We start from the raw sequence: 57026 nt of genomic DNA on the forward strand, positions 1-57026 counted from the left end.
GGCGTACGGGGACCAGCGGCCCGGCAGGGAGTTGTCCTCGCCCAGGGCCTTGGCCAGCTCGTCGGTGGTGGAGCGGCCGGGGCGGGCCGCCAACGTCACCTCGGGCCGCTCGTTGTCGGCTTCCAGGAGGTCCTCGATGCCCGCCCGGCCGCCGCCCAGCGCGTCCCACAGGGCGGAGACGATCCAGCGGGGGTGGGAGTGCACGACGGACAGGTGGTCCTCGGCGTCCTCGTCGTAGGGCGGGGCGACCTTCTCCACCCAGCCGTCGAGGTCGTGCGCGGTGACCTTGCGCAGCACCGCGTTGACGAACTTCGCGCGCCCCTCCCCCAGCACCACCCGGGCCAGCTCCACACTGGCGGAGACCGCCGCGTGGGTGGGGATGCGGGTGCCGAGCAGCTGGTGGACGCCCATGTTCAGGACGTCGAGCACCGGCGGGTCGACCTCTCGCAGCGGCCGGTCGATGCAGGCGGCCACGATCGCGTCGTACGTGCCCTGGCGGCGCAGCGTCCCGTAGACCAGTTCGGTCGCCAGCGCCGCGTCCCGGCCGTCGAAGCCGCCCTTGGCGCGGGCCTTCTTCAGCAGCGGCGGCAGCACGAGGTTGGCGTACGCGTCGCGCTCGTCGACGGCCCGGAGCGCCTCGAAGGCGAGGAAACGGACGGGGTCCTTCTGCGGACGGCGGTGGGGCTTGGCGGGACGGCGACGCGGCTGGTCGTTCACGTGAAAGGTGCTCCGCTGATGGTGTGGGGTGCGAACCCTCCCAGCGTACGTCGCCGCCTCCGGGGCCCCGGACGAAGGCCCGGGCACCGCCGCCGAGTGCCGCTACGGGCCCAGCAGCTCGCCGTGGGCGATGCGGACGCCGCGCGCCCAGTCCGCGGCCCTCATCGGCTTCTTGCCCTGCGGCTGGACCCAGAGCAGCTCGACCGCGTGGGACCCGGTGCCCACGTACACGTTGTTCTTGGCGGCCGACAGCTCGCCGGGGGCCAGGTCGGTGCGGTCCAGGACCGGTGTGGCCTGGACCAGCTTGAGCCGCTCGCCGCGGAACAGGGTCCAGGCCCCGGGGGCGGGGGTGCAGCCGCGCACCACCCGGTCGACCCGCAGGGCGGGCGCGGACCACTGGACCCGGGCGCCCTCGACCGTGATCTTCGGGGCCAGGGTGACGCCCTCGTGGGGCTGGGGCACGGCGTGCAGCGTGCCGTCCTCGATGCCGTCCATGGTGGCGGCGAGCAGCCCGGCGCCGGCGAAGGCGAGCCGGGTGAGCAGGTCGCCGCTGGTGTCGGTGGGGCGGACCTCCTCGGTGAGGACGCCGTAGACGGGGCCGGAGTCCAGGCCCTCCTCGATCAGGAAGGTCGACGCGCCGGTCACCTCGTCCCCGGCCATCACCGCGTGCTGGACCGGCGCCGCGCCCCGCCAGGCGGGCAGCAGCGAGAAGTGCAGGTTGACCCAGCCCCGGGCGGGCACGTCGAGTGCGATCTTGGGCAGCAGGGCTCCGTAGGCGACGACCGGGCAGCAGTCCGGGGCGATCTCGCGCAGCCGGGCGAGGAACTCCTCGTCCCGGGGCTTCGCCGGCTTGAGCACCTCGATCCCGGCCTCCTCCGCCCGCTCGGCCACCGGGCTGGCGACGAGTCGGCGGCCCCGCCCGGCGGGGGCGTCCGGACGGGTCACCACGGCGGCCACCTCATGGCGGTCGGAGGCGATCAGGGCGTCCAGGGCGGGGACGGCGACTTCGGGGGTGCCGGCGAAGACGAGCTTCATGGGTGGCTGACTGCCTCTCGGGCCAAGACGTACGGTGACGGGCAGCACACCAGTCTAGGGGGTGGCCCGCCCGCCGGGCGCGGCCCTCGGGGCGCACGGCGGCCGGGGGGCGTACGCGCGCCGCGCACGCCGCGTGCATATGCACATACGCCCCGATAGCGTGACCACATACCCGGCTCGGGCGTTGGTCAAAGGAGATTGACCGAAGCGGGCCGCCCCGATGCGGCCCGATCCCTTTCAACGCCGGTTCGAGAGGCTTCTTCATGGCCGACCACGCAACCCACGACGCCCAAGCGCGGGCCAGTCTGCATCTTCTGGTGCGGGACATCGAGCGGGTCCGGCGGCAGGTGGACGCGCTGCGCACCCTCACCGCCCAGCTGGGCAACGTCTACCGTCCGCGCCGCTCCGGCCCCTCCGCGGGCTTCGTCGTCTACGGCAGGGCCCCGGCCCCCACCGTCCGCCTCGCCCAGGAACTGCGGGACAGCGTCGAGACCCTCGTCACGGCCGCGGTGGACTTCGACCGCTCGCTGGGCTTCTCCTGGGACGCGGTGGGCTCCGCCCTCGGCGTCACCAAGCAGGCGGTGCACCGCCGCTACGGAACGCGCCGCACCACTGCGCAGCCGGTCGCCGAGACGGGCGGCGAGACCACGGCCGCGCCTCGCCCGGTCTCCGTCGGTCACGGCCCGGCCGGAGGCTCCGCCTCCCCGGTGCCCACGGTCCCGGCGGCCCGCTCGATGCCGCCGCAGCCGTCGGCCGCCCAGCAGCCGGTCCGCGAGGACCTGCGTCCCGGCGCCTTCCCGGGCCCCCGCAACCGCTGACCGTCCCCCGCCCCTTCTGCCCCACCGTGCCGGTCGCACGGCGGGGCAGTCCCATGTCCGGGTGCGGCGGCCGGGGCCGCCGTGCGGCGTCAGCCGATATCGGGCGGGTCGATCCTGATGCGTATCGGGTCGGTGGAGCCCTTGGCCGTACGAGCCGCGAGCGCGGTCTTCAGAGCGCGGGCGAGCGCCGCCCCGCGACCCGGGAGCACTCGGATCAGGACACGTTCCCAGGTCTCGCCCGGCGGGGCGTCCCCGGGACGGCGAGGTCTGCCGGGCTCGGCCGACGGGACCGGCACCGGGCCCAGGATCTCGGCCTCCGGTGGCAGCCCGGCGGTCCGGAGGAACCCGGCCAGGGCCTCCGGCGGGCCGGTGGCCGAGGCCATCCGGGAGACCGGCGGGAAGCCCAGCTCGGCCCGCTCCGCCAGCTCCCGCCGGGCGAATCCCGCCGGGTCCCAGCGGACCAGCGCCTGCACCGCGCGCTCCGTCGGCTCGGCCACGATCACCACCGTGCCCCCCTCGTCCTGGCCCCGCACCAGCGCCCCCGCCGCCGTCCACCGGCGCAGCGCTTCCTCCCCCGCGCGCAGGTCGGGCCGGCCGAGCATGGCCCAGCCGTCCAGGAGCAGGGCCGCCGCGTAGCCGCCCTCGGCGACGGGCTCGGCGCCTGGGGTGGAGACGACCAGGGCCGGGGCGGCGGGCACGGCGTCCAGGACGTGGTCACGCCCCGAGGTCCGGACGGGTACGGCGGGAAAGGCCCGGCCCAGCTCCTCCGCCGTACGGCGGGCGCCCACGATCCGGGCCCGCAGCCGGGTGGAGCCGCACTCCACGCAGTGCCAGGCCCGCTCGGCCCTCCCGCACCAGGCGCAGTCCAGGTCCTGCTGGTCGGGAGCCTGGAGGGGGCCCGCGCAGTGCCGGCAGCGGGCGGGCGTGCGGCAGCGTTCGCAGCCCAGGCGGGGGGCGTAACCCCGCCGGGGCACCTGGACGAGCACGGGGCCGCTGCGCAGGCCGTCGCGCACGACTCCCCAGGCGAGGCTGGGCAGCCGGGCGGAGCGGGCGGCACCGTCCCGGGCCAGCTCGCCGTCCCCGACCGTACGGATGAGGGGCGCGGCCCGGCGCAGCCGCTCGCGGTCCGCGAGGAGCGGCAGCGCCCAGCCGCTCTCCACGAGCTGGGCGGCCTCGACCGTGCAGCTGGTGCCGCCGAGGAGGAAGCCGCACCGGCCCTGTGCCGCGCGCAGCTCCAGGACCTCGCGGACATGGGGGAAGGGGGCGTTGTCGTCGCTGTGGCTGGAGTCCCCGTCGTCCCAGACGACGACCAGGCCGAGGTCCTGGACGGGGGCGAACATGGCGGCCCGGGTCCCCACCACCGCCCGCACCGAGCCCCGGCGCACCGCGAGCCACTGGCGGTAGCGCTTCTCGGGGCCGGAGTCGGCGGTCAGCAGGGCGTGCCGGCCGGCGCCGAGCGCCTCGGTCAGGACCGCGTCGACCCGTCCGGCGGCCCGCCCGTCGGGCACGACGACGAGCGCGCCGCGCCCGGCGGAGAGCGTCGCCGCGACGGCCCCGGCGATCTCGGCGGGCCAGTGCGGGCCGGGCAGCGCGGTCCACACGGCGCGCGGCGCACCGCCCTCGGCCAGGGCGCGCAGGAAGGCCGGGCCCTGGCCGTACCGCTCCCAGGTGCCCGGCTCCGGGGGCGGGGGCGGGGGCAGCGGGTCCGGTGAGGGTTTCGACTCGGCGCGGGCGTTACGGGGCGGGACGGCCAGCTGGAGGACGTCGGCGAGGCTGCCCGCGTACCGGTCGGCGACGGCACGGCAGAGGGCCAGCAGGTCGGGCCCGAGGACGGGCTCCGGGGAGACCACCGAGGCGAGGGCGGCCAGCGCCCCCTGGTAGTCGGAGTCGGCGCGGCGCTCGACGATGAAGCCGTCGATCAGCCCGCCGCCCTCGCGCCGCCCGCCCTGGACGTTGCGCCCCCCGGCCCCGAACCGCACCCGCACCCGGACGCCCGGCCGGGCGTCGGCGTCCAGCTCCTTGGGGACCGCGTAGTCGAAGTACTGGTCGAGGTGGAGGACGCCCTTGTTGACCAGGACGCGGGCGACGGGCAGCTCCTCGGCGAGCTCGGCACCGCGCCAGGTGCGCGGCTTGGCGCGCGGCACCTTCGCCCGGCGCACGGTCTCCCGGATCAGCGCAAGCTGTTCCGGCGCCCCGGGACCGGGTTCGGCGGTCTCCTCGTTCTCGCTGCTCACAGCTGAATTCCTACCAGAGAGCACTGACAGCGGCGGGGCACGGCAGCGGGGCCCGGCCACCGCGTTCGGTGTCCGGGCCCCGCTGTCGTACGGGATGACGCTCGCCCCGCTGTCGTACGCGGGCGGGGCTCGCTACAGGCCGGCGGCGGCGCGCAGGGCGTCCACGCGGTCGGTGCGCTCCCAGGTGAAGTCGGGCAGCTCACGGCCGAAGTGGCCGTAGGCGGCGGTCTGGGCGTAGATCGGGCGGAGCAGGTCGAGGTCCCGGATGATCGCGGCAGGACGGAGGTCGAAGACCTCGCCGATCGCGTTCTCGATCTTCTCGGTGTCGACCGCGGCGGTGCCGAAGGTCTCCACGAAGAGACCGACGGGCTCGGCCTTGCCGATGGCGTACGCGACCTGGACCTCGCAGCGCGCGGCGAGACCGGCCGCGACCACGTTCTTGGCGACCCAGCGCATCGCGTAGGCGGCCGAGCGGTCGACCTTGGAGGGGTCCTTGCCCGAGAAGGCGCCGCCGCCGTGCCGGGCCATGCCGCCGTACGTGTCGATGATGATCTTTCGGCCGGTCAGGCCGGCGTCGCCCATCGGGCCGCCGATCTCGAAGCGGCCGGTCGGGTTCACCAGCAGGCGGTAGCCCTCGGTGTCCAGCTTGATGCCGTCCTCGACGAGCTGCCCGAGCACGTGCTCGACGACGAACTCGCGGATGTCGGGCGCGAGCAGCGAGTCCAGGTCGATGTCGGAGGCGTGCTGCGAGGAGACGACCACCGTGTCCAGCCGGACCGCCTTGTCACCGTCGTACTCGATGGTGACCTGGGTCTTGCCGTCGGGACGCAGGTAGGGGATGGTCCCGTTCTTGCGCACCTCGGACAGCCGCCGGGAGAGGCGGTGCGCGATGTGGATCGGGAGCGGCATCAGCTCCGGCGTCTCGTCGCAGGCGTAGCCGAACATCAGGCCCTGGTCGCCCGCGCCCTGCTTGTCGAGCTCGTCGTCATCGCCCTCGACCCGCTTCTCGTACGCGGTGTCGACGCCCTGGGCGATGTCGGGCGACTGCGAGCCGATCGAGACCGAGACGCCGCAGGAAGCACCGTCGAAGCCCTTTTTGGAGGAGTCGTAGCCGATCTCCAGGACCTTGTTGCGCACGAGGTTGGGAATGTCGGCGTAAGCCTTGGTCGTGACCTCGCCCGCGACATGCACCAGTCCGGTGGTGATCAAGGTCTCGACGGCGACGCGCGAGGCGGGGTCCTCGCGCAGGAGCGCGTCGAGAATCGTGTCGCTGATCTGGTCAGCGATCTTGTCGGGGTGACCCTCGGTCACAGATTCCGAGGTGAAGAGACGGCGGGACACATCGCTCCCTGGGGTTGCAGCGGCTGCTGGCTGATCATGGGTGGTACGACCGAGAGCTGCGCTCGGCGCGTACCGTCGGCCAGTTTATCGGTCACATCCGGCGACTGGGGCAGGTGTCTCGCCCTTTGGGAGGTTCGTGACGTGTGACACGCGGGGCACCAGTAGGACAATCCACCCTTCTCAGCCGCCCTGTTGGGCCTTATGGGCTGTTTTCGCTCGCCCGGAGGGTTGATTGTGAAATCGGCTGGAACCTTCCCGAAACCAGGTCCCAGACCGTGTCGGCGAGGGCTTCCTTGGGGCCGCGGGGCACCGGGGTCTCCTGGCCGTCGGCGGCCAGGACGACCGCTTCGTTCTCCTCCGAGCCGAAGGTCCTGCGCTCGCCCACCTCGTTGACCACGAGGAGGTCGCAGCCCTTGCGGCGGAGCTTCGCGCGGCCGTTGGCCAGCACGTCGTCGGTCTCGGCGGCGAAGCCGACGACGATCTGGTCCGGGCGGGCCCGCTCGGCGGAGACCTCCGCGAGGATGTCGGGGTTGCGGACCAGGGTGAGCGCGGGCGCCTCCTCGCCGTCCTTCTTCTTGATCTTGCCGGAGGCATAGGCGGCGGGTCGGAAGTCAGCCACCGCGGCCGCCATCACCACGACATCCGCGTCGGGCGCGGCCTTCAGCACGGCCTCGCGCAACTGGACGGCCGTGCCGACCCGCAGGACGTCGGCCCCGGCCGGGTCGGGCAGCCCGGTGTTGGCCTCGATCAGGGTGACGCGGGCCCCCCGGGCCACCGCCGTGCGAGCCAGCGCGTAGCCCTGCTTGCCGGAGGAGCGGTTGCCCAGGAAGCGCACCGGGTCGAGCGGCTCACGCGTGCCGCCGGCGCTGATCACCACGTGCCGGCCCGCGAGGTCGCGTTCGGTGACTCCGCGCGCCAGGACCCGGCGGCAGACCTCGAAGATCTCGCCGGGGTCGGGCAGCCTGCCCTTGCCCGTGTCGACGCCGGTGAGCCGGCCGACGGCGGGCTCGACGACGACCGCGCCCCGGCGCCGCAGAGTGGCGACGTTCTCCTGGGTGGCCGGGTGCTCCCACATCTCGGTGTGCATGGCGGGGGCGAAGACCACCGGGCAGCGGGCGGTCAGGAGGGTGTTGGTGAGGAGGTCGTCGGCGAGCCCGTGGGCCGCCTTGGCCAGCATGTCCGCGGTGGCCGGGGCGACCACCACGAGGTCGGCGTCCTGCCCGATCCGCACGTGCGGGACCTCGTGCACGTCCTCCCAGACCTCGTCGGTCACGGGGTGGCCGGAGAGCGCCGACCAGGTGGCGGCTCCCACGAAGTGCAACGACGCGGCGGTCGGGACGACCCGTACGTCGTGGCCGGACTCGGTCAGCCGGCGCAGTAGCTCGCACGCCTTGTAGGCGGCGATCCCCCCGCTGACCCCCAGGACCACCTTCGGCTTGTCCACTGTGTCTCCCCGCACTCGGCAACACGACGTCGCGACACCCTGCCGCAACTGCCCGTCCCATGCTGCCTCACCGCACAGCGCGCGTTCATCCCGCCCCGGAAACACCCCAGGCCCGGCGGACGGGCCGCCGGGCCTGGGTGAAGGTGCCTCGTGTTCCTGCGTTACTGCGCGGGGCCCTCGATGGCCTCGGAGGTCAGCAGGCCCGCGTTGATCTCGCGGAGTGCGATCGACAGCGGCTTCTCGTGCACGTGGGTGTCGACGAGCGGACCGACGTACTCCAGGAGACCTTCACCGAGCTGCGAGTAGTACGCGTTGATCTGGCGGGCACGCTTGGCCGCGTAGATCACCAGGCTGTACTTCGAGTCGGTGGCTTCGAGGAGCTCATCAATCGGCGGGTTGATGATGCCCTCGGGCGTGGTGATGGAAGAGGACACTCTCTGCCTTCCGAAGGGGGTAAAGATCAAAGATCAAGGAGATCTAAGCCTGAAGCATCAACGTTAGCAGCTCACGGGCCACGTCCTCGACGGAGGTGTTGACGAGCGTGGTGTCGAACTCGGCCTCGGCGGCCAGTTCGATCTTCGCGGCGGCGAGCCGCCGCTCGATGACCTCGGGCGCCTCGGTCCCCCGGCCGGTGAGCCGGCGCACCAGCTCCTCCCAGCTCGGCGGGGCCAAGAACACCAGACGCGCGTCGGGCATCGACTGGCGGACCAGCCGGGCGCCCTGGAGGTCGATCTCCAGAAGGACCGGCTCCCCGGCCTCCAGGCGGTCCAGCACGGCGCGGCGGGGCGTGCCGTAGCGGTTGCCCGCGAACTCTGCCCACTCCAGCAGTTCGCCGTTGGCGACGAGCTTGTCGAACTCCTCGTCCTCGACGAAGAAGTAGTGGACACCGTTGCGCTCCCCGGGGCGCGGCTTCCGTGTCGTCGCCGACACGGAGAGCCAGACCTCGGGGTGCACGGTGCGCATATGAGCGACGACCGTGCTCTTGCCGACGCCCGAAGGGCCGGAGAGCACGGTCAGCCGCGGACGTACGTCCGGGGGTACGGGGGACGTCCCCCGGGATGTTGCAGCCATGGGGCGATTATCCAGGTTCTCAGGAGTGCCTGAGAACGTCAGGCGGGGCTGCCGCCGAACTCACGCTCCAGGGATGCGATCTGATTGGAGCCAAGACCCCTGACCCGGCGGCTCTCGGAGATGCCGAGACGCTCCATGATCTGCTTGGCGCGGACCTTGCCGACGCCCGGCAGGGACTCCAGCAGTGCGGAGACCTTCATCTTCCCGATGACGTCGTTCTCCTGGCCCTGCTTGATGACGTCGTGGAGGGAAGCGCCGGAGTGCTTGAGTCGATTCTTGACCTCGGCCCGCTCCCGGCGAGCCGCGGCGGCCTTTTCGAGCGCGGCTGCGCGCTGTTCAGGGGTAAGGGGCGGAAGAGCCACGCCTACGTCACCTCGGATGTCGATCTGTCGGATACGGACCGGCGGGGAAGCTGGACGCCCCCCGCCAGGTGAGCGGAGAACACACTGTGCTCGGCCGCTCTCGACGGAGACTAGCGGCAAGGGCCGCTGTAGTCAGCGAGAACAGACGAAAAGTCCTGGTCAGCTGTGGCCGACCCGGATTTTCCCGACATATCGACCAGGTTTCTCGCCGGTAATTCGTCACCACGCCGTAAACGTGCCAGGGTCAACTGCCGGAGACGGCACCGCGGACCTCGTCCGCGAACCTCTCGGCGGCTTCGCGCAGCCCGGACACGTCCGGACCGTGGCGCAGCACGCCCCGGCTCACGCTGGGGACCACGTTGCCCACCGCGTCGCCGAACACCGCCGGCAGGTCCGCCGGGGTCGCCCCCTGGGCGCCGATGCCGGGTGCGAGGAGCGGCCCGTTGATCGCCAGGTCCACCCCCGCGTCCCCGAGCGTCGCGCCGACCACCGCGCCCACCGAGCCGAGCGGGTCCGCCCCGGCGTTCTCGGCGGCCATGTGGCCGAGCATCAGCTCGGCGAGCAAGCGGCCGTCGGCGGCCGTGGCCCGCTGGACCTCGGCGCCCTCCGGGTTGGAGGTGAGGGCGAGGACGAAGACGCCCGCGCCGGAGACGGCGGCGGCGTCGAGCGCCGGGCGCAGCGAGCCGAAGCCGAGGTACGGGGAGAGCGTCACCGCGTCCGAGAAGAGCGGCGAGTCCTTGTCCAGGTAGGCCGAGGCGTAGGCCCCCATCGTGGAGCCGATGTCGCCGCGCTTGGCGTCCATCAGGACGAGCGCGCCGGCCGCCCGCGCCTCCTCGACCGCCTTCTCCAGAACGGCGACGCCGCGCGAGCCGAAGCGCTCGAAGAACGCGGACTGCGGCTTGAGGACGGCGACCCGGTCGGCCAGCGCCTCGACGACGGTCCGGGTGAAGCGCTCCAGGCCCGCGATGTCGTCGTGCAGCCCCCAGGAGGCGAGCAGGGAGGCGTGCGGGTCGATGCCGACGCAGAGCGGCCCGCGGGTGTCCATGGCGTGGCGCAGGCGGGCGCCGAAGGGTTCGGGCGTCACAGGGCGGCCTTCTTCCGGGTCTCGGCGCCGACGGCCTCGGCGAGGGTGGCGTACGGGGAGGCGGCGAGCCGGGTGGCGAGGCCCTGGTGGATCGCACGGACGTAGCAGGGACCCTCGTAGATGAAGGCGCTGTAGCCCTGGACGAGGGTGGCCCCGGCGAGGATGCGCTGCCAGGCGTCCTCGGCGTTCTCGACGCCCCCGACGCCCACCAGGGTGATCCGGTCCCCCACACGGGCGTACAGGCGGCTCAGGACCTCCAGCGAGCGCTCCTTGAGAGGTGCGCCGGAGAGCCCGCCGGCCTCCCCCACCAGGTCGGGCGCCGACTTCAGACCCAGGCCCTCGCGGGCGATGGTGGTGTTGGTGGCGATGATGCCGTCCAGGCCCAGCTCCACGGCGAGGTCGGCGACGGCGTCGACGTCCTCGTCCGCGAGGTCCGGGGCGATCTTGACGAGCAGGGGGACGCGCCGGGTGGTGACGGTGCGGTCGGCGGCCTCGCGTACGGCGGTGAGCAGCGGGCGCAGCGACTCGGTGGCCTGGAGGTTGCGCAGGCCGGGGGTGTTGGGCGAGGAGACGTTGACGACCAGGTAGTCGGCGTGGGCGGCGAGGGCCTCGGTGGACTTCACGTAGTCGGCGGCGGCCTCGGCCTCCGGGACGGCCTTGGTCTTGCCGATGTTGACGCCGACCGTGGTGCGGAAGACGGGGTTACGGGCGGCGAGGCGGGCGGCGACGGCGGCTGAGCCGTCGTTGTTGAAGCCCATGCGGTTGATCAGGGCGCGGTCGGCGACGAGCCGGAAGAGGCGCGTCTTGGGGTTGCCGGGCTGTGGTTCGCCGGTGACGGTGCCGATCTCGACGTGGTCGAAGCCGAGCATCGCCATGCCGTCGATCGCGACGGCGTTCTTGTCGAAGCCGGCGGCGAGCCCGAAGGGGCCGTGCATCCGCAGGCCCAGGGCCTCGGTGCGCAGCTCCTTGAAGCGCGGGGCGAGGGCGGCGGCGACGAAGGTGCGCAGCACGGGGATGCGGGCGGCGAGGCGGATCCACCGGAAAGCGGCGCGGTGGGCCCGCTCGGGGTCCATCCGCTTGAAGACCAGCCGGAAGAAGATCTTGTACATGAGGGGGTGTCCTTGGTGCTCGGTGTGCTCGACGTGGCTCGCGAAGAGGGGGACACCGTTTGACGGTGTCCCCCTCTCTCCGGGCTGCTAGTCGCGCGCCGCGGTCAAGTGCTCCGCGTGTTCCTGGAGGGAACGGACGCCGACGTCGCCGCTGTTGAGGGCGTCGATGCCCTGGACGGCGGCGGCGAGCGCCTGGACCGTGGTCAGGCAGGGTACGGAGCGGGCGACGGCCGCGGTGCGGATCTCGTAACCGTCGAGCCGACCGCCGGTGCCGTACGGCGTGTTGACGATGAGGTCGACCTCGCCGTCGTGGATGAGCTGGACGATGGTCTTCTCGCCGTTGGGACCGGTGCCCTCGGACTGCTTGCGCACGACGGTGGCGTTGATGCCGTTGCGCTTGAGGACCTCGGCGGTGCCGGAGGTGGCCATCAGCTCGAAGCCGTGGGCGACCAGCTCGCGGGCCGGGAAGATCATCGAGCGCTTGTCGCGGTTGGCGACCGAGATGAACGCGCGACCCTGGGTGGGCAGCGGCCCGTACGCGCCGGCCTGCGACTTGGCGTACGCCGTGCCGAAGACCGAGTCGATGCCCATGACCTCGCCGGTGGAGCGCATCTCCGGGCCGAGGACCGTGTCGACGCCCCGGCCGTGGATGTCGCGGAAGCGCGACCACGGCATCACGGCCTCCTTGACGGAGATCGGCGCGTCCAGCGGCAGGGTGCCGCCGTCGCCGGTCTTCGGCAGCAGGCCCTCCGCGCGCAGCTCGGCGATGGTCGCGCCCAGCGAGATGCGGGCGGCGGCCTTGGCGAGCGGGACCGCGGTCGCCTTCGAGGTGAAGGGGACCGTGCGGGAGGCGCGCGGGTTGGCCTCCAGGACGTAGAGGATGTCGCCGGAGAGCGCGAACTGGATGTTGATCAGCCCGAGGACGCCGACGCCCTTGGCGATGGACTCGGTGGAGGCGCGCAGCCGCTTGATGTCGAAGCCGCCGAGGGTGATCGGGGGCAGGGCGCAGGCCGAGTCGCCGGAGTGGATGCCGGCTTCCTCGATGTGCTCCATGACGCCGCCGAGGTACAGCTCGGTGCCGTCGTAGAGGGCGTCCACGTCGATCTCGATGGCGTCGTCGAGGAAGCGGTCGACCAGGACCGGCCGGGTGGGGCTGATCTCGGTGGACTCGGAGATGTACGAGGCCAGGCGCGTCTCGTCGTACACGATCTCCATGCCGCGCCCGCCGAGCACGTAGCTCGGGCGGACCAGGACCGGGTAGCCGATCTCGTCGGCGATGGCCTTGGCCTCGCCGAAGGTGGTGGCGGTGCCGTGCTTGGGCGCGGGCAGTCCGGCCTCGGCCAGGACCCGGCCGAAGGCGCCGCGGTCCTCGGCGGCGTGGATGGCCTCCGGGGAGGTGCCGACGACGGGTACGCCGTTGTCCTTGAGCGCCTGCGCGAGGCCCAGCGGGGTCTGGCCGCCGAGCTGCACGATGACGCCGGCGATCGGGCCCGCCAGCGACTCGGCGTGCACGATCTCCAGGACGTCCTCCAGGGTGAGCGGCTCGAAGTAGAGCCGGTCGGAGGTGTCGTAGTCGGTGGAGACGGTCTCCGGGTTGCAGTTGACCATGACGGTCTCGTAGCCCGCGTCGCCGAGCGCGAAGGAGGCGTGCACACAGGAGTAATCGAACTCGATGCCCTGGCCGATGCGGTTGGGGCCCGAGCCGAGGATGATCACGGCCGGCTTGGTGCGGCTCGCGACCTCGCTCTCCTCGTCGTAGGAGGAGTAGAAGTACGGCGTCTTCGCGGCGAACTCGGCGGCGCAGGTGTCGACCGTCTTGTAGACCGGGCGGATGCCGAGCGCGTGCCGGACCTCGCGGACGACGTCCTCGCGCAGCCCGCGGATCTCGCCGATCTGGGCGTCGGAGAAGCCGTGCCGCTTGGCCTCGGCGATCAGGCCGGCGTCCAGGCGCTCGGCGGAGGCCAGCTCGTCGGCGATCTCCTTGATCAGGAAGAGCTGGTCGACGAACCAGGGGTCGATCTTCGTGGCGTCGAAGACCTCCTCCTGGGTGGCGCCGGCCCGGATCGCCCGCATGACGGTGTTGATGCGGCCGTCGGTCGGGCGGACCGCTTCCGCGAGCAGCTCGGCCTTGTCGCCCGTCTCGCCGGTGAAGGAGAACTGCGAGCCCTTCTTCTCCAGCGAGCGCAGGGCCTTCTGGAGGGCCTCGGTGAAGTTCCGGCCGATCGCCATGGCCTCGCCCACCGACTTCATGGTGGTGGTGAGGGTGGAGTCGGCGGAGGGGAACTTCTCGAAGGCGAAGCGGGGGGCCTTGACGACGACGTAGTCGAGGGTCGGCTCGAAGGAGGCCGGCGTCTTCTCGGTGATGTCGTTGGGGATCTCGTCCAGGGTGTAGCCGACGGCCAGCTTGGCGGCGATCTTGGCGATCGGGAAGCCGGTGGCCTTGGAGGCGAGCGCCGAGGAGCGGGAGACGCGCGGGTTCATCTCGATGACGATGACCCGGCCGTCGACGGGGTCGATGGCGAACTGGATGTTGCAGCCGCCGGTGTCGACGCCGACCTCGCGGATGATCGCGATGCCGACGTCGCGCAGCCGCTGGTACTCGCGGTCGGTGAGCGTCATCGCCGGGGCGACGGTGATGGAGTCGCCGGTGTGGACGCCCATCGGGTCGAAGTTCTCGATGGAGCAGACGACCACGACGTTGTCGTTCCTGTCGCGCATCAGCTCCAGCTCGTACTCCTTCCAGCCGAGGATGGACTCCTCCAGGAGCACCTCGGTGGTCGGGGAGAGCGTGAGGCCCTGTCCGGCGATGCGGCGCAGTTCCTCCTCGTCATGGGCGAAGCCGGAGCCGGCGCCGCCCATGGTGAAGGAGGGGCGGACGACGACGGGGTAGCCGCCGAGGGTGTCGACGCCGGCGATGACGTCGTCCATGGTGTGGCAGATGACGGAGCGGGCCGACTCGCCGTACCCGGTCTTCGCCTTGACGGCCTCGACGACGCCCTTGAAGAGGTCGCGGTCCTCGCCCTTGTTGATGGCCTCGACGTTGGCGCCGATGAGCTCGACGCCGTACTTCTCCAGGACGCCGTTCTCGTGCATGGAGATCGCGGTGTTCAGCGCGGTCTGGCCGCCGAGGGTGGGCAGGAGCGCGTCGGGGCGCTCCTTGGCGATGATCTTCTCGACGAACTCGGGAGTGATCGGCTCGACGTAGGTGGCGTCGGCGATCTCCGGGTCGGTCATGATCGTCGCCGGGTTGGAGTTGACCAGGATGACGCGCAGGCCCTCGGCCTTGAGGACGCGGCACGCCTGGGTGCCGGAGTAGTCGAACTCGGCGGCCTGGCCGATGACGATCGGACCGGAGCCGATGACCAGGACGGACTGGATATCGGAGCGCTTAGGCACGCTGGCCCTCCATCAGGGTGGTGAAGCGGTCGAAGAGGTACGCGGCGTCGTGCGGGCCGGCGGCCGCCTCGGGGTGGTACTGGACACTGAACGCGGGCCGGTCCAGGAGCTGGAGCCCCTCGACCACCTGGTCGTTCAGGCAGACGTGGGAGACCTCGGCGCGGCCGAACTCCGTGTCCGACACGCGGTCCAGGGGGGCGTCGACGGCGAAGCCGTGGTTGTGCGCGGTGACCTCGACCTTGCCGGTGGTGCGGTCCTGCACCGGCTGGTTGATGCCGCGGTGGCCGTACTTCAGCTTGTAGGTGCCGAAGCCGAGCGCGCGGCCGAGGATCTGGTTGCCGAAGCAGATGCCGAAGAGCGGGGTGGACCGCGCGAGGACGCCCCGCATGAGGGCGACCGGGTGGTCGGCGGTGGACGGGTCGCCGGGGCCGTTGGAGAAGAAGACGCCGTCCGGGTTCACGGCGTACACCTCCTCCAGGGTGGCGGTGGCGGGCAGCACGTGCACCTCGATGCCGCGCTCGGCCATCCGGCGGGGGGTCATGCCCTTGATGCCGAGGTCGATCGCGGCGACGGTGAACTTCTTCGTGCCGAGCGCCGGGACCACGTAGGTCTCCTTGGTGGCGACCTCGGCGGAGAGGTCGGCGCCGGTCATCTCGGGGGCCTGGCGGACGCGGGCGAGCAGGGCGCCCTCGTCGGGGATGGCGTTTCCGGAGAAGATCCCGACGCGCATCGCGCCGCGCTCGCGCAGGTGGCGGGTGAGGGCGCGGGTGTCGACGCCGCTGATGCCGACGATGCCCTGCGCCGCCAGCTCCTCGTCCAGCGAGCGCTGCGAGCGCCAGTTGGACGGCTTGCGGGCGGGGTCGCGGACGACGTAGCCGGAGACCCAGATCCGGGCGGACTCGGGGTCCTCGTCGTTGACGCCGGTGTTGCCGACGTGCGGGGCCGTCATGACGACGACCTGGCGGTGGTACGAGGGGTCCGTCAGCGTCTCCTGGTAGCCGGTCATGCCGGTGGAGAACACCGCTTCGCCGAAGGTCTCCCCCACGGCCCCGTAGGCACGGCCGCGGAAGGCGCGGCCGTCCTCCAGGACGAGTACGGCGGGGGCCTGGGCCCCCCGGGTGGAGATCGTCATCGTGCGGTGCCTTCCGTAGTGGTGCTGGTGAGGTGGTTGACGGCCTCGACCCAGGCCGGGTGCTCGGCGGCGTGGTCGGAGCGGAAGCCGGAGTCGATCAGCGTCTCGCCGTGCGCCCAGGTGATGATCAGCAGGCCGCCCTCGGGGAGGACCTTGCCGGCGAGCGCCTTGTCGAGACGGGCCTCGCGCAGGGCGTCGGCCGGGATGAAGAAGTCGGCCGCCCCGGGGCGTTCGACGTGCAGTCCGCGGGCGGTGAGCGTGAGCGCGGTACGGCTGCGGGTGCCGAGGCCGTGCGCGACGATCCGGTCGAGCCACTGGCCGGCGGTGGTGGAGGCGTGGTAGCGCCCCTGGAGCGTCAGCAGCGTCTCGTCGTCGGCGAAGCCCTCGGGGGCGGCCGGCAGCTCCGGCAGGCCGGACTGGAGGCTGCCGCGCCACTTCCACCCCTGGCGCATCAGCCAGTAGACGAGGGCGATGAAGACGAACAGGCCGGCCACCCAGGCGATGCGGGCGGCCCAGTCCGTCACTTCCGCCGACTTCTGTTCGGCGGCCAGGTGGTACAGGGGGGTCAGAGTTGTCACGCGAGCTTCCCGTCGACGACCGTGGCACGGCCCCGCAGGAAGGTGTGGGTGACGCGGCCCGGCAGCTCACGGCCCTCGTAGGGGGTGTTGCGGCTGCGGGACGCGAAGCCCGCGGGGTCCACTGCCCCACGGTATGCCGGATCGACCAGAGTGAGGTTGGCGGGCTCACCCGCCGAGACGGGGCGGCCGTGTCCTTCGAGGCGGCCGATGGCCGCCGGGCGGAAGGACATGCGGTCGGCGACGCCCGCCCAGTCGAGCAGGCCGGTGTCCACCATCGTCTGCTGGACGACCGGGAGCGCGGTCTCCAGGCCCACCATGCCCATGGCCGCCGCGGCCCACTCGCAGTCCTTGTCCTCGTGCGGGTGCGGCGCGTGGTCGGTGGCGACGCAGTCGATCGTGCCGTCGGCGAGCGCCTCGCGCAGGGCCATGACGTCGGCCTCGGTGCGCAGCGGCGGGTTCACCTTGTAGACGGGGTTGTAGCTGCGGACCAGCTCGTCGGTGAGGAGGAGGTGGTGCGGGGTGACCTCGGCGGTGACGTTCCAGCCCTTGGACTTGGCCCAGCGGACGATCTCCACGGAGCCGGCGGTGGAGAGGTGGCAGATGTGGACGCGCGAGCCGACGTGGGCGGCGAGGAGGACGTCGCGGGCGATGATCGACTCCTCGGCGACGGCGGGCCAGCCGCCGAGCCCGAGTTCGGCGGAGACGACGCCCTCGTTCATCTGGGCGCCCTCGGTGAGACGGGGCTCCTGGGCGTGCTGGGCGACGACGCCGTCGAAGGCTTTCACGTACTCCAGGGCGCGGCGCATGATCACCGCGTCGTCGACGCACTTGCCGTCGTCGGAGAAGACCTTCACCTCGGCGGCGGAGTCGTGCATCGCGCCGAGTTCGGCGAGCTGCTTGCCCTCCAGGCCGACGGTGACCGCGCCCACGGGCTGGACGTCGCAGTAGCCGGACTCCTTGCCGAGCCGCCAGACCTGCTCGACGACGCCGGCCGTGTCGGCGACGGGGAAGGTGTTGGCCATGGCGTGCACGGCGGTGAAGCCGCCGACGGCCGCGGCCTTGGTGCCGGTGAGGACGGTCTCGGAGTCCTCGCGGCCGGGCTCGCGCAGGTGGGTGTGCAGGTCGACCAGGCCGGGCAGCAGGACCTGCCCCTCGGCCTCGATCACGGTGGCGCCGGCGGCGTCGATGTCGGTGCCCACCTCGGCGACGGTCTCGCCGTCGATCAGTACGTCCTGCGGCTCGCCGCCGAGGACCCGCGCACCGCGGATAAGGACCTTGCTCATGATTACTTGTTCTCCTCGGTACGGGCGGGGGCGGCGGACAGCGCGGTGTCGGAGCCGCCGAGCAGCAGGTAGAGCACGGCCATGCGGATGGAGACGCCGTTGGCGACCTGCTCGACGACCGTGCAGCGGTCGGAGTCGGCGACCTCGGCGGTGATCTCCATGCCGCGGACCATCGGGCCGGGGTGCATGACGATGGCGTGTCCGGGCATCTTCGCCATCCGCTCGCCGTCCAGGCCGTAGCGGCGCGAGTATTCGCGCTCGGTGGGGAAGTAGGCGGCGTTCATCCGTTCGCGCTGCACACGCAGCATCATCACCGCGTCGGACTGGGCGAGCACGCTGTCCAGGCTGTAGCTGACGTCGCAGGGCCACTGTTCCACGCCCACGGGCACGAGGGTGGGCGGGGCCACCAGGGTGACGTGCGCGCCGAGCGTGGTGAGCAGGTGGACGTTGGAGCGGGCGACGCGGCTGTGCAGGATGTCGCCGACGATGGTGATGCGGCGGCCGTCGAGGTCGCGGCCGAGCCCGGTGTCGGCGCCGACGAGCCGGCGGCGCATCGTGAAGGCGTCCAGCAGGGCCTGGGTGGGGTGCTCGTGGGTGCCGTCCCCGGCGTTGACCACGGCCCCGTCGATCCAGCCGGAGGTGGCGAGCCGGTAGGGGGCGCCGGAGGCGCCGTGCCGGATGACGACGGCGTCGGCGCCCATCGCCTCCAGGGTGAGCGCGGTGTCCTTCAGGGACTCGCCCTTGGAGACGGAGGAGCCCTTGGCGGAGAAGTTGATGACATCGGCGGACAGGCGCTTGGCGGCCGCCTCGAAGGAGATGCGGGTGCGGGTCGAGTCCTCGAAGAAGAGGTTGACGACGGTACGGCCGCGCAGGGTGGGAAGCTTCTTGATCGGCCGGTCCGCGACCCGGGCCATCTCCTCGGCGGTGTCGAGGATCAGGACGGCGTCGTCGCGGGTGAGGTCGGCGGCCGAGATGAGGTGGCGCTTCATCTGGGGGTTCTCCGGGTGGCTGGAGGGAGTTTCAGGCATGCGGGCGCGCTGGAGCGGCCGTAGGGCCCCGGAAGGGCGTACGGGAGGGCTCGGGCTACTGCGCGTCCGCCGGGGCGGCCTGGACGCCGAGCAGCACGGCGTCGCGGCCGTCCTCCTCGGCGAGCTGGACCTTGACCGTCTCCCGCAGCGACGTGGGGAGGTTCTTGCCGACGTAGTCCGCGCGGATCGGGAGCTCCCGGTGACCGCGGTCGACCAGGACCGCGAGCTGCACCGCGCGCGGGCGGCCGATGTCGCCGAGCGCGTCGAGGGCGGCGCGGATCGTGCGGCCGGAGAAGAGCACGTCGTCGACCAGGACGACCAGGCTGCCCTCGATCCCCTCGCCGGGGATGTCGGTACGGGCCAGTGCGCGCGCCGGGCGCATGCGCAGGTCGTCGCGGTACATGGTGATGTCGAGCGATCCGACCGGCGTCTTCCGGCCGGTGATCTCCTCGAGTTTCCCGGCGAGCCGACGGGCGAGGAAGACTCCTCGCGTCGGGATGCCGAGCAGCACCACATCGTCGGCGCCCTTGGCGCGTTCGACGATCTCGTGGGCGATACGGGTCAGCACACGGGCGATGTCGGGGGCCTCGAGAACAGGGCGCGCCGCGTTGCCGGTGTGGTCGTACTGTGCGTCCATAAGAAACGGACCTCCTTCTCCGCCTCACTGGACGGACGTTAAAGGACGTCGAAATTGCGTCATCCACGTTACCAGGGCTTGCGCGGCGCTCCGGTACCACCCCCGGGAGGCGGGGGTCCGGACCATTCGGCTTGACGCATCCAAGTAACGCTGCGTAACCTCACAGTGAGTTACCAGCCACGCGGCGGAGCCGCACACTGTTCCAGCGTCCGGGGAGCCATATGTCCAGCGAATACGCAAAACAGCTCGGGGCCAAACTCCGTGCCATCCGCACCCAGCAGGGCCTTTCCCTCCACGGCGTGGAGGAGAAGTCCCAGGGGCGCTGGAAGGCCGTCGTGGTCGGCTCGTACGAGCGCGGCGACCGCGCCGTGACCGTGCAGCGCCTCGCCGAGCTGGCGGATTTCTACGGGGTCCCGGTGCAGGAGCTGCTGCCCGGCACGACGCCGGGCGGGGCCGCCGAGCCGCCGCCCAAGCTCGTCCTGGACCTGGAGCGCCTCGCCCACGTCCCGCCGGAGAAGGCCGGTCCGCTGCAGCGCTACGCCGCGACCATCCAGAGCCAGCGCGGTGACTACAACGGCAAGGTGCTCTCGATCCGCCAGGACGACCTGCGCACGCTCGCCGTGATCTACGACCAGTCGCCTTCCGTGCTGACGGAGCAGCTCATCAGCTGGGGCGTGCTGGACGCGGACGCGCGTCGCGCGGTCTCCCACGACGAGGGCTGAGCGAGCGGGGCGGGACCCCACAGCAGAAACGTGCCGCCGGGGGGGGGGGGGGGGGGGGGGCCCCCCCCCCCCCCCCCCGGGCGGGGGGGGGGGGGGGGGCCCCCCCCCCCCCCCCCCGCCCGGCGTTTGCGTGTCCGTGTGTTCCGGCCGGCGTACACCGAAGGGTCCACGGCCGGGCGGCCGTGGACCCTTCGGTGTGTGCGACCGAACCGTCGCGGCCGGGGGCTACTGCTCCCGGCGGAGGTTCGGCTTCAGGTCCTTGAAACGGGCCAGCAGGCCGTTCACGAAGGACGGGGAGTCATCGGTGGAGAACTCCTTGGCGAGCTGGACGGCCTCGTCGATGACGACGGCGTCCGGGGTCTCGTCCAGCCAGATCAGCTCATACGCACCGAGCCGCAGAATGCTCCGGTCGACGACCGGCATACGGTCGATCTCCCAGTCCACGGCGTAGGTGACGATGAGGTCGTCGATCCGGTCCGCGTACTGCGCGTACCCCTCGACGAGCTCCATCGTGAATTCGCCGACCGGCGGCTGACGGTCGTCGGTCCGCGAGTGCCGAACCCAGTCCGCGAGCACGCTCTGCACGGACTCACCGCGCTGGTCGGCCTCGAAGAGGATCTGGAAGGCGCGCTTGCGGGCCTTGTTCCGGGCAGCCACGGTTAGCTGTTCACCCGGCCGAGGTAGTCGCCCGAGCGGGTGTCGACCTTGATCTTCTCGCCGGTGCTGATGAAGAGCGGCACGCCGATCTCGTAACCGGTCTCCAGGGTGGCGGGCTTGGTGCCGCCGGTGGAGCGGTCGCCCTGGACGCCCGGGTCCGTGTGCTGGATCGTCAGCTCGACCGCGGCCGGCAGCTCGACGTAGAGCACCTCGCCCTCGTGCTGGGCGACGGAGGCGGTGAAGCCCTCGATCAGGAAGTTGGCGGCGTTGCCGACGGCCTTGCGGTCGACCATGAGCTGGTCGTAGGTGTCCATGTCCATGAAGACGAAGTACTCGCCGTCCATGTACGAGAACTGCATGTCACGGCGGTCAATGGTGGCCGTATCGACCTTCACGCCGGCGTTGAACGTCTTGTCGACGACCTTGCCGGAGAGCACGTTCTTGAGCTTGGTGCGCACGAAGGCGGGGCCCTTGCCGGGCTTGACGTGCTGGAACTCGACGACGGACCAGAGCTGGCCTCCGTCGAGCTTGAGCACCAGGCCGTTCTTGAGGTCGTTCGTGGAAGCCACGGTTGCGGAATCTCCTGGACTGAAGCTGGTGGAACGACCGAGGATGCGCGCTAGAGCGCGAGCAGCTCCTTGGTCGTCATGGTGAGTAGCTCGGGTCCGCCGTCCGCCTCGGGGCGCACGACGAGCGTGTCATCGATCCGGACACCGCCCCGGCCCGGGAGGTGGACTCCCGGTTCGACGGTGACCGGCACACAAGCGTCCAGTTTACCCATGGCTGTAGGTGCCAGTCGCGGGTCCTCCTCGATTTCGAGCCCCACACCGTGCCCGGTCCACGGCTGGAGGCCCTCTCCGTGCCCCGCCGACTCCAGCGGATGCCGGGCCGCACGGTCCACGTCCCGGTAGGCCGCCCCGGGCGCCAGGGCTTCCCGGCCGGCCCGCTGAGCGGCGAAAACAAGGTCGTAGAGCTCGATCTGCCACTCGGCGGGGGCGGTGCCGATGACGAAGGTCCGGCCGATCTCGCAGCGGTAGCCGTGGTAGCTCGCGCCCAGCCGGACGGAGAGGAAATCTCCCTCCTCCACCCTGCGGTCCGAGGGCCGGTGGCGTCCCTGGCCGGAGTTGGGGCCGGTGGCCACGGAGGTGGCGAAGGCGGGGCCGTCCGCCCCGTGATCGACCAGGCGGCGCTCCAGTTCCAGCGCGAGGTGCCGCTCGGTGCGGCCGACCAGGATCGATTCGAGGAGTTCGCCGAGCGCCTGGTCGGTGATCTCGGCGGCGATCCGGAGGCAGCCGATCTCCTCCTCGTCCTTGACGATCCGCTGCTGTTCCACGGTGGAGCCGAGATCGGCCAGCCGGAGACGTGGGGCGGCCTTCCCCATGGCACGGTGCCGGGCCACGGTCAGGTCGTGCTCCTCGACCGCGAGCGAGCCGGCGCCCGACGAGGCGGCGAGGCCCGCGGCGGCGACGACCGGATCCTCGCCCGGGGTGGGCAGGAGGTCGATCCGTAGCCCCTCGTCGGGCCGCCCGTGGCCGGGTTCACCGGTCGGGGCGCGGGGGCAGAGCAGAACGTCCTCGCCGGGGCCGAGCAGCAGCACGGCGCCGGGAGGCGCTCCGCCCGCGAGATAGCGGACGTTGGCGGGGCGGGAGACCAGGGCGGCCGCGGAGCCCGCGGCGGCGCACCGGCCGCGGAGCAGCCCGCGTCGGACGGCGTGCACCTCTGACATGGTCCGAGCGTACGAGCGGGGGCGGCGCCCCGCCCGGCCAGCGCACCCGACCGGGGGCCGCGGCCCTGTGGTGCGGTGGCTACCAGGCGGGCGGGCTCGCGATGGAGCGGGCCAGCACGTCGTCCAGGACGCGGGCGGTGGTCTCGACGTCGTACGTGGAGTTGTCGATGATCGGGAGGCCGGAGCCGTACCAGCCGGCCATCCGGCCGTGGATGCGGGCGACCTCCTCGTCGGAGAGCCTGCGGTTGCCGCTGCGGGCGGCGTTGCGCTCCAGGACGACCTCCAGGCCGGGCAGCAGGACCACGGGCAGCAGACCGGGGCCGACATGGCGCTTCCAGCCGCCGAGGCCGACGACCGGGCGGTCGGGGAAGACGGCGTCGTCGAGGATGCAGGAGATGCCGTTGGCGAGGAAGTTGCGGGCGGCGAAGCCGCAGGTGCGGCGGGCCAGCCGGTACTGGGCTTCGGAGTGGTCGTTCCAGCCGGCCTGCGGGTCGGCGAAGCCGGAACGGACCCATTCGCGGACGTCGTCGAGGGAGACGTGGGCGGTGGGCACCCGGCGGCGGGCCGCCCACAGCTTGGCGACGGTGGTCTTGCCCGCCCCGGCCGGCCCGATGAGCAGCACGGCGAGCGTCGCGCCGCCGGTGCCGGCCTCGGCGGGGGGAGCGGGCAGCGGGACGGGGCCGCCCGGGGGCAGCTGGACGTGTCCGGTGTGCCCGCCGGCCTGCCCCGCGGGGGGTGGTGTGGGCCCTGTGCCGCTCCAGCTGGGCCCCGGGGCCTGGCCGGGGGCCTGGGGCTGCCGGGTCTGGCCCTGGGCCGGGGGAGGCGGAGCCTGACCGGGGGCCGATGGCGGCGGGGATATCGGGGGCGGGCCGGGGTGGCCGGGGTGCTGGGCCTGGTACGGCCGGCCGACGTGCCCGAAGCCGGGTCCGTGGGGCGGCGGCAGCGGGGCCCCCACTGCGTGCTGCATCCGGTGCCACTCCGTCTCGTAACCGCAACTGACGCTGATGGGACGGCTACCGTACCTCCCCGGGCCGTCTCGGGGTGAACGGCCCGGGAGGGTGCGAGGCGCCCGTCGGCCGCCCAAGGCCGGACGGGGATCGCTTCGGTGTCGGCCCGTCAGCCGGTCGTCTCGTCGGCCAGGGCGCGCAGCGCGAGCCGGTAGGAACCGATGCCGAACCCGGCCACCGTGCCGGTGGCGACCGCGGCGACCACGGAGGTGTGCCGGAACTCCTCGCGGGTGTACGGGTTGGAGATGTGCACCTCGATCAGCGGTGCGGTGCGCTGGGCGGCCGCGTCCCGCATGCCGTACGAGTAGTGCGTGAAGGCGCCCGGGTTGAGAATGACCGGAATCGATCCGTCCGCCGCCTCGTGGAGCCAGCGGATCAGCTCGCCCTCGTCGTTGGTCTCCCGCACCTCGACGTCGAAGCCCAGCTCCTTGCCGAGGGTCGTGCAGGTCTCGACGAGTCCGGCGTAGGAGGTGGCCCCGTAGACGTCGGGCTCGCGCGAGCCGAGCCTGCCGAGGTTGGGGCCGTTCAGGACGAGGGCCCTTCGCCTCACGCGGAGACCTCCCCGTAGGCGGCGAGCAGCACGGCCGGGTCGGGGCCCTCCAGGACGGTGGGCTTGCCGATGCCGTCCAGGACGATGAAGCGCAGCAGGTCGCCGCGGGACTTCTTGTCGACCTTCATGTTCTCCAGCAGCTTGGGCCACTGGTCACCGCGGTAGGCGAGCGGCAGGCCCACCGACTGGAGGACGGTGCGGTGCCGTTCGGCGGTGGCGTCGTCGAGGCGGCCGGCGAGCCGGCCCAGCTCGGCGGCGAAGACCATGCCGATGGAGACGGCCGCGCCGTGGCGCCACTTGTAGCGCTCGTTCTTCTCGATGGCGTGGGCCAGGGTGTGGCCGTAGTTGAGGATCTCGCGGAGTCCGGACTCCTTGAGGTCGCTGGAGACGACCTCGGCCTTGACCCGGATGGACCGCTCGATCAGCTCGGCGGTGTGCGGCCCGGCCGGGGTGCGCGCGCCCTCGGGGTCGGCCTCGACCAGGTCGAGGATGACCGGGTCGGCGATGAACCCGGCCTTGATGATCTCGGCCATGCCGGAGACGTAGTCGTTGACCGGCAGCGAGTCCAACGCGGCGAGGTCGCAGAGGACCCCGGCGGGCGGGTGGAAGGCGCCGACGAGGTTCTTGCCCTCGGCGGTGTTGATGCCGGTCTTGCCGCCGACGGCCGCGTCGACCATGCCGAGCACGGTGGTCGGGATCGCGATCCAGCGGACCCCGCGCAGCCAGCTGGCGGCGACGAACCCGGCGACGTCCGTGGTGGCGCCGCCGCCGATGCCCACGATGACGTCGGAGCGGGTGAAGCCGGTCTGGCCGAGCGCCTTCCAGCAGTAGGCGGCGACCTCGACGGTCTTGGCCTCCTCCGCGTTCGGCAGCTGGACGGCGATGGCCTCGTACCCCTGGTCGGCGAGGTCCTGACGGACCGCCTCCCCGGTCTCGGCGAGCGCCTCGGGGTGCAGGACCGCGACCCGCCGGGCGCGGTCGCCGATCAGCCGGGGCAGTTCGCCCAGGAGCTGGTGGCCGACGAGGACCTCGTACGGGTCGGCGCCCGCGGAGCCTGCGACCTGGATGCGGGTGGGTCCCTGCTGCGTCATGCCGGTGTTCTCCACGCCGGGGCCCTGTGCGGCCTCCGGCAGTTCCAGTGCGTCGATGATCGCCTGGGCGACCTCTTCGGGGGTGTTCTCGTCGGTGGCGACGACCGTGCGGGCGACCTCTTCGTAGAGGTGGCGGCGGGCGTCCATCAGCTCGCGCCACTGCCGGCGCGGGTTGACCGCGAGCAGCGGGCGGGCGGCCCCGAGACCGACGCGGCGGACGGCCTCGTCCACGTCCATGGAGAGGTAGACGACCGGACGGCCGGCCAGCAGCTGCCTGGTCGCCGCGTCCAGGACGGCCCCGCCGCCGAGGGAGAGGACGCCCGTGTGCCCGGCGACGGCCGCCTCGACGGCCCCGCGCTCCAGGGCGCGGAAGTGCTCCTCGCCCTCGTCGTAGAAGATCTCCGCGATCGGCTTGCCCGCCTCGGCGACGACGTCCGCGTCGGTGTCCCGGTAGGTGGTGCCGAGCCGGGCGGCGAGCAGTTCGCCGACGGTGGACTTGCCGACGCCCATCGGGCCGACGAGGACGACCAGGGGGCCGCTCATCGGATCTGGAGGTGGTCGAGGTACGACTGGACGTTGCGGTGGGTCTCGGGGACGCTGTCGCCGCCGAACTTCTCCGCGACCGCGTCGGCCAGGACGAGGGCGACCATCGCCTCCGCGACGATGCCCGCGGCGGGGACGGCGCAGACGTCGGAGCGCTGGTGGTGGGCCTTGGTGGCCTCACCGGTGGTGACGTCCACGGTGGCCAGGGCGCGCGGCACGGTCGCGATGGGCTTCATCGCGGCGCGCACGCGCAGCAGCTCGCCGGTGGTGAGCCCGCCCTCGGTGCCGCCGGACCGCCCGGAGGTGCGCTTGATGCCGTCCTCGGTGGCGACGATCTCGTCGTGCGCCTTGGAGCCGGGGACCCGGGCCAGGTCGAAGCCGTCGCCGACCTCGACGCCCTTGATGGCCTGGATGCCCATGAGCGCGGCGGCGAGCCGGGCGTCCAGGCGGCGGTCCCAGTGCACGTGCGAGCCGAGGCCGACCGGCACGCCGTACGCCAGTACCTCGACGACCCCGCCGAGGGTGTCGCCGTCCTTGTGGGCCTGGTCGATCTCGGCCACCATCGCCTTGGACGCGTCGGCGTCCAGGCAGCGGACCGGGTCGGCGTCCAGCTTCTCCACGTCGGCGGGGACCGGGTAGACCCCGTACGGCGCCTTCGCGGCGGCCAGCTCGACGACATGGCTGACGATCTCGATGCCCGCGGTCTCCTTGAGGTAGGAGCGGGCGACGGCCCCGAGGGCGACCCGCGCGGCGGTCTCCCGGGCGCTGGCGCGCTCCAGGACCGGCCTGGCCTCGTCGAAGCCGTACTTCTGCATCCCCGCGAGGTCGGCGTGACCGGGCCGGGGGCGGGTGAGCGGGGCGTTGCGGGCGAGCTTCGCCAGCTCGTCGGGGTCGACCGGGTCGGCCGACATGACCTGCTGCCACTTGGGCCACTCGGTGTTGCCGACCATGACGGCGACCGGGGAGCCCATGGTGAGTCCGTGGCGTACGCCGCCGAGGAAGGTGACCTCGTCCTGCTCGAACTTCATCCGCGCGCCGCGGCCGTAGCCGAGCCGTCGCCGCGCCAGCGCCTCCGCCACCATCTCCGTGGTGACCGGGACGCCGGCGGGAAGACCCTCCAGCGTCGCCACCAGTGCGGGGCCGTGCGACTCCCCCGCGGTCAGCCAGCGCAACCTGCTCAACGGTGCTCCTCATGCTCGCGCCTGAAAGTCCAACGGCGCCACCGGGTGCGCGGCCCTGGCCCGCCGCCTCCGATCCTCCCACGACCGGACCCCCTCATCGGCCCCAGGTCCAGCAGACGGACGGGGCGACACGGACGGCCTGCCCGTCAGCGGGCCGTGAGAGCGGCTTCGCCGGCCTGCCGCATGGCGCCCAGCGGAGCCGGGGCCCGGCCGGTCATCCGCTCGACCTGGAGCAGCGCCTGGTGGACGAGGAGGTCGAGTCCGCCGACCACCGCCCCGCCGCGTGACGACCAGGCGGTGGCGAGCGCGGTGGGCCACGGCTCGTAGAGCACGTCGAAGAGGATGCCCGGGGTTTTGGGCACGGACGCGGCCAGCGCGTCGGTGGCGCCCGCCGGGGTGGTGGCGATGACCAGCGGCGCGCTCAGCGCCGTTGCCGCGTCCGCCCAGTCGGCGACCACGACGTCGACGCCGAGCCGCTCCCCCCAGGCCCGCATCTCGGCCGCGCGTCCGGGGCCCCGTACACAGGCGGTGACCGGCCCGGAGCAGACCGCGGCGAGCGCGGCGAGCGCGGAGGAGGCGGTGGCCCCGGCGCCGAGGACGGCGGCGGATTCCACCTTGTCGATCCCGCGCTCCCGCAGGGCGGCGATCATGCCGGGGATGTCGGTGTTGTCACCGGCCCGTCGGCCGTCCTCGGTGAACACCACCGTGTTGACGGCCTCCACCGAGGCCGCCGTCGCACTGATCTCGTCGAGCAGCGGGATGACCGCCCGCTTGAGCGGCATGGTCAGGGACAGCCCCGCCCAGGAGGCGTCCAGACCGTCCAGGAATCCGGGCAGCGCCGCCTCGTCGACCTCGAACCGGTCGTAGGACCAGTGGTCGAGGCCGAGCTCGGCGTAGGCGGCGCGGTGCAGCACCGGGGAGAGCGAATGGGCGATGGGCGAGCCGAGGACGGCGGCCCGGCGGATCCCGCTCACTGGCCCGACTCCTCTTGGTACTTCCGCCGGTTCTTCTCGTGCTCGTCGTTGGTCTCGGCGAAGACGGTCTTGTCCTCGTTGATCGAGACGAAGTAGTACCAGGGGCCCGGCGTGGGATTCATCGCCGAATGCAGCGCCTCCGCGCCCGGATTACTGATCGGGCCGGACGGCAGGCCCATGATCTTGTACGTGTTGTACGGGTCGTCGATCTTCCGGACCTCGTCGACCGCGCCGATGTCCAGGGTGCTCTGACCCTTGATGTAGTTGACCGTGGAGTCGAATTCGAGCCGCCCGACCGTCTCCATGTTGCCCGGCTTGAGTCGGTTGTAGACGACCCGTGCGACCTTGTCGAAGTCGTGCTTGTACTTGCCCTCGACCTGCACGAGGCTTGCGACGGTGATCAGTTCCCACGGGTTCTTGAGACCGAGCTTCTCCGCACTGGCCTTCAGGTCGAGCTTGCCGTACTCCTTGTTCGCCCGCGTGACCATCCGCTTCAGCGCGTCCTCGGGTTTCGACCCCTTGGCGACCGGATAGGCGGCCGGGTAGAGGAAGCCCTCCAGCGGGTCCTTCACGTCCGGATCGTCATCCACCCAGTCGGGCAGTCCGAGGCTTTCCGCCTTGGTCTTGGCGATCTCGGCCGTGGTGCCCTCTTCGAGCTGGAGCCGCTTGTCGATCATCTTGTAGACGGTGGCGTTGCGGGTGCCCTCGGGGATGACGAGGGCGTTCTGGCTCTTGGGATCGAGCATCAGCTCGATCGCGCTGGCCGCCGACATCTCCTTCTTCAGGAGGTAGACGCCGGCCTGGAGCGACTTTCCCTTGGGGTTGCCGTTCTGCGCCACGACGAAGGCGTCGGAGGACTTGATGACACCCTTCTTGCGCAGGATGTTCGCGATGTCGTAGCCGAGGGCCCCCTCCGGGATCTCGACCTCGACCTGCTCGTCGGTGCCCGATCCCGCGTAGTCGGCGGGGGCGCCGAACTGCTTCTTCCAGAAGGTGTACCCGACGTAGGAGACTCCGCCGAGGCCGCCGAGCAGGACGACGGAGACCACCAGGCAGGCGGTGCCGCTGCGGCTCTTCTTCTTGCCCTTGCCGCCCCGGCGGTCACCGCCACCGCGGTCCCGGCGCGAGGCGCGCGGCCCGTCCTCGTCCGGGTCGTCCTCGTCGTCGCGGGGCTCACGGCCGGCCGGTTCGTCCGCACCGGTGAAGAAGGGATGCGTCTCCTCCTGCGGCTCGTCCGGGTTCCAGTCCGTCGACGGCTGTCGTTGCTGCTGTTGCTGATCGGGCGCGGTTTCGCGGCGGCCCGGGGGCTGCGGCGGAGGGTACGCCTCCGGAGTGCCGTAGTAGTCCTGGGACGCGTCATGGCCGACCGGCTGCTGGGCGTACGGGTCCTGGGGCTCGCCCCCGTACGGCATGGCGGCCTGCTGCCCGGTGTCCCAGCCGCCGCCGTACTGCGACTGGGCTCCCGGCTGCTGGGCGTACGGGTCCTGCTGCGGTGCGCCGTACTGCTGGTGGTTCTGCTGCTGTCCGTACTGCTGCGGGTCGTACTGCTGCTGGTCGTACGACTGCTGGTACTGCTCGTTCTGCTGGTGCTGGGGGTACTGCTGATGCTGCTGGGCATACGGGTCCTGCTGGTGCTGCTGGGCGTACGGGTCCTGCGGATAGGACTGCTGCTGGTCGCCGTACTGGCCCTGGCCGTGGGCGGCCTGCCGGCCTCCCCACCCCTGGTCCCCGTACAAGGGGTCCTCGGGATGCCACGGTTCGGAGCCGGGGCCCCGGCCATACTCAGTCATCGATCCCCTAGAGCCGCGAGACGAGGTTCCGTCTCTTCGCTTCGCTGTGCGGTGTTTGTTCGAACACCGCCGCATCGCGCGGAACGTTACCGTATCGCGATCAGACCACCACTTCGACGCCCTCGCCGGGAGGGTTACCTGACGCCCGTTCGGACTCCAGGGCGTTCTGGAGGATCACCACCGCGGCAGCCTGGTCGATGACGGAGCGGCCCTTCTTGGACTTCACTCCCGAGGCGCGCAGTCCCTGAGTGGCCGTCACCGTGGTCATCCTCTCGTCCACGAGACGCACCGGAACGGGTGCGATCGACCGGGCGAAGACCTGGGCGAACTCCCGGACCTTGACGGCTGCCGGGCCCTCCCCGCCACCGAGGGAACGCGGCAGGCCGAGGATGACCTCGATCGGCTCGTACTCGTCCACGAGTCGGCGGAGCCGCCGGTGGGCGGCCGGGACGTCACGTCCCGGCACGGTCTCCACCGGCGTGGCCAGAATCCCGTCGGGGTCGCACGAGGCGACCCCGATCCGGGCGTCCCCGACGTCGACGGCGAGCCGTCGGCCCCGGCGCATCGGCGTCATCGCGCTGGTCACGCCGTCTCGGTGACGAGGCGTTCGACGGCGGCGACGGCGTCACCGATGGCGGCCGGGTCGGTGCCGCCGCCCTGGGCGACGTCCGGCTTGCCGCCGCCGCCGCCGCCGAGGGTCTTGGCGGCGGTGCGCACCAGGTCACCGGCCTTGAGGCCGCGCTCGCGGGCTGCCTCGTTGGTGGCGATGACGGTGAGCGGGCGCCCGTTGGCCGTGGTGAACAGGGCCACGACGGCCGGCCGGCCGCCCTGGATGCGTCCGCGCACGTCCAGGACCAGCTTGCGCAGGTCGTCGGCGGAGGTGCCGTCGGGGACCTGACCGGTGACCAGGGCGACGCCGCGGACGTCCTGGGCGGACTCGACGAGTCCGGCGGCGGCCGCGAGGACCTTCTCCGCGCGGAACTTCTCGATCTCCTTCTCGGCGTCCTTGAGCTTGCCGAGCATGCCCGCGATCTTCTCGGGGAGCTCCTCGGGGCGGCCCTTGACCAGCTCCTGGAGCTGGGCGACGACCGTGTGCTCCCGGGCGAGGAAGTTGTACGCGTCCACGCCGACGAGGGCCTCGATACGGCGCACGCCGGAGCCGATGGAGGACTCGCCGAGCAGCTTCACCAGACCCAGCTGGGCGGTGTTGTGGACGTGCGTGCCGCCGCACAGCTCCTTGGAGAAGTCGCCGATGGTGACGACGCGGACCCGCTCGCCGTACTTCTCGCCGAACTCGGCGATGGCGCCCTGCTTCTTGGCCTCGTCGATCGACATGACCTCGGCCTGGACGTCGAGTTCCCGCGAGAGGACCTCGTTGATCCGCTGCTCGACGTCGGTGAGGACCGTGCCGGGGACGGCGGCGGGCGAACCGAAGTCGAAGCGGAAGCGGCCCGGGGAGTTCTCCGAGCCGGCCTGGGCGGCCGTGGGGCCGAGAGCGTCGCGCAGCGCCTGGTGCGTGAGGTGCGTGGCGCTGTGGGCGCGGGCGATGGCGCGGCGGCGGGTGGAGTCGATGGAGGCGAGGACGGGGGCCCCGACCGTCACCTCGCCGACCTGGACGACGCCCTTGTGCACGTGGACGCCGGGGACCGGCTTCTGGACGTCGCGGATCTCGATCACGGCGCCGGTGTCGAGCCGGATACGGCCGGTGTCGGCCAGCTGGCCGCCGCCCTCGGCGTAGAACGGGGTGCGGTCGAGGACGACCTCGACCTCGTCGCCCTCGGTCGCGGCGGGCGAGGGCACGCCGTCGACCAGCAGGCCGACGATGGTGGACTCGCCCGCGGTGCTGGTGTAGCCGGTGAACTCGGTGGCGCCGGAGGTGTCGGCGACCTCGCGGTAGGCGGACAGGTCGGCGTGACCGGTCTTCTTCGCGCGGGCGTCGGCCTTGGCCTTGTCGCGCTGTTCCTGCATGAGGCGGCGGAAGCCGTCCTCGTCCACGGCCAGGCCCTGCTCGGCGGCCATCTCCAGCGTGAGGTCGATCGGGAAGCCCCAGGTGTCGTGGAGCAGGAACGCCTTGTCGCCGGCGAGGACCTGGCCGCCGGCGGCCTTGGTCTCGGTGACCGCGGTCTCCAGGATGTTGGTGCCGCCCTTGAGCGCCTTGAGGAAGGCGGCCTCCTCGGCGAGCGCGACCGTCTCGATGCGCTTGCGGTCGGTGATCAGCTCCGGGTACTGCAGGCCCATCGTGTCGATCACGACGTCGACCAGGTCCTTGACGACGGAGCCGTTGGCGCCCATGAGGCGCATGTTGCGGATGGCACGGCGCATGATGCGGCGCAGCACGTAGCCGCGGCCCTCGTTGCCGGGGGTGACGCCGTCGCCGATGAGCATCACCGACGTACGGATGTGGTCGGCGACGACCCGGAGCGAGACGTCGGTCCCCTGCTCGGCGCCGTAGCGGACGCCGGTCAGCTCGGTGGCCTTGTCCATGACGACGCGCAGAGTGTCGGTCTCGTACATGTTCTGTACGCCCTGGAGGATCATGGCGAGGCGTTCGAGGCCGAGACCGGTGTCGATGTTCTTCGACGGCAGGTCCCCGAGGATCGGGAAGTCCTCCTTGCCGTCTCCGGCACCGCGCTCGTACTGCATGAAGACGAGGTTCCAGATCTCCACGTACCGCTCGTCGTTGACGGCCGGGCCGCCCTCGACGCCGAACTCGGGGCCGCGGTCGTAGTTGATCTCCGAGCACGGGCCGCAGGGTCCGGGGACGCCCATGGACCAGAAGTTGTCCTTCTTGCCCAGCCGCTGGATGCGCTCGGCGGGGACGCCGATCCTGTCGCGCCAGATCCGCTCGGCCTCGTCGTCGTCGAGGTAGACCGTGATCCAGAGCTTCTCGGGGTCGAGGCCGTAGCCGCCGTCCTCGACGGAGTTGGTCAGCGCCTCCCAGGCGAGCTGGATGGCGCCTTCCTTGAAGTAGTCCCCGAAGGAGAAGTTGCCGCACATCTGGAAGAAGGTGCCGTGGCGGGTGGTCTTGCCGACCTCTTCGATGTCCGGCGTACGCACGCACTTCTGCACGCTGGTGACGCGCGGGGCGGGCGGCTTGACCTCGCCGAGGAAGTACGGCTTGAAGGGGACCATGCCCGCGGGGACCAGCAGCAGAGTCGGGTCGTCCGCGATGAGCGACGCCGAAGGCACGGCGGTGTGACCGCGCTCCTCGAAGAAGCGCAGCCAGCGGCGGCGGATTTCAGCCGACTCCATCAGTGGTCCTCATTCCGGTTGTTCGAGTTGTAGGGGAGCTTGCGGTACGTGTTCGCGGGTGCTTCCGCCGTTTCGACGGCGAAGTGCCGCCGCACGGGGAGGTCGGGGTCGACCGGCGCTTCCAGGCCCAGGGCGCCGCCCAGTTCGGACTCGCGCCGGACCATGCCCTCGCGTACGTCGAGGGCGAAGTCCTTGAGCTTGTGACCGGTCTCGATCGCCTTGTCCGCGGCCTGCGCGGCGAGGCTCTCGGGGGTCAGCTGCTTGAGCTTGCGGTTGACCTTGGCGGTGGCCCAGACACCGGCGGCTGCGCCGGCGGTGAACCAGAACGTGCGGCGGAACATCGCTCGATCAGTCCTTCTGTCCGCGGGCGTTTCGGCGTTCGCGCCTGCGTCCGCGCGCCGAGGGTACGGTCCGTCCGACGATCACCGTGCGGCGGGCGGAGCCGCGGCCCCGCGCCGCTTCCCGTTCGGGCTCGGCTGCGGTGCGGCGGCCGAGGGCCTGCCGTACGCCGTAACCGAACGCCGCGACCTTGACGAGGGGGCCGCCGAAGGTGGAGGCGACGGTGGTGGAGAGCGCGGAGGCGTTGGAGGTGACCTCCTGGACGTCGCTCGCGATGGCGTCGACCTTGTCCAGCTGGGTCTGCGCGGAGCGCACCGTCGCCGAGGCGTCGGCCAGCAGCGGAACGGCCTGATCGGTCACGTCCGCCACCAGCTTGGTGGTCGCCCTGAGCGTCTGGGCGAGCCTCACCAGCACCACGGCGAGGAACGAGACCAGGATCGCCCAGAAGACGGCCACGAGGATCCCGGCCACCTCTCCACCGGACACTGTGCACCGCTCTCTGCTCGTCGCTGGGCCCTGCCGGGCCTTGTCTCCGCCGGTCGCGTCCAGGGCTCGGCCCCCGACGCCCGATCGTCGTCCCACGAGCCTATCGCGCCGCGCATCTCCTCCCCTACCGCATTCCCCGCGGGCCGGGCGGCGGTCGCGCTAACGAGATTGTACGGAGAGCTTTCAAGCCAGTACTCTGCGTGTTTCATGCGACGCCTGCAGGACCTCTCCCCGAACCACGACGATCCGGACGCCCGCCCCGCGGCGCCCGGCGACCTCCCGGCCGAACTGACCCCCCTGACGGGGCGCGAGCACGAACTGGCCGAGCTGGCCGGGCTGCTGGAGGAGTCCAGGCTCGTCACCGTCACCGGAGTCGCGGGTGTGGGCAAGACCCGGTGCGTCATCCGGGTCGCCGCGCTTCGGAAGAAACGGTACTGCGACGGGGTCCTGCTGGTCGAGCTGTCCGCCGTCCGCCATCCCGGCCAGCTGGAACACGCCCTGGTCGACGCACTCGGCCTGACCGACCGCACCGGCAGGCCGCCACGCGCCGTCCTCGTCGACCATCTCTCCGAACGCCGGACGCTGCTGGTGATCGACGGCTTCGAGCACCTCGTCGACGCCTGCGCCGGTCTCGTCGCCGAACTGCTGCGCCGGGCCCCGCGCCTCCAGGTGCTCGCGGCCGGCCGCTGCCCTCTCCGGGTGGACGGGGAGCGGACGTTCCCGCTCGCCCCGATGTCCGACCCGGACGCGGTGGATCTCTTCACCGAACGGGCCCGCGAGGTGCGGCCGGGCTGGGAGCCGACGGCCGGCGAGCGGGCGGCCGTGGCGGAGCTCTGCCGCCGCCTCGACGGGATTCCGCTGGCGCTCGAACTGGCGGCCGGGCGGCTGCGCGCCCTTTCGGTGGACCAGGTGCTCGTGCGTCTGGACGACCGGTTCCGCCTGCTGACCGGCGGGCGCCGCGGCGCACCGTCCCGCCACCGGACCCTGCGTACGGCGATCGGCTGGAGCCACGAACTGTGCACGCCCGAGCAACGGCTGCTCTGGGCACGGCTCTCGGTGTTCGCCGGGCAGTTCGACCTGGAGGCCGCGGAGTACGTCTGCGGCGGCGCGGACCTGCCGGCCGACTCGGTGCTCGACGTGCTGGACGAACTGCTCGCCCAGTCGGTGGTGGAGCGCGAGGACAGTGCGGACGGCGCCCGCTACCGGCTGCTGGACACGGTCGGCGAGTACGGGGCGCAGTGGCTGGCGGCCGCCGGGGACGCCCCGCGGCTGCGGCGGCGGCACCGGGACTGGTTCCTGGGGCTCGCGACCTGGTGCGAGCTGGACTGGTTCGGTCCGCGACAGGCGGAGGTGGCCGCGCGGATCGGCAGCGAGCTGCCCAATCTCCACCGGGCGATGGAGTGTTCGATGGAGAGCCCCGACGAGGTGCATCTGGCGCAGTACCTGACGGGCACGCTGGGGTTCTACTGGGTCGGCTGCGGGCGGCTGTCGGAGGGACGGCGCTGGCTGGACCACGTCCTGGCGGAACCGGCCCCGGCCGACGCCGCACGGCTGAAGGCGCTGGGAGTGCTGGGCCATGTGGCCATGCTGCAGAACGACACGGTGGGCGCGATCTCGGCGCTCCAGGAGTGCCGGGAGGAGGCCGAGCACTCCGGGGACGCGGCGGCACTGGCGTACGCGGTGCACCGCACGGGGTCCCTGGCGATCGCGATGGACGACGTGCCGCGAGCCGAAGGGCTGCTCCGCGACGCGGTCGGACGCTACCGCGAGGTCGGCGAGCTGAACAGCGGCGTGCTGATGGCGCAGGTGGAGCTGGCCATGGCGGTGGCGTCCCTCGGCGATCCGGAAGCGGCCGCGGTGATGTGCGACGAGGTCCGGGAGATCTGCGAGGACCACGGGGAGCGGTGGGCGCTGGCGTACGCGCTGTACGTCCTGGCGTACGCGGCGCTGCGGCGGGGAAGCACGGCGCGGGCGCGGGGGCTGCTCGGGGAGTGCCTGACGATCGGCCGGACGTTCGACGACCGGCTGGGCACGGCGCTGTCGCTGGAGCTGCTGGCTCTGGTGACGGTCGTGGAGGGGAACGCGCGGGAGGCCGCCGTGCTCCACGGTGCGGCCGAGGGCATCCGGCCGTCGGCGGGCCCGCCGCTGTGCGGCTCGGCGGTCTACGGGCGGCCGCGGGCGGAGTGCGAGGAGCGGGCGCGCCGGGAGCTCGGGAACGCGGCGTACGAGGAGGGCCGGCGGACGGGGCGGCGGCTGGACCTGGACTCCGCCGTCGACCGGGCCCTGGCCGGCGGCGGCGCGGGGGCGACGGCGGACCCGCCGGGCCCGGGCGGGGCGGGGCCGGCGGACGGTCCCGGGGAAACGCGAAGGCCCGCCGCCTCCCGGATGACAGGGAGGGGCGGGCCGGAGCTCCGGTGAGAGCGGCTACGCCTGGATCAGCGGGCGTAGTACTCGACGACGAGCTGCTCGTCGCAGATCACCGGGATCTCCTTGCGGTTCGGGTCCCGGTCCAGGCGGAAGGCCAGGGCCTTCAGGTTCACCTGGAGGTAGCGCGGGGTCTCACCGTCGGTGTCGTAACCACCCTCGCGGGCCACCTGGAAGGGGACCTTGGAGCGGCTGCGCTCGCGGACCATCACGACGTCGTCGGGACGGACGCGGAACGACGGCTTGTCGACCTTGCCACCGTTGACCTCGATGTGGCCGTGGACGACCATCTGACGGGCCTGGTAGATGGTGCGGGCGATGCCCGAACGCAGGACCAGGGCGTCGAGACGGCGCTCGAGCTCGACGACCAGCGCCTCGCCCGTCTTGCCCTCGGCCTTGCGGGCGCGGTCGTAGGCGCGCGCCATCTGGCGCTCGCTGATGTCGTACTGCGCGCGCAGGCGCTGCTTCTCCAGCAGACGGACCTTGTAGTCCGAGTTCTGCTTGCGGCCACGGCCGTGCTCGCCCGGCGGGTACGGACGAGCTTCGAAGTACTTGACAGCCTTGGGCGTCAGAGCGATGCCGAGGGCACGCGACTTCTTGACCTTGGGACGCGACTGGTTAGGCACGTTCTCCAGACCTCCATTGTGGGTTAGGTTAGGTTTACCTTACTCAAGGAGATCGCATGTCTCGCCCTGGGAACACCACTCACGTCACGGACAGCACAGACAGCGGCAGCACACCTGAAGGTGCTGCTACGACGGAAGGCCGATCTGATCGTGGTCAGCCGCGTCCCAGCGGGCTTGATAACACTCGGATGCCGTCAGCAGCCGAGCGCACACGAACTCTCGTACAGAGTACCTGCTCCGCGGTGCTCGTCGTACCGGGGCTCCTTCCGCACCATGCGGAGCCGCTGATCCCGGACCGCAGGAGCGTGGGGCCCGAGGGCGATCTGTTCCTCGAATTCCCCGCGGACTCCCCGGCGGTCCGGGCGGCGACGCACGCGCAGGACGACGAGCTGGGCGCCGTGCTGGAGGTCACCGACATCGCTCCCGTCTCCGTCCCGCACCGGGTCCGTGGCCGCGCGTGGGTCTCCGGCTGGCTCACCTCCCTGCCCGGTATCGCCGAGCCCGGCCGGATGATGCTGCGCCTGGAGTTCGGCGAGGCGTACGTGGACGACCTCTGGGGCGCTGAGGAGGTCGAGCCGGACGGCTTCCGGGACGCGGCCCCCGACCCGCTCGTCCGCCACGAGGCGGAGCTGCTCCAGCACCTGCACTCCGCCCACGCCGAGCAGATGCGCGCCTTGCGCGGCCTGCTGGGCGAGCGCACCGCCCGCCTCTGCCCCTCCGGCCGGCCAGGGGTCGTACCGGTCGCCCTGGACCGCTTCGGACTGCGGGTCCGTTGTGTCGAGGGCCGGGATTCCTGCTTCGACGCCCGCTTCGATTTCCCCGACCCGGTGCGGGACGTCACCGAGCTGCGCCGCGCCATGCACACGCTTTTCGAGGCGGCCGCCTCCTGATCCGGCGGCCGGGAGTCAGGACGGCTCCGCGCTCCCACCGGAACGACCCAGGCGCTCGCGGACCCGCTCGACGACGTCCGCGTACCGCGCCTCGGCGCCGTAGCGGGTGGGGGTGTAGTACTGCCGGTCGCGGACCGCGTCCGGGGCGTACTGCTGGGCGGCGATGCCGCCCTGCACGTCATGCGGATAGACGTACCCCTGGGCATGGCCGAGCTTGGCGGCGCCCTGGTAGTGGCCGTCGCGCAGATGGGCCGGGACGGGGCCCGCGAGCCCCTTGCGCACATCCTCCCGCGCGGCGGAGATCGCCAGCGTCGCCGCGTTGGACTTGGGGGCGAGCGCCAGGGCGATGGTGGCGTGGCTGAGGGTGAGCGCCGCCTCCGGGAATCCGATCATGGCCACCGCCTGGGCGGCGGCCACCGCGGTCGGCAGCGCGGTGGGATCGGCCAGGCCGATGTCCTCGCTGGCCGAGATCATCAGCCGCCGGGCGATGAACCGCGGGTCCTCCCCGGCCTCGATCATCCGCGCCAGGTAGTGCAGAGCGGCGTCCACGTCGGAACCGCGGATCGACTTGATGAGCGCACTGGCCACGTCGTAGTGCTGGTCGCCGTCACGGTCGTACTTCACGGCGGCGCGGTCGACGGTCGCCTCGACCGTCCCCAGGGTGATCTCCGCCTCGTGCGTGGCGATGGCCGCGCCCGCCGCGGCCTCCAGCGCCGTCAGCGCCCGGCGCGCGTCGCCGCCCGCGATGCGCAGCAGATGGGCTTCGGCGTCCTCGGGCAGGGTGACCGCCCCGCCGAGACCCCGCTCCTCGGTCAGCGCCCGGCGCAGCAGGGAGCGCAGGTCGTCGTCGGTCAGCGGCTCCAGGGTGAGCAGCAGGGAGCGCGAGAGCAGCGGGGAGATGATCGAGAAGTACGGATTCTCCGTGGTGGCCGCGATGAGGGTCACCCAGCGGTTCTCCACGGCGGGGAGCAGGGAGTCCTGCTGGGCCTTGGAGAAGCGGTGGATCTCGTCCAGGAACAGGACGGTCTCCTTGCCGAAGCCACCGGTGGCGCGGCGCGCGCTCTCGATGACGGCCCGGACCTCCTTGACCCCGGCCGTGATGGCGGAAAGCTCGACGAACCGCTTGTTGGTCGCCTTGCTGACCACGTACGCCAGGGTCGTCTTGCCGGTACCGGGCGGACCCCACAGGATGACCGACGACGCGCCGGCGGGACCGCCGCTCCCCTCGACGAGCCGGCGCAGCGGCGAGCCCGGCTTGAGCAGATGCTGCTGGCCGACGACCTCGTCGAGGACACGGGGACGCATCCGGACAGCGAGGGGGCTGCTGGACGGGTCCTTCTCCTGGCGGTCTTCGGCGGCTGCGGTAAAGAGGTCGGGCTCCACGTCATGAAGCCTATGCGACCCCACTGACAGTGCCGCCGGGGGCGGATCACCTACGAGATCGGTAGGTGGCCATCAGCTGGTCCAGAAGTCCCACCAGCGGGTCAGGATCAGCATGCCGATGATCCCGATCCACATCACCGGCAGCACCCAGGGGAACTCGGTGAGCCCGCTGCGCAGCCAGGCCGGGGCCGGGAGGATGCGGTGCTTGACGTTGTGCGTGGTCACGTAGCAGAACATGACGATGGTGGCGACCCAGGCCAGGCAGCACCACAGGCAGAGCGAGTTGATGTTGTACAGCGACTGGTACTGGAGCCAGGTGCAGAAGCCGACGCCGAAGAGGGTCCCGGCGTTCAGCCCGAGCCAGAACCAGCCGCGGTAGCGGGCGCCGGCGAGAAGCCCCGCCCCGATCGCGATGACCATGCCGTACGTGACGAGGCCCAGCATCGGGTTCGGGAACCCGAACGCCGACGCCTGCTCGCTCTTCATGATGTTGCCGCACGCGACGACCGGATTGAGACTGCAGCCCGGGGTGAAGGAGGGGTCCTCCAGCAGCTTGAACTTGTCGAGCGTGATGACCCAGGAGGCCAGGAGTCCGGCGGCGCCGGTGATCACCAGGAGCAGGGCGAGACCGCGTCCGGCCCCGAAGGCGCGCTTGCGGCCGCCCTCGGCCTGGTCGGAGGAGAGGTCGTGGTCTACCGCTGCAGTCGTCATATCGCCGTTCCATCACCGAGTGGTCAGCCGGGCATGCCCTAGGTCATTGTGCCGTACCCTCGTACGGATCAACCGTTCGATGGACATGAAGGTGTGCGCCCCACGAGCGCTCCCATGGTCCCGTTTCCGGGGCGGCGAGGCCGGGACGACGGAAGACGTACGGGTCCCCGGCGCCGGGCCGGCGACGCCGACCGCTGCGGGCGGCGCCAAGTCGGGAGCACCGGCCAGGGTGAATCGACGCCGGACGAGTTGACGGCGGACGACAGAGGCGCGGGCGGCAGGACCCGGTCCCCGCCGCCCGCGCCCCGTACACGCTCCGTCAGCCGAGGCGCTTCGTCAGCTCGGCCGCGACCTCGGTCAGCGGCACCGCGCCCTGCTCGCCGGACTCCATGTCCTTGAGCTGGACGACCCCTTCGGCGAGGTCGCGCTCGCCCGCCACCAGGGTGTAGCGCGCGCCCGAGCGGTTGGCGCTCTTCATCGCGCCCTTCAGGCCCCGGCCGCCGAACGCGAAGTCCGCGGCGATCCCCGCGCGGCGCAGCTCGGTGACGACCCCGAACAGCACCCGGCGGGCCTCGTCGCCGAGCGGGACCGCGTACACGCTGGTGGTGACCGGCAGGTCGAGCTCGACGCCCTCGGCCTCCAGCGCGAGGACCGTGCGGTCCACGCCGAGCGCCCAGCCGACGGACGGCAGCGCGGGGCCGCCGATCATCTCGGACAGCCCGTCGTAGCGGCCGCCGCCGCCCACCGCGGACTGCGCGCCGAGGCCGTCGTGGACGAATTCGAAGGTCGTGCGGGTGTAGTAGTCGAGACCGCGGACCAGCTTCTCGTCGTCCTCGAAGGCCACGCCGGCCGCCGTGAGCAGCGCCCGGACCTCCTCGTGGTACGCCCGGCACGCGTCGCAGAGGTAGTCGCGGAGCTTCGGGGCGCCGGTGAGCTGCTTCTGTACGTCGGCCCGCTTGTCGTCCAGGACGCGCAGCGGGTTGATCTCGATGCGGCGGCGGGTCTCCTCGTCGAGGTCCAGGTCGCGCAGGAAGGTCTGGAGCGCCTCGCGGTAGACCGGGCGGCACTCCTTGTCGCCCAGCGAGTTCAGCAGGATCCGGAACCGGCGCAGGCCCAGCGAGCGGTACGCCTGGTCGGCGAGGATGATCAGCTCGGCGTCCAGGACCGGGTCCTCGGTGCCGATGGCCTCGGCGCCGACCTGCGAGAAGTGGCGGTAGCGGCCCTTCTGCGGGCGCTCGTAGCGGTAGTACGAGCCGGAGTACCAGAGCTTGACGGGGAGGTTGCCCGCCTTGTGGAGGTTGGCCTCCAGGGCGGCCCGCAGCACGGAGGCGGTGCCCTCGGGGCGCAGGGCCAGCTGGGAGCCGCCCTTGGTGGTGAGGGTGTACATCTCCTTGGTGACGATGTCGGTGGACTCACCGACACCGCGGGCGAAGAGCTCGACGTCCTCGAAACCGGGCGTCTCGATGTAGCCGTAGCCCGAGTCGCGCAGCGGGGCCGCGATGGCCTCGCGCACCGCCAGGAACTTCGCGGAGTCCGGCGGGGTCAGGTCGTACGTGCCCTTGGGGGCCTGAAAGGTGCTCACGAATACGTCTCTCGTCTACATTCCGCGGCGCGGCGGGGCGTCCAGACCGTTCAGGAACGGGTTGGAGGCGCGCTCGCGGCCGATGGTCGTCTGGGGGCCGTGGCCGGACAGCACCACGGTCGAGTCGTCGAGCGGCAGGCACACGCGGGCCAGCGACTCGAGCAGCTCGGCGTGGTCGCCGCCGGGCAGGTCGGTGCGTCCGACGGAGCCGGCGAAGAGCAGGTCGCCTGAGAAGAGGACCGGCGGTACGTCCGCGGCCTCGGGCATCCCGAACGTCACCGACCCCTTCGTATGGCCGGGCGCGTGCGAGACGCCGAACTCCAGACCCGCCAGGGTCAGCTTCGAGCCGTCGGTCAGCTCCTTGACGTCGTCCGGCTCCCCCACGGTCAGCTCACCCATGAGCGGCATCCCGATCGAGCGGCCGAGCGCCTTCTCCGGGTCGCTCATCATGTAGCGGTCCCGGGGGTGGATCCAGGCGGGGACGTCGTGGGCGCCGCAGACGGGAACGACCGAGGCGACGTGGTCGATATGGCCGTGGGTGAGGACGACGGCGACGGGCTTGAGCCGATGCTTCTTCAGTGCTTCCTCGACGCCCTGGGCGGCCTGGTGGCCCGGGTCGATGATCACGCACTCCTCACCGGCGGCGGGGGCGACCAGATAGCAATTGGTCCCCCAGGCCCCGGCGGGGAACCCGGCAATGAGCACGATCGTCCTTAATGTTCGTCCGGAGGATACGGCCGCAGCGAAGGATGCAGCGGATCAGAGCCTACCGGCGCTCCTCATGACACAGGTAACCCATATACGGTACGGGCAGCTCAGGCCCTCATCCTCACGACGTAACAAGGAGCCCAACCGGTGTCCAGCAGCGAACAGCGGCGGCGGCAGCTCGCCCGGGAGAAGTTCGAGCGTCAGCAGAAGCGCCGGGAGGAGGCCCGCAACAGGACCAGGCGCATCACCGCGATCGTCGCGGCCTCGGTGGCCGTGGTCGCCGTCGTGGGCGTGAGCGCGTTCGTCGTGGCCGGCAAGGACGACGACAAGGACAAGAAGAGCGAGGCGGCGGCGAGCCAGAGCCCCGCTCCGGAGCCTTCGGAGAGCGAGAGCAAGGCTCCCACGCCGCCGATGAAGATCGACAAGAAGGCCACCTACACGATGTCGCTCAAGACGAGCCAGGGCGACATAGCGTTCTCGATGGACGCCGCGAAGACCCCTCAGACGGTGAACTCCTTCAAGGCGCTCGCCGACAAGGGCTACTTCGACGCGACCAAGTGCCACCGGCTGACCACCCAGGGCATCTTCGTGCTCCAGTGCGGCGACCCGAAGGGCGACGGCACGGGCGGTCCGGGCTACAACATCCCGGACGAGAACCTGGACGCACTCGGCAAGGCGGGCGGCGACGGCAAGGTCGTCTACCCGCCGGGCACGGTGGCGATGGCCAACACGGGTCAGCCGGACTCCGGTGGCAGCCAGTACTTCCTGGTCTACAAGGAGACGAAGCTCCCGCCCACCTACACCCCGTTCGGCACGATGGACGACGCCTCGCTGAAGGCTGTCCAGAAGGTCGGCGAGGCCGGTGTCGAGGGCGGCGCGGGCGACGGCGCCCCGAAGAAGGCCGTGACGATCGAGAAGGCTTCGGTCGAGAAGGACTGAACCGGCGGAGGTGGACCGGCGGACGGCGACCGGCCGGGGCGGCCACCGGCGCGGCGCGAGCCCGCCCCGCGCCGGAGCGGAGAATCTCAGCCGCGCTGAGTGCGGACAGCCGGGCGGCCGGTCGCCTAGATTGGCGTTGTGCAGGGCGGGCGATGCCCGCCCCAGGAAACTGTGGACGATGCCCGGGGGGCGAACCCCCTGGCGGGCATCAGGTGGAGGAGGCGCTGTGAGCAGCGACCCGTGGGGCCGCGTCGACGAGACGGGCACCGTGTACGTGCGTACAGCCGAGGGCGAGCAGGTCGTCGGATCGTGGCAGGCCGGTTCCCCAGAGGAGGCACTGGCCTATTTCGAGCGCAAGTACGACGGCATGGTGGTCGAGATCGGCCTCCTCGAACGGCGGGTGAAGACCACCGATCTGTCGGCGAAGGACGCGACGACGGCGATCGGTCATCTGCGGCAGCAGGTCGACGAACACCACGCGGTGGGCGACCTCGACGCGCTGCGCAAGCGGCTGGACGCGCTCGTCGCGACGGTCGAGGCACGGCGTGAGGAGCGCAAGGCCCTCAAGGCCAAGCAGACCGACGAGGCCAAACACGCCAAGGAGGCGCTGGTCGCCGAGGCGGAGGAGCTGGCGCAGAGCGAGCAGTGGCGGTCGGCCGGCGAGCGGCTGCGGGCGCTGGTGGACACCTGGAAGGGTCTCCCCCGCCTCGACCGCAAGTCGGACGACGAGCTGTGGCACCGCTTCTCGCACGCGCGCTCGGCGTTCTCCAAGCGGCGCAAGGCCCACTTCGCCGCGCTGGACGCCCAGCGCGAGGACGCCCGCAAGGCCAAGGAGAAGCTGGTCACCGAGGCCGAGGCGCTGGCCGGCTCCACGGACTGGGTGACCACGGCCGCGCGCTACCGCGACCTGATGACCGAGTGGAAGGCGGCCGGCCGCGCCCAGCGCGAGGCCGAGGACGACCTGTGGAACCGTTTCCGCGGCGCCCAGGACGTCTTCTTCGCCGCGCGCGGCGAGGTCTTCGCGGAGCGCGACGCCGAGCAGGGCGAGAACCTCAAGCTCAAGGAGGAGCTCGCCGCCGAGGCCGAGAAGCTGGTGCCGGTGAAGGACCTCAAGGCGGCGCGGACCGCGTTCCGGTCCATCAACGAGCGCTGGGAGGCCATCGGGCACGTACCGCGTGACGCCCGCCCGAAGGTCGAGGGCCGGATGCAGGCCGTGGAGCGGGCGCTGAAGGAGTCCGAGGAGTCCGAGTGGCGCCGGACGAACCCGGAGGCGCGGGCCCGCGCCGCGGGTCTGACCGGTCAGCTCCAGGCGGCGGTGGACAAGCTGCGCGGCCAGATCGACACCGCGCGTGCCGCGGGCAACAACGCCCGTGCGGACAAGCTGGCCAAGGAGCTGGAGGGGCGCCAGGCGCTGCTGGACCAGGCGCTCAAGGGCCTGGAGGAGTTCGGCGGCTGACGCCATCGGAATGAGGGAGGGGCCCCGGCACGCATCGCGTACCGGGGCCCCTCCTCGTGTTCGCCGCTAGGGCCTGCGGGCCGAGGTGACCCGGTAGACGTCGTAGACGCCCTCCACGCCGCGTACGGCCTTCAGGACGTGGCCCAGGTGCTTGGGGTCGCCCATCTCGAAGGTGAAGCGGGAGGTGGCCACCCGGTCGCGGGAGGTCTGGACGGCCGCCGAGAGGATGTTGACGTGCTGGTCGGAGAGGATCCGGGTGACGTCGGAGAGCAGCCGGGAGCGGTCCAGCGCCTCGACCTGGATGGCGACCAGGAAGACGGAGGACTGGGTGGGGGCCCACTCGACCTCCAGGATCCGTTCGGGCTGCTGCGAGAGCGACTCCACGTTGACGCAGTCGGCGCGGTGCACGGAGACGCCGCTGCCCCGGGTGACGAAGCCGATGATCGGGTCGCCGGGGACGGGCGTGCAGCAGCGGGCCAGCTTGACCCAGACGTCCTCGACGCCCTTGACGACGACGCCCGGGTCCGCGTTGGCGCGCCGCTTGCCGCGACCGCCGTGCGACGGCGGGGTGGACTCCGCGAGGTCCTCGTTGGCCTCGTCGTGGCCGCCGAGTGCCTGCACGAGCTTCTGGACGACGCCCGCCGCCGCGACGTGGCCCTCGCCGATCGCCGCGTACAGCGAGGAGATGTCGGGGTAGCGCATCTCGTGGGCGAGGGTGACCAGGGAGTCGCCGGTCAGGATGCGCTGGATCGGCAGGTTCTGCTTGCGCATGGCGCGCGCGATGGCGTCCTTGCCCTGCTCGATGGCCTCGTCGCGGCGCTCCTTGGAGAACCAGCCGCGGATCTTGTTGCGGGCGCGCGGCGACTTGACGAAGCCGAGCCAGTCCCGCGAGGGCCCGGCGCCGGCCGCCTTGGACGTGAAGACCTCGACCAGGTCGCCGTTGTCGAGCGTCGATTCGAGCGGGACCAGCCGCCCGTTGACGCGTGCTCCTATGGTCCGGTGGCCGACCTCGGTGTGGACGGCGTACGCGAAGTCGACGGGGGTGGCGCCGGCGGGCAGCGCTATCACGTCGCCCTTCGGCGTGAAGACGAAGACCTCGTTGCGCGAGAGGTCGAAGCGCAGGGACTCCAGGAACTCGCTGGGGTCCTCGGTCTCCTTCTGCCAGTCCAGGAGCTGGCGCAGCCACGCCATGTCGTTGACGGTGTCCTGGCCGCGCCCGGTGTTCTTGGGGATGTCGGTGCGCACCTTGGAGGCGCCCGCGACCGCTTCCTGCTTGTACTTCCAGTGGGCGGCGATGCCGTACTCGGCGCGGCGGTGCATGTCGAAGGTGCGGATCTGGAGCTCGACGGGCTTGCCGCTGGGGCCGATCACCGTGGTGTGCAGTGACTGGTACATGTTGAACTTGGGCATCGCGATGTAGTCCTTGAACCGCCCCGGCACCGGGTTCCACCGGGCGTGGACGGTGCCGAGGGCCGCGTAGCAGTCGCGGACGGTGTCGACGAGGACGCGGATGCCCACCAGGTCGTAGATCTCGGCGAAGTCGCGGCCTCGCACGATCATCTTCTGGTAGACGCTGTAGTAGTGCTTGGGGCGGCCGGTGACGGTGGCCTTGATGCGGGCGGCGCGCAGGTCGGACTGGACCTCGTCGGTCACTATGGCGAGGTATTCGTCGCGCTTGGGGGCCCGCTCGGCGACGAGCCGGACGATCTCGTCGTACATCTTGGGGTAGAGGATCGCGAAGGCGAGGTCCTCCAGCTCCCACTTGATGGTGTTCATGCCGAGCCGGTGCGCCAGCGGGGCGTAGATCTCCAGCGTCTCGCGGGCCTTCTTCTCCTGCTTCTCCCGCTTGAGGTAGCGCATGGTGCGCATGTTGTGCAGGCGGTCGGCGAGCTTGATGACCAGGACCCGGGGGTCCTTGGCCATGGCGACGACCATCTTGCGTACGGTCTCGGCCTGCGCGGCCTCGCCGAACTTGACCTTGTCCAGCTTGGTGACGCCGTCGACGAGCAGGGCCACCTGGTCCCCGAAGTCGCGCCGCAGGGTGTCGAGGCCGTACTCGGTGTCCTCGACGGTGTCGTGCAGCAGGCCCGCCATCAGCGTCGCCGGGTCCATGCCCAGCTCGGCGAGGATCGTGGTGACGGCCAGCGGGTGGGTGATGTAGGGGTCGCCGCTCTTGCGCTTCTGGCCGCGGTGCCAGCGCTCGGCGACCTGGTACGCCTTCTCGATCTGGCGGAGCGTGGCCGTCTCGATCTTGGGGTCGTTGCCCCGGACCGTACGCAGGAGGGGTTCCAGGACCGGGTTGTACGGGCTGGAGCGCTGTACGCCCAGTCGGGCGAGGCGGGCCCGCACGCGGTTGGAGGAACCGCCGGTGCGGGAGGCGGACCCGGTGGACGCCCCGGTCTTCGCGGGAGGCCCGGGGGCCGGGGGCTTGGGCGCGGCGGCGGCCGGTTTCGTGGCCGGCGGCTGCGCCGGGCCCGCCGTCGCGGCCGGTTCCGGCGGGGCCTCGGGGGCCGCGGGCTTCGCGGGAGGCGCGGCCGGGGGGCGCGCGGCGTCGTCGGCGGGCGCGGGCTCCGGCGCGTTCGAGGGCGCGGCCTTGTCCGGCGTGGCGGGGGCCGCCACGGGCTTGTCGGGCTGCGGGGCGGCGGCTGACTGGGCCTCGTCTGGCAAGAGCGCTCCTCGTGCGGATCCGGGGTACCCGGAGAGCCCATGGTATCGATCCCCCGGCGGGACCTCGCCCGGGGACGGCGGGAGCCTTCACAACGGCGGACGGGCACCCGGTGTTCCCGGGTGCCCGTCCGTCGTGCTCGCTGTCCGTACCCGGACGGTGTCCGTCGGGTCAGACGGTGATCAGGGCCTCCAGCGGTGCGCCGGCGAGAGCCGGCTCCAGGCGGGCCCGGCCCGCGAGGAAACCGAGCTCCATGAGGACCGCGACGCCCGCGACCTCGGCGCCGGCCCGCCGGATGAGCTCCAGCGACGCCTCTGCGGTGCCGCCGGTGGCGAGCACGTCGTCGATGACCATGATCCGGTCCTCGGCGTCGAGGTCCTCGGCGTGGATCTCGATCTCCGCGCTGCCGTACTCCAGCTCGTAGGACTGGCTCAGGGTCGCTCCGGGAAGCTTGCCGGCCTTGCGGACGGGGACGAAGCCGAGGCCCGCCCGGACCGCGACGGGAGCGGCCAGGATGAAGCCGCGCGCCTCCAGGCCGACGATCTTCGTGGCGCCGTGCCGTTCGCAGAGTTCCGCGAGGGCGTCGGTGAGCGCCGTGAAGGCGACCGGGTCCGCGAGCAGCGGCGTGATGTCCTTGAACACCACCCCCGGCTTCGGGTAGTCCGCGACATCGCGGATCCGGCTGAGCAGCAGCTCCCTGTTGGACGCGGTGGTGCTCGTCATCAGCGCTTACCCGTCGTACGGCCGTGGCCCCGGGGGTGCTGGCGCTGCCCCACCACGGCTCCGGCGGTCTCGGTGTCCTCGTCCGCGTCCTGCCGGTAGGCGGGGCCGTCGTCCTCGGGGGACTCGCCCCGCGCGGCCGCGGCCGCGCGCTTGGCGAGGACCCGCTTCTTCAGGGCCTTCATCTGCGGGTCGCGTTCCTTGAGGTCGGCGACGAGCGGGGTGGCGATGAAGATCGAGGAGTACGCGCCGGCCGCGAGGCCGACGAACAGCGACAGGGAGATGTCGTTCAGCATGCCCGCGCCGAGGACGCCGCCGCCGATGAACAGCAGGCCGGCCACCGGGAGCAGCGCCACCACGGTGGTGTTGATCGAACGGACCAGCGTGCTGTTGATCGACCGGTTCGCGATCTCGCTGTACGTGAAGCGGGTCTGCTTGGTGATGTCCTTCTGGCCCTCCTTGAGGCTGTCGAAGACCACCACCGTGTCGTACAGGGAGTATCCGAGGATGGTCAGCAGACCGATCACCGTGCCCGGGGTGACCTCGAAGCCGACCAGGGCGTAGATCCCGACCGTGATGGTGATGTCGTGGATCAGCGCGATCAGGGCGGCGACGGCCATCCGCCACTCGAAGGCGATGGCGAGGTAGACCACCACCAGGACCATGAAGACCCAGAGTCCGGTCCACGCCTTGTTGGCGATCTGCTCACCCCAGCTGGGGCCGACCAGGTCCGCGTTGATCTTCTCGGCCGGGATGCCCAGCTCGTCGGAGAGCGTCTCCTTGATCTTGTTCGCCGTGGGGGTGTCGACCTCGGTGATCTGGATGCGCAGACCGCCGTTGCCGAGCTCCTGGACGATGGCCTGGTGGCCCGACGCCTCGGTCGCCACGTCCGTGGCCTCGGTGGTGGAGATCTTGGCACTGGTGTTGGTCGTGAAGACCGCGCCGCCCTTGAACTCGATGCCCATGTTCAGGCCGCCGACCGCCAGACCGATGATGGCCGTGATGGTGATCAGGATCGAGACGCCGTACCAGATCTTGCGGTTGCGGATGAAGTCGTAGCCGACCTCGCCGCGGTAGAGCCGGGCGCCGAGATTGCCGAGTCGCGACATCTCACGCCTCCTTCGGTTCGGTGGGAGCGGTGGCACGGCGCGAGCGGCGCAGCGGCGGCTGGGCGCCGAGTCGCTTCGGGTCCAGCCCGGACCACGGACCGCCCCGGGAGAAGAACTTCGTCCGCCCCATGAGCGTCATGACGGGCTTGGTGAAGAGGAACACCACGACGACGTCGAGCAGCGTGGTGAGGCCCAGCGTGAACGCGAAGCCCTGCACCTTGCCGACGGTGACGACGAAGAGGACCGCGGCGGCCAGGAACGACACGAAGTCGGAGACCAGGATGGTGCGCCGGGCACGCGGCCAGGCCCGTTCGATGGCCGGGCGGAGTGTGCGCCCTTCGCGGATCTCGTCCCGGACCCGTTCGAAGTAGACGATGAACGAGTCCGCTGTGATGCCGATGGCGACGATGGCGCCGCAGACCGCGGGCAGGTTCAGCGCGAAGCCGATGGCCGGCCCCAGCAAGGACATGATCGTGTACGTCAGGATGCCGGAGACCAGGAGGCTCAGGAGGGCGATGAACGCCAGGCCCCGGTAGTAGACGAGGAGGTAGATGATGACCAGCGCCAGACCGATGGCGCCGGCGATCAGACCGCCCTTGAGCTGCTCGTCGCCCAGTGCGGCGGTCACCGTGGTGACGCTGACCTCTTCGAAGGTGAGCGGCAGGGCGCCGTAGGACAGGATGTTGCCGAGGTCCTCGGCGGACTGCTGGTCGAAGCTGCCGGAGATCTGGGCGTTCTTGCTGAGCGCCGTGCGCACCGAGGGAGCGGAGACGACCTCGCCGTCGAGGACGATCGCGAACTGGTTCATCGGCGGCTGCTGCTGCGAGAGCCTGCTGGTGATCTTCTGGAACTTCTTGGCGCCGCCGGAGGTGAACTCCATCGACACGATCCACTCACCGGTCTGCTGCTCGATGGCGCCCTTGGCGTCGTCGACATCGCTGCCGGAGACCTCGGCCGGGCCGAGCACGTACTTCTCGTAGCTGCCGGGAACGTTCGAACCGCAGGCGACGATCGAGTCGGTGGGCTTGGCGTCCTGCCCGGCCTCCGAGCGCTGCTTGGGGTCGGAGCAGTCGAGCTTGGCGAACTCCTCCTGGAGCTTGGCCGTCGCCGGGTCCGCGGGGGGCGATGCCTCGGGGGAATCGGACGGCTTCGGCTTGCCGGAGGCGCCGGGGGTGGGGTCGTCCTTCGTCAGGGCGCCGGTGACCGCGCGGCCCTGGGTGGTGGCGCTCGCGGAGGGGGTGGCCTCCTCGCCCTCGGGCTTGTCGCCGCTCTCGGGCTTGTCCCCGCCCTCGGCGGACTCGTCCGTCTTCGGGGTGGCGCTGCCCGAGGGAGTCGCGGATCCGGAGGGCGTGGGCTGCTCGGGGCCGCTCGCCTGCACCGCCAGAACAGGCCGGAAGTAGAGCTGGGCGGTGGTGCCGACCTGCTCCTGGGCCTGCTTGGAGTTCGTCCCCTTGGGGATGTTGACGATGATGTTCTTGTCGCCCTGGGTCTGTACCTCCGCCTCGGAGACGCCCAGCCCGTTGACACGCCGTTCGATGATCCCGACCGCGGTGTTCATGTTGGTCTGGTTGATCGCGTTCGGCTTGCCGGGCTGGTTCTGCGCCTCCAGCGTGATCGACGTCCCGCCGGCCAGGTCGATGCCCAGCCGGGGCGTGGTGTGCCCGGACAGGAACATCCCGCCGGTGAGCGCGACCATGGCGATGAGGATCAGAACCAGGGCACGCCCCGGCCTGCCATGACCGCCGGACGGCCCTCGGCCCTTCTTGGGTGCTGCCACCTTCTCGTTTCTCCCTGTCCAACCGCCCCGCGCCGGGTACGCGCCGGAGCGGCCACGAAGTGTAGTGGGGACCCTGCCCCCGCAGACGACCGCACGGTCCCGGGGACGCCGCGCGCCGGTGGGCGCGCGACGTCCCCGGGATCGTGAGAACTACTTGGAGTCGCCGTCGCCGTCGGTCTTGCCCTCGCCCTTGGCGTCCTTGACGTCGTCCTTGGCGGTCGCGTCCTCGGTCCTGGCGTCGTCGTCGGCCGCGTCGTCCTTGCCCAGGTCGATCTTGGTGACCTCGGCGGCGTCGGCGTCGGAATCCCCGGTCAGCGAGGAGGCGTCGTCGGGAACGACGGTGCCGTCCGCGTCCAGCTCCGGGTCGTCACCGTGCACGATGCGGTTGTACTCCGCGTCGTCCAGGACGGCGCCGATCGAGTTCTTCGCGTAGATGGCGTGCACGCCGGGCGCGACTTCGAGGATAACGGTGTCGTCGTGGACTTCCTTGACGGTGGCGTACATGCCCCCGATCGTCCGGACGCCGGTGCCGGGCTGCATGTCGCTGCGCATCTGCGCGGCTGCCGCCTGCTTCTTCTTGGCGGAGCGGGTCATCAGGAACATGGCCCCGATGAGCACGATGAAGGGGAGGAGAGTCAAGAGATCCACGGGACGGGAATTCCTTCGCACGACCGCGCTGGAATGCGGCCTGTATATATGGGGGTGGGTACACCGACCGGTAAGGGCGGCGTCGGCGGAGTCTAAGCGAGTCCGCATGGATGGAACAACGCCCAGCATGGCACCCGGGTTCCTGTGCGCGCGAACCTGTGACCCATCACGCCCCGAACAGGCCCTGTTGTCCCTTTGCTCCGTGCTGCGGCGGAACCAGTCCCAGATGCGTCCAGGCGGCCGGGGTCGCCACGCGCCCCCGCGGCGTCCTGGCCAGCAGTCCTTCCCGTACGAGGAAGGGCTCGGCGACCTCCTCGACGGTCTCCCGCTCCTCCCCCACGGCGACCGCCAGGGTGGACAGGCCCACCGGTCCGCCGCCGAAGAGTTTCAGCAGGGCGCCGAGGACGGCACGGTCCAGCCGATCGAGTCCGCGGGCGTCAACCTCGTACACCTTGAGGGCAGCCGACGCGATCTCCCGGTCGACGGCGCCCTCCGCCTTGACCTGGGCGTAGTCGCGGACCCGGCGCAGCAGCCGGTTGGCGATACGGGGGGTGCCGCGGGAGCGTCCGGCGATCTCGGCGGCGCCCTCGGCATCGATGGCGACGTCCAGAAGGCGGGCGGAGCGGTGGATGACACGCTCCAGCTCGGCGGGGGCGTAGAACTCCATGTGCCCGGTGAAGCCGAAGCGGTCGCGCAGCGGGGGCGGTAGCAGACCGGCCCGGGTGGTGGCTCCGACCAGGGTGAACGGGGGGAGTTCGAGCGGGATCGCGGTGGCGCCGGGGCCCTTGCCGACGATGACGTCGACGCGGAAGTCCTCCATCGCCATGTAGAGCATCTCCTCGGCGGGCCGGGACATGCGGTGGATCTCGTCGAGGAAGAGGACCTCGCCCTCCTGGAGGGAGGAGAGGATCGCCGCGAGGTCTCCGGCGTGCTGGATGGCCGGGCCCGAGGTGATCCTGATCGGGGCGTTCATCTCGGCGGCGATGATCATCGAGAGGGTGGTCTTGCCGAGGCCGGGGGCGCCGGAGAGCAGCACGTGGTCGGCGGTGGCGCCACGGGCGCGGGCGGCCTTGAGGACCAGGTCGAGCTGCTCTCGGACCCTCTCCTGGCCGACGAACTCCTCCAGGTCCTTGGGGCGCAGGGCCGCCTCGACCGCGGTGTCCTCGCCGTCGAGATGGCCGGCGTCGACCAGCCGGTCGTCGAGGACCGGGCCGGTCGGCTCGTCGGTCTCGGGTCCGGTCTCGTCCCAGTTCATTTCAGCGCCTCTTCGGTGGTTCGGTGCCGGTCAGCGTGCGCGGTTGAGAGTCTGCAGGGCGGCCCGCAACAGCTGAGGCACCGGGGGCGCCGTGCCCGCGGCGACGGCGGCCTCGGCCTGCGGGGCGACGGCGCCGACGGCCTCGTCGGCCTCGCGGCTCGCGTAACCGAGGCCGATCAGGGCGGCCTGGAGCTGGTCGCGCCAGCCGGAGGTGGCGGGGGCGCCGACGCCCTGCTGGCCGATGTGCGCGCCGACCGGTTCGCCGAGCCGGTCCTTGAGCTCCAGGAGCAGCTTCTGGGCGCCCTTCTTGCCGATGCCGGAGACGGCGGTGAGCGCCTTCTCGTCACCGGTGGAGACCGCGAGGCGCAGGGCGTCGGGGCTGTGGGTGGCGAGCATCGCCTGGGCGAGTCTGGGACCGACGCCGCTGGCGGTCTGGAGCAGCTCGAAGACCTGCCGCTCGTCGTCGTCGGCGAAGCCGTACAGGGTGAGGGAGTCCTCCCGGACCACCAGCGAGGTGGCGAGCCGGGCCTCCTTGCCGACGCGCAGGCCGGTGAGGGTCTGCGGGGTGCACTGGACGGCCATGCCGATTCCGCCGACCTCGATGACGGCCGTGGCCGGGGCGAGGGCGGCCACCGGGCCGGAGACGAAGGCGATCATGCGGTGCGGCCTTTCAGCGTGCGAGGCGTGCCGGGCGTACTGGGTGCGTCGGGCGTACGGGGTGCGCCAGCCGCTCCGGGCGTACGGGAGATGCCGGGCGCCCCGGGTATACGGGACGCGCCGGGTGTCCGGGACGCGCCGGGTGTCCGGGACGCGCCGGACGTGCGGTGGGCCGCGACGGCCTGCTGGAGCCGGTTCTGCGCGGGGGCCCGCCAGATGTGGCAGATGGCCAGGGCCAGGGCGTCGGCGGCGTCGGCGGGCTTGGGCGGTGCGTCCAGTCTCAGCAGCCGGGTCACCATCGCGCCGACCTGGTCCTTGTCGGCCCGTCCGGACCCGGTGACGGCCGCCTTGACCTCGCTGGGGGTGTGCAGGGCGACCGGAATGCCGCGGCGGGCGGCGCAGAGCATGGCGACCGCGCTGGCCTGGGCGGTGCCCATGACGGTGCGGACGTTGTGCTGGGCGAAGACGCGCTCGACCGCCACGAAGCCCGGGGAGTGTTCGTCGAGCCACTGCTCGATGCCGCGCTCGACGGCGACGAGCCGGTCGCCGAGGCCGGCGTCGGGGGAGGTGCGCACGACGCCCACGCCGATCATGGTCAGAGGTCTTCCCGCCACTCCTTCGACCACGCCGACGCCGCACCGGGTCAGCCCCGGGTCGATACCCAGAACCCGCATGGAACCCCCCTGTCCTCACCGCGCGCGACGCCCGCTCGATCACCTGTTCCCGCAGGCTATCGGCTCGCACCGACAAAGCGCCGCAACCACAGGGCGACGGGCCGACGGGGAGTGCCCCGTCGGCCCGTCGCCCGGGGCCGTGTCCGGCCCCGCCGGCCGCGCCGTCAGGCGTCGACCTTCTCCATGACCTCGTCGGAGACGTCGAAGTTGGCGAAGACGTTCTGGACGTCGTCGCTGTCCTCCAGCGCGTCGATGAGCTTGAAGATCTTGCGGGCGCCCTCTTCGTCCAGCTCGACCTGGAGGGTCGGCAGGAAGTTGGCCTCGGCGGAGTCGTAGTCGATGCCCGCCTCCTGGAGCGCGGTGCGCACCGCGACCATGTCGGTGGCCTCGCTGACCACCTCGAAGGTCTCGCCGAGGTCGTTGACCTCCTCGGCGCCCGCGTCGAGGACCGCGCCGAGGACGTCGTCCTCGCCGAGCTCGCCCTTGGGCACGATCACGACGCCCTTGCGGTTGAACAGGTACGAGACGGAGCCCGGGTCGGCCATCGAGCCGCCGTTCCGGGTCATCGCGACACGCACGTCGGAAGCGGCACGGTTGCGGTTGTCGGTGAGGCACTCGATGAGCACCGCGACACCGTTGGGGCCGTAACCTTCGTACATGATCGTCTCGTAATCGGCGCCGCCCGCTTCGAGACCGCCGCCGCGCTTGACCGCGGAGTCGATGTTCTTGTTCGGGACGGAGCTCTTCTTCGCCTTCTGGATGGCGTCGACGAGCGTGGGGTTGCCGTCGGGGTCGACGCCGCCGGAGCGGGCCGCGACCTCGATGTTCTTGATCAGCTTCGCGAAGAGCTTGCCGCGCTTGGCGTCAATCACGGCCTTCTTGTGCTTCGTCGTAGCCCATTTAGAGTGGCCGGACATCTGCCTTCTCCTTCGCGTCACCCATATCGATTCGAACCCGAGAGATCCTACCGGGGTCCGGTCACTTCACCGCGCGCACCATGTCCACGAACAGAGCGTGAACGCGATGATCGCCGGTCAGTTCGGGATGGAACGAGGTGGCGAGGGCGTTTTTCTGCCGGACGGCCACGATATGCCCACCGTGTTCGGCGATGATCTCGGTCCCGGCCCCGACGGACTCGACCCAGGGCGCGCGGATGAACACACCGTCCACCGGGCCGCCTTCGACACCGCCGACCTCGACCGCGGCCTCGAACGACTCGTTCTGCCGGCCGAAGGCGTTGCGCCGCACGATCATGTCGATGCCGCCGACGGTCTCCTGCCCCGAGCGGGGATCGAGGATCTTCTCGGCCAGCAGGATCATTCCGGCGCAGGTGCCGTAGACCGGCATCCCGGCCCGGACCCGCTCGCGCAGCGGCTCCATCATGCCGAAGAGCACGGCCAGTTTGGACATGGTGGTGGACTCGCCGCCCGGGACGACCAGGCCGTCGACCTCGGCGAGTTCCTCGGGGCGCCGGACCGGCCTGGCCAGGGCGTCCGCCGAGGCCAGGGCGATCAGGTGCTCCCGTACGTCGCCCTGGAGAGCCAGGACGCCGATCAGGGGGGTGTCGCTCATCAGTGGTTACCAGCCGCGGTTGGCGTAGCGCTCGGACTCGGGCAGCGTGTCGCAGTTGATGCCGACCATGGCCTCGCCCAGATTGCGGGAGGCGTCCGCGATGACCTTCGGGTCGTCGTAGAAGGTGGTGGCCTTCACGATGGCGGCGGCGCGCTTGGCCGGGTCGCCGGACTTGAAGATGCCGGAACCGACGAACACGCCCTCGGCGCCGAGCTGACGCATCAGCGCGGCGTCGGCCGGGGTGGCGACGCCACCGGCGGAGAACAGCACGACCGGCAGCTTGCCGAGCTCGGCGACCTCCTTGACCAGCTCGTACGGGGCACGCAGGTCCTTGGCGGCGGCGTACAGCTCGTTGTTGTCGAAGCCGCGCAGCCGGGCGATCTCGTTCTTGATCTGGCGCAGGTGACGGACGGCCTCGACGACGTTGCCGGTGCCGGCCTCGCCCTTCGAGCGGATCATGGCCGCGCCCTCGGCGATCCGGCGCAGGGCCTCGCCCAGGTTGGTGGCGCCGCAGACGAAGGGGGTGGTGAAGGCGAACTTGTCGCTGTGGTTGACCTCGTCGGCCGGGGTGAGGACCTCGGACTCGTCGATGTAGTCGACGCCGAGGGACTGGAGCACCTGGGCCTCGACGAAGTGGCCGATGCGGGACTTGGCCATGACCGGGATGGAGACGGCCCCGATGATCTCCTCGATCATGTTGGGGTCGGACATCCGGGCCACGCCGCCGTCCTTGCGGATGTCGGCCGGGACGCGCTCCAGGGCCATGACGGCCACGGCGCCCGCGTCCTCGGCGATCTTCGCCTGCTCGGCGTCGACGACGTCCATGATCACGCCGCCCTTGAGCTGCTCGGCCATGCCGCGCTTGACGCGGGCGGTGCCGGTTGCGGGGTACTCGGCGGACTGCGGGGTGCTGGGAAGCGTGGACACGGGACCTCACTCGGTGAAAGACGCTGAAGACTGCATCGCCGAGCAAACGCCCCGGGACCGGTCCACAGCAAGGGCCAATGAACAGGCCGTGGATCGTTTTGGCCCCGGAACCGTGTGCGGGTGGCCCCCGGAGTCGCGGTCTCCGGGCCTCTCAGGTGCCGGGGCGGTCCGCGAGGGCGACCGGTGGGGCGTCGTCCATCTCGAAGGCGAGCGGGAACGGGGCGTGCCCGGCCAGCCGGAACATCCGGACGGTGCGGTGCCGCCGCAGGGCGCGGGCGGCGCGTACGGAGTCGTTGTGGAAGCGCCGGGCCATGGGCACGCGGCGTACGGCGGCGGCCAGTTCGGCGGCGGCCTCCTCGCCGCCGGGGATCTCCTTCACCGCGTCGACCTGGGCGGGCTCGCCGAAGACGGCACGCAGGGCGTCGCTCAGCTCGCTCTCGGCGACCTCGCGGTGGTCCTCCTCGGCCTGCCGGGCGGCGTGCGCGGCCTCGTACAGGACGATCGAGGCGGCCGGGTCCAGGACGCCGGAGGTGGCCAGCTCCTGGGTGACCGAGGCGCGGCGCAGCAGTTGGGCGTCGAGGGCGGCGCGGGAGGCGTCGATCCGGGAGTGCAGGCGGTCCAGCCGGCCGGCGGTCCAGCTGAGGTACACGCCGATCGCGATGAGGGCGACGACGATCCAGACGATGAGGGTTACGGTCACGGGCCCCCACGCTACC

52 protein-coding genes (1 of these 52 cut by a window edge) are annotated in these 57026 nt (G+C 71.7%); 6 read left to right on the plus strand and 46 right to left on the minus strand.

Annotated features, from left to right (window positions below):
* Positions 1-717: the start of a transcription antitermination factor NusB gene (locus ACIQMU_RS14915; RefSeq protein WP_352241543.1), read on the minus strand. The gene continues 717 nt to the left of window position 1, outside the view; 717 of the gene's 1434 nt are visible here — the first part of the coding sequence; it begins with the start codon at positions 715-717; the stop codon falls past the left edge of the window.
* Positions 718-819: 102 nt separating this feature from the next.
* Entirely contained in the window at positions 820-1752 is a 933-nt protein-coding gene (gene fmt, locus ACIQMU_RS14920) for a methionyl-tRNA formyltransferase (RefSeq protein ID WP_352241544.1), read from the minus strand.
* A gap of 263 nt (positions 1753-2015) precedes the next feature.
* On the opposite strand from fmt, the gene ACIQMU_RS14925 reads away from it, so the two are divergent.
* Positions 2016-2570, plus strand: a complete 555-nt coding sequence (locus tag ACIQMU_RS14925) for a hypothetical protein (protein WP_352241545.1) — start codon at positions 2016-2018, stop codon at positions 2568-2570.
* 89 nt (positions 2571-2659) lie between these two features.
* On the opposite strand, the gene ACIQMU_RS14930 is transcribed toward ACIQMU_RS14925, so the two are convergent.
* The 14 genes from ACIQMU_RS14930 to pyrR all read right to left on the minus strand — a co-directional run bounded on the left by ACIQMU_RS14930 (position 2660) and on the right by pyrR (position 19269).
* The gene (locus tag ACIQMU_RS14930) at positions 2660-4804 is read right to left on the minus strand and encodes a primosomal protein N' (RefSeq protein WP_352241546.1); all 2145 of its coding nucleotides are present in this window, start codon (positions 4802-4804) and stop codon (positions 2660-2662) included.
* A gap of 132 nt (positions 4805-4936) precedes the next feature.
* Complete coding sequence (gene metK / locus ACIQMU_RS14935; RefSeq protein WP_352241547.1) at positions 4937-6145, minus strand: methionine adenosyltransferase; 1209 nt, start codon at positions 6143-6145, stop codon at positions 4937-4939.
* Positions 6146-6344: 199 nt separating this feature from the next.
* Positions 6345-7589 (minus strand): bifunctional phosphopantothenoylcysteine decarboxylase/phosphopantothenate--cysteine ligase CoaBC, encoded by a 1245-nt coding sequence (coaBC, locus tag ACIQMU_RS14940; RefSeq protein WP_352241548.1) that lies wholly within the window; start codon positions 7587-7589, stop codon positions 6345-6347.
* Between the two features lie 161 nt (positions 7590-7750).
* Entirely contained in the window at positions 7751-8023 is a 273-nt protein-coding gene (gene rpoZ / locus ACIQMU_RS14945) for a DNA-directed RNA polymerase subunit omega (RefSeq protein ID WP_003970369.1), read from the minus strand.
* A gap of 43 nt (positions 8024-8066) precedes the next feature.
* Positions 8067-8660 (minus strand): guanylate kinase, encoded by a 594-nt coding sequence (gene gmk, locus ACIQMU_RS14950; protein WP_352241549.1) that lies wholly within the window; start codon positions 8658-8660, stop codon positions 8067-8069.
* A 38-nt stretch (positions 8661-8698) separates the two neighbouring features.
* Positions 8699-9022: an integration host factor gene (locus tag ACIQMU_RS14955; RefSeq protein ID WP_040019917.1), complete on the minus strand. Its 324-nt coding sequence runs from the start codon at positions 9020-9022 to the stop codon at positions 8699-8701.
* Positions 9023-9266: 244 nt separating this feature from the next.
* Positions 9267-10106, minus strand: a complete 840-nt coding sequence (gene pyrF / locus ACIQMU_RS14960; RefSeq protein WP_402688976.1) for an orotidine-5'-phosphate decarboxylase — start codon at positions 10104-10106, stop codon at positions 9267-9269.
* The gene (locus tag ACIQMU_RS14965) at positions 10103-11215 is read right to left on the minus strand and encodes a quinone-dependent dihydroorotate dehydrogenase (protein WP_402688977.1); all 1113 of its coding nucleotides are present in this window, start codon (positions 11213-11215) and stop codon (positions 10103-10105) included. Before ACIQMU_RS14965 ends, pyrF begins: the two co-directional genes overlap by 4 nt.
* An 87-nt stretch (positions 11216-11302) precedes the next feature.
* Positions 11303-14611, minus strand: coding sequence for a carbamoyl-phosphate synthase large subunit (carB, locus tag ACIQMU_RS14970; protein WP_352241552.1), 3309 nt, complete (start codon positions 14609-14611; stop codon positions 11303-11305).
* Entirely contained in the window at positions 14604-15743 is a 1140-nt protein-coding gene (gene carA, locus ACIQMU_RS14975; protein WP_352241553.1) for a glutamine-hydrolyzing carbamoyl-phosphate synthase small subunit, read from the minus strand. Before carA ends, carB begins: the two co-directional genes overlap by 8 nt.
* Positions 15740-16321, minus strand: a complete 582-nt coding sequence (locus tag ACIQMU_RS14980; RefSeq protein WP_352241554.1) for a hypothetical protein — start codon at positions 16319-16321, stop codon at positions 15740-15742. The genes carA and ACIQMU_RS14980 overlap by 4 nt, the downstream gene beginning before the upstream one ends.
* The gene (locus ACIQMU_RS14985) at positions 16318-17604 is read right to left on the minus strand and encodes a dihydroorotase (protein WP_402688978.1); all 1287 of its coding nucleotides are present in this window, start codon (positions 17602-17604) and stop codon (positions 16318-16320) included. Before ACIQMU_RS14985 ends, ACIQMU_RS14980 begins: the two co-directional genes overlap by 4 nt.
* A gap of 2 nt (positions 17605-17606) precedes the next feature.
* Positions 17607-18593, minus strand: a complete 987-nt coding sequence (locus ACIQMU_RS14990) for an aspartate carbamoyltransferase catalytic subunit (RefSeq protein WP_352241711.1) — start codon at positions 18591-18593, stop codon at positions 17607-17609.
* A 94-nt stretch (positions 18594-18687) separates the two neighbouring features.
* Positions 18688-19269 (minus strand): bifunctional pyr operon transcriptional regulator/uracil phosphoribosyltransferase PyrR, encoded by a 582-nt coding sequence (gene pyrR / locus ACIQMU_RS14995; RefSeq protein ID WP_356731018.1) that lies wholly within the window; start codon positions 19267-19269, stop codon positions 18688-18690.
* A gap of 221 nt (positions 19270-19490) precedes the next feature.
* Here pyrR and bldD point away from each other — a divergent pair, with 221 nt between their 5' ends.
* Positions 19491-19991: a transcriptional regulator BldD gene (gene bldD / locus ACIQMU_RS15000; RefSeq protein WP_003970358.1), complete on the plus strand. Its 501-nt coding sequence runs from the start codon at positions 19491-19493 to the stop codon at positions 19989-19991.
* A gap of 225 nt (positions 19992-20216) precedes the next feature.
* Here the strand turns inward: bldD and nusB are convergent, their stop codons facing one another.
* From nusB to ACIQMU_RS15065, 13 genes are all read right to left on the minus strand, one after another.
* The gene (nusB, locus tag ACIQMU_RS15005) at positions 20217-20648 is read right to left on the minus strand and encodes a transcription antitermination factor NusB (RefSeq protein WP_352241558.1); all 432 of its coding nucleotides are present in this window, start codon (positions 20646-20648) and stop codon (positions 20217-20219) included.
* A gap of 2 nt (positions 20649-20650) precedes the next feature.
* The gene (gene efp, locus ACIQMU_RS15010; RefSeq protein WP_352241559.1) at positions 20651-21217 is read right to left on the minus strand and encodes an elongation factor P; all 567 of its coding nucleotides are present in this window, start codon (positions 21215-21217) and stop codon (positions 20651-20653) included.
* Positions 21218-21267: 50 nt separating this feature from the next.
* Positions 21268-22374 carry a M24 family metallopeptidase gene (locus tag ACIQMU_RS15015; RefSeq protein WP_352241560.1) on the minus strand — a complete coding sequence of 369 codons (1107 nt, stop codon included), beginning with the start codon at positions 22372-22374 and terminating at the stop codon, positions 21268-21270.
* A 79-nt stretch (positions 22375-22453) separates the two neighbouring features.
* The gene (locus ACIQMU_RS15020) at positions 22454-23341 is read right to left on the minus strand and encodes a Pro-rich N-terminal domain-containing protein (protein WP_402688979.1); all 888 of its coding nucleotides are present in this window, start codon (positions 23339-23341) and stop codon (positions 22454-22456) included.
* 149 nt (positions 23342-23490) lie between these two features.
* Complete coding sequence (locus ACIQMU_RS15025) at positions 23491-23931, minus strand: type II 3-dehydroquinate dehydratase (protein WP_352241562.1); 441 nt, start codon at positions 23929-23931, stop codon at positions 23491-23493.
* Positions 23928-25565 (minus strand): 3-dehydroquinate synthase, encoded by a 1638-nt coding sequence (gene aroB / locus ACIQMU_RS15030; protein ID WP_352241563.1) that lies wholly within the window; start codon positions 25563-25565, stop codon positions 23928-23930. The genes ACIQMU_RS15025 and aroB overlap by 4 nt, the downstream gene beginning before the upstream one ends.
* Complete coding sequence (gene aroC, locus ACIQMU_RS15035) at positions 25562-26746, minus strand: chorismate synthase (protein ID WP_352241564.1); 1185 nt, start codon at positions 26744-26746, stop codon at positions 25562-25564. Before aroC ends, aroB begins: the two co-directional genes overlap by 4 nt.
* A gap of 146 nt (positions 26747-26892) precedes the next feature.
* Positions 26893-27720: a shikimate dehydrogenase gene (locus ACIQMU_RS15040; RefSeq protein WP_402688980.1), complete on the minus strand. Its 828-nt coding sequence runs from the start codon at positions 27718-27720 to the stop codon at positions 26893-26895.
* Entirely contained in the window at positions 27717-29510 is a 1794-nt protein-coding gene (gene mltG / locus ACIQMU_RS15045) for an endolytic transglycosylase MltG (RefSeq protein ID WP_402688981.1), read from the minus strand. The genes ACIQMU_RS15040 and mltG overlap by 4 nt, the downstream gene beginning before the upstream one ends.
* A 100-nt stretch (positions 29511-29610) precedes the next feature.
* Entirely contained in the window at positions 29611-30084 is a 474-nt protein-coding gene (ruvX, locus tag ACIQMU_RS15050) for a Holliday junction resolvase RuvX (protein ID WP_352241713.1), read from the minus strand.
* 8 nt (positions 30085-30092) lie between these two features.
* A complete protein-coding gene (alaS, locus tag ACIQMU_RS15055) occupies positions 30093-32762 on the minus strand; it encodes an alanine--tRNA ligase (protein ID WP_352241568.1) in 2670 nt (889 codons plus the stop codon).
* Positions 32762-33103: a DUF6167 family protein gene (locus tag ACIQMU_RS15060; RefSeq protein ID WP_352241569.1), complete on the minus strand. Its 342-nt coding sequence runs from the start codon at positions 33101-33103 to the stop codon at positions 32762-32764. The genes alaS and ACIQMU_RS15060 overlap by 1 nt, the downstream gene beginning before the upstream one ends.
* A 7-nt stretch (positions 33104-33110) precedes the next feature.
* Positions 33111-33572 carry a DUF948 domain-containing protein gene (locus tag ACIQMU_RS15065; protein ID WP_352241570.1) on the minus strand — a complete coding sequence of 154 codons (462 nt, stop codon included), beginning with the start codon at positions 33570-33572 and terminating at the stop codon, positions 33111-33113.
* 222 nt (positions 33573-33794) lie between these two features.
* On the opposite strand from ACIQMU_RS15065, the gene ACIQMU_RS15070 reads away from it, so the two are divergent.
* Complete coding sequence (locus tag ACIQMU_RS15070) at positions 33795-36005, plus strand: AAA family ATPase (RefSeq protein ID WP_352241571.1); 2211 nt, start codon at positions 33795-33797, stop codon at positions 36003-36005.
* 17 nt (positions 36006-36022) lie between these two features.
* On the opposite strand, the gene rpsD is transcribed toward ACIQMU_RS15070, so the two are convergent.
* Positions 36023-36637, minus strand: coding sequence for a 30S ribosomal protein S4 (gene rpsD, locus ACIQMU_RS15075; protein WP_103516281.1), 615 nt, complete (start codon positions 36635-36637; stop codon positions 36023-36025).
* Between the two features lie 188 nt (positions 36638-36825).
* Here rpsD and ACIQMU_RS15080 point away from each other — a divergent pair, with 188 nt between their 5' ends.
* Positions 36826-37527 carry a DUF2470 domain-containing protein gene (locus tag ACIQMU_RS15080; RefSeq protein ID WP_352241572.1) on the plus strand — a complete coding sequence of 234 codons (702 nt, stop codon included), beginning with the start codon at positions 36826-36828 and terminating at the stop codon, positions 37525-37527.
* A gap of 15 nt (positions 37528-37542) precedes the next feature.
* On the opposite strand, the gene ACIQMU_RS15085 is transcribed toward ACIQMU_RS15080, so the two are convergent.
* From ACIQMU_RS15085 to ACIQMU_RS15100, 4 genes are all read right to left on the minus strand, one after another.
* Entirely contained in the window at positions 37543-38910 is a 1368-nt protein-coding gene (locus ACIQMU_RS15085; RefSeq protein ID WP_352241573.1) for a replication-associated recombination protein A, read from the minus strand.
* 72 nt (positions 38911-38982) lie between these two features.
* On the minus strand, positions 38983-39621 hold the full coding sequence (locus ACIQMU_RS15090) for a vitamin K epoxide reductase family protein (protein WP_352241574.1): 639 nt from the start codon (positions 39619-39621) through the stop codon (positions 38983-38985).
* Positions 39622-39940: 319 nt separating this feature from the next.
* Positions 39941-41203: a histidine--tRNA ligase gene (gene hisS / locus ACIQMU_RS15095; protein WP_356730991.1), complete on the minus strand. Its 1263-nt coding sequence runs from the start codon at positions 41201-41203 to the stop codon at positions 39941-39943.
* 15 nt (positions 41204-41218) lie between these two features.
* The gene (locus ACIQMU_RS15100) at positions 41219-41908 is read right to left on the minus strand and encodes an MBL fold metallo-hydrolase (protein ID WP_356730989.1); all 690 of its coding nucleotides are present in this window, start codon (positions 41906-41908) and stop codon (positions 41219-41221) included.
* Between the two features lie 150 nt (positions 41909-42058).
* Here ACIQMU_RS15100 and ACIQMU_RS15105 point away from each other — a divergent pair, with 150 nt between their 5' ends.
* Together ACIQMU_RS15105 and ACIQMU_RS15110 are read left to right on the plus strand one after the other, a co-directional pair.
* A complete protein-coding gene (locus tag ACIQMU_RS15105) occupies positions 42059-42850 on the plus strand; it encodes a peptidylprolyl isomerase (RefSeq protein WP_402688982.1) in 792 nt (263 codons plus the stop codon).
* Positions 42851-43076: 226 nt separating this feature from the next.
* Complete coding sequence (locus ACIQMU_RS15110) at positions 43077-44306, plus strand: DUF349 domain-containing protein (RefSeq protein WP_402688983.1); 1230 nt, start codon at positions 43077-43079, stop codon at positions 44304-44306.
* Positions 44307-44372: 66 nt separating this feature from the next.
* On the opposite strand, the gene ACIQMU_RS15115 is transcribed toward ACIQMU_RS15110, so the two are convergent.
* The 12 genes from ACIQMU_RS15115 to ACIQMU_RS15170 form a co-directional block, all read right to left on the minus strand.
* The gene (locus tag ACIQMU_RS15115) at positions 44373-46973 is read right to left on the minus strand and encodes a bifunctional (p)ppGpp synthetase/guanosine-3',5'-bis(diphosphate) 3'-pyrophosphohydrolase (protein ID WP_352241581.1); all 2601 of its coding nucleotides are present in this window, start codon (positions 46971-46973) and stop codon (positions 44373-44375) included.
* Between the two features lie 169 nt (positions 46974-47142).
* The gene (locus ACIQMU_RS15120) at positions 47143-47694 is read right to left on the minus strand and encodes an adenine phosphoribosyltransferase (RefSeq protein ID WP_352241582.1); all 552 of its coding nucleotides are present in this window, start codon (positions 47692-47694) and stop codon (positions 47143-47145) included.
* Entirely contained in the window at positions 47694-48800 is a 1107-nt protein-coding gene (secF, locus tag ACIQMU_RS15125) for a protein translocase subunit SecF (RefSeq protein ID WP_352241583.1), read from the minus strand. The genes ACIQMU_RS15120 and secF overlap by 1 nt, the downstream gene beginning before the upstream one ends.
* A 1-nt stretch (position 48801) precedes the next feature.
* Positions 48802-50577 (minus strand): protein translocase subunit SecD, encoded by a 1776-nt coding sequence (gene secD / locus ACIQMU_RS15130; RefSeq protein ID WP_402688984.1) that lies wholly within the window; start codon positions 50575-50577, stop codon positions 48802-48804.
* 150 nt (positions 50578-50727) lie between these two features.
* Positions 50728-51225, minus strand: a complete 498-nt coding sequence (gene yajC, locus ACIQMU_RS15135) for a preprotein translocase subunit YajC (protein ID WP_402688985.1) — start codon at positions 51223-51225, stop codon at positions 50728-50730.
* Positions 51226-51391: 166 nt separating this feature from the next.
* Complete coding sequence (gene ruvB / locus ACIQMU_RS15140) at positions 51392-52480, minus strand: Holliday junction branch migration DNA helicase RuvB (RefSeq protein ID WP_352241586.1); 1089 nt, start codon at positions 52478-52480, stop codon at positions 51392-51394.
* A gap of 30 nt (positions 52481-52510) precedes the next feature.
* Positions 52511-53137 (minus strand): Holliday junction branch migration protein RuvA, encoded by a 627-nt coding sequence (gene ruvA / locus ACIQMU_RS15145; RefSeq protein ID WP_352241587.1) that lies wholly within the window; start codon positions 53135-53137, stop codon positions 52511-52513.
* Positions 53134-53811, minus strand: a complete 678-nt coding sequence (gene ruvC, locus ACIQMU_RS15150) for a crossover junction endodeoxyribonuclease RuvC (protein ID WP_402688986.1) — start codon at positions 53809-53811, stop codon at positions 53134-53136. Before ruvC ends, ruvA begins: the two co-directional genes overlap by 4 nt.
* 164 nt (positions 53812-53975) lie before the next feature.
* Positions 53976-54728: a YebC/PmpR family DNA-binding transcriptional regulator gene (locus ACIQMU_RS15155; protein WP_352241589.1), complete on the minus strand. Its 753-nt coding sequence runs from the start codon at positions 54726-54728 to the stop codon at positions 53976-53978.
* A 61-nt stretch (positions 54729-54789) separates the two neighbouring features.
* Positions 54790-55383 (minus strand): pyridoxal 5'-phosphate synthase glutaminase subunit PdxT, encoded by a 594-nt coding sequence (gene pdxT / locus ACIQMU_RS15160; protein ID WP_352241590.1) that lies wholly within the window; start codon positions 55381-55383, stop codon positions 54790-54792.
* A 6-nt stretch (positions 55384-55389) separates the two neighbouring features.
* Positions 55390-56310 carry a pyridoxal 5'-phosphate synthase lyase subunit PdxS gene (pdxS, locus tag ACIQMU_RS15165; protein ID WP_018960500.1) on the minus strand — a complete coding sequence of 307 codons (921 nt, stop codon included), beginning with the start codon at positions 56308-56310 and terminating at the stop codon, positions 55390-55392.
* 151 nt (positions 56311-56461) lie between these two features.
* Positions 56462-57010: a hypothetical protein gene (locus tag ACIQMU_RS15170; RefSeq protein ID WP_352241591.1), complete on the minus strand. Its 549-nt coding sequence runs from the start codon at positions 57008-57010 to the stop codon at positions 56462-56464.
* Between the last annotated feature and the right edge of the window lie 16 nt (positions 57011-57026).

The organism is Streptomyces sp. NPDC091649, from assembly GCF_044756785.1.
GTDB lineage: Bacteria > Actinomycetota > Actinomycetes > Streptomycetales > Streptomycetaceae > Streptomyces.

What these genes read in the sequence shown, in the direction of transcription:
- aroB (WP_352241563.1), bottom strand. Translation starts at nt 25,565, where the DNA reads ATGAGCGGCCCCCTGGTCGTCCTCGTCGGCCCGATGGGCGTCGGCAAG.
- ACIQMU_RS15070 (WP_352241571.1), top strand. Translation starts at nt 33,795, where the DNA reads ATGCGACGCCTGCAGGACCTCTCCCCGAACCACGACGATCCGGACGCC.
- carA (WP_352241553.1), bottom strand. Translation starts at nt 15,743, where the DNA reads ATGACGATCTCCACCCGGGGGGCCCAGGCCCCCGCCGTACTCGTCCTG.
- ACIQMU_RS14925 (WP_352241545.1), top strand. Translation starts at nt 2,016, where the DNA reads ATGGCCGACCACGCAACCCACGACGCCCAAGCGCGGGCCAGTCTGCAT.
- ACIQMU_RS15015 (WP_352241560.1), bottom strand. Translation starts at nt 22,374, where the DNA reads ATGTCAGAGGTGCACGCCGTCCGACGCGGGCTGCTCCGCGGCCGGTGC.
- pdxT (WP_352241590.1), bottom strand. Translation starts at nt 55,383, where the DNA reads ATGAGCGACACCCCCCTGATCGGCGTCCTGGCTCTCCAGGGCGACGTA.
- alaS (WP_352241568.1), bottom strand. Translation starts at nt 32,762, where the DNA reads ATGGAGTCGGCTGAAATCCGCCGCCGCTGGCTGCGCTTCTTCGAGGAG.
- ACIQMU_RS14990 (WP_352241711.1), bottom strand. Translation starts at nt 18,593, where the DNA reads ATGAAGCGCCACCTCATCTCGGCCGCCGACCTCACCCGCGACGACGCC.
- gmk (WP_352241549.1), bottom strand. Translation starts at nt 8,660, where the DNA reads ATGGCTGCAACATCCCGGGGGACGTCCCCCGTACCCCCGGACGTACGT.
- ACIQMU_RS15090 (WP_352241574.1), bottom strand. Translation starts at nt 39,621, where the DNA reads ATGACGACTGCAGCGGTAGACCACGACCTCTCCTCCGACCAGGCCGAG.
- ruvA (WP_352241587.1), bottom strand. Translation starts at nt 53,137, where the DNA reads ATGATCGCCTTCGTCTCCGGCCCGGTGGCCGCCCTCGCCCCGGCCACG.
- ACIQMU_RS14965 (WP_402688977.1), bottom strand. Translation starts at nt 11,215, where the DNA reads ATGTACAAGATCTTCTTCCGGCTGGTCTTCAAGCGGATGGACCCCGAG.
- ACIQMU_RS15020 (WP_402688979.1), bottom strand. Translation starts at nt 23,341, where the DNA reads ATGCAGCACGCAGTGGGGGCCCCGCTGCCGCCGCCCCACGGACCCGGC.
- mltG (WP_402688981.1), bottom strand. Translation starts at nt 29,510, where the DNA reads ATGACTGAGTATGGCCGGGGCCCCGGCTCCGAACCGTGGCATCCCGAG.
- ruvX (WP_352241713.1), bottom strand. Translation starts at nt 30,084, where the DNA reads ATGACGCCGATGCGCCGGGGCCGACGGCTCGCCGTCGACGTCGGGGAC.
- bldD (WP_003970358.1), top strand. Translation starts at nt 19,491, where the DNA reads ATGTCCAGCGAATACGCAAAACAGCTCGGGGCCAAACTCCGTGCCATC.
- fmt (WP_352241544.1), bottom strand. Translation starts at nt 1,752, where the DNA reads ATGAAGCTCGTCTTCGCCGGCACCCCCGAAGTCGCCGTCCCCGCCCTG.
- pyrR (WP_356731018.1), bottom strand. Translation starts at nt 19,269, where the DNA reads ATGGACGCACAGTACGACCACACCGGCAACGCGGCGCGCCCTGTTCTC.
- ruvB (WP_352241586.1), bottom strand. Translation starts at nt 52,480, where the DNA reads ATGAACTGGGACGAGACCGGACCCGAGACCGACGAGCCGACCGGCCCG.
- secF (WP_352241583.1), bottom strand. Translation starts at nt 48,800, where the DNA reads ATGTCGCGACTCGGCAATCTCGGCGCCCGGCTCTACCGCGGCGAGGTC.
- ACIQMU_RS15155 (WP_352241589.1), bottom strand. Translation starts at nt 54,728, where the DNA reads ATGTCCGGCCACTCTAAATGGGCTACGACGAAGCACAAGAAGGCCGTG.
- ruvC (WP_402688986.1), bottom strand. Translation starts at nt 53,811, where the DNA reads ATGCGGGTTCTGGGTATCGACCCGGGGCTGACCCGGTGCGGCGTCGGC.
- ACIQMU_RS15080 (WP_352241572.1), top strand. Translation starts at nt 36,826, where the DNA reads ATGCCGTCAGCAGCCGAGCGCACACGAACTCTCGTACAGAGTACCTGC.
- ACIQMU_RS15060 (WP_352241569.1), bottom strand. Translation starts at nt 33,103, where the DNA reads ATGTTCCGCCGCACGTTCTGGTTCACCGCCGGCGCAGCCGCCGGTGTC.
- ACIQMU_RS14985 (WP_402688978.1), bottom strand. Translation starts at nt 17,604, where the DNA reads ATGAGCAAGGTCCTTATCCGCGGTGCGCGGGTCCTCGGCGGCGAGCCG.
- ACIQMU_RS15120 (WP_352241582.1), bottom strand. Translation starts at nt 47,694, where the DNA reads ATGACGAGCACCACCGCGTCCAACAGGGAGCTGCTGCTCAGCCGGATC.